At 60.6% G+C, this 57,279-nt stretch carries 51 protein-coding genes and 1 tRNA gene (2 of these 52 running past the window's edge); 19 read left to right on the top strand and 33 right to left on the bottom strand.

Annotated features, from left to right (window positions below; all coding sequences use genetic code 11):
* Together AWB64_RS19195 and AWB64_RS19190 are read right to left on the bottom strand one after the other, a co-directional pair.
* Window positions 1-1,949: the 5' portion of an efflux RND transporter permease subunit gene (locus tag AWB64_RS19195; protein ID WP_060857005.1), read on the bottom strand. 1,210 nt of this gene lie to the left of the window's left edge; only the first 1,949 of its 3,159 coding nucleotides appear in the window; it begins with the start codon at window positions 1,947-1,949; its stop codon lies beyond the left edge, outside the window.
* Window positions 1,950-1,986: 37 nt separating this feature from the next.
* Window positions 1,987-3,249, bottom strand: a complete 1,263-nt coding sequence (locus AWB64_RS19190; protein ID WP_060857072.1) for an efflux RND transporter periplasmic adaptor subunit — start codon at window positions 3,247-3,249, stop codon at window positions 1,987-1,989.
* Between the two features lie 452 nt (window positions 3,250-3,701).
* Here AWB64_RS19190 and AWB64_RS19185 point away from each other — a divergent pair, with 452 nt between their 5' ends.
* The gene (locus AWB64_RS19185) at window positions 3,702-4,343 is read left to right on the top strand and encodes a TetR family transcriptional regulator (protein WP_060857004.1); all 642 of its coding nucleotides are present in this window, start codon (window positions 3,702-3,704) and stop codon (window positions 4,341-4,343) included.
* A gap of 8 nt (window positions 4,344-4,351) precedes the next feature.
* On the opposite strand, the gene AWB64_RS19180 is transcribed toward AWB64_RS19185, so the two are convergent.
* From AWB64_RS19180 to AWB64_RS19155, 6 genes are all read right to left on the bottom strand, one after another.
* Window positions 4,352-5,110: an SRPBCC family protein gene (locus AWB64_RS19180; RefSeq protein WP_060857003.1), complete on the bottom strand. Its 759-nt coding sequence runs from the start codon at window positions 5,108-5,110 to the stop codon at window positions 4,352-4,354.
* Between the two features lie 71 nt (window positions 5,111-5,181).
* Entirely contained in the window at window positions 5,182-5,544 is a 363-nt protein-coding gene (locus AWB64_RS19175; protein WP_060857002.1) for a DUF427 domain-containing protein, read from the bottom strand.
* Between the two features lie 255 nt (window positions 5,545-5,799).
* Window positions 5,800-6,231, bottom strand: a complete 432-nt coding sequence (locus AWB64_RS19170) for a hypothetical protein (protein ID WP_060857071.1) — start codon at window positions 6,229-6,231, stop codon at window positions 5,800-5,802.
* Between the two features lie 288 nt (window positions 6,232-6,519).
* On the bottom strand, window positions 6,520-8,064 hold the full coding sequence (locus tag AWB64_RS19165; protein WP_060857001.1) for a DegQ family serine endoprotease: 1,545 nt from the start codon (window positions 8,062-8,064) through the stop codon (window positions 6,520-6,522).
* A 79-nt stretch (window positions 8,065-8,143) separates the two neighbouring features.
* A complete protein-coding gene (locus AWB64_RS19160; RefSeq protein ID WP_060857000.1) occupies window positions 8,144-9,454 on the bottom strand; it encodes an ATP-binding protein in 1,311 nt (436 codons plus the stop codon).
* Complete coding sequence (locus tag AWB64_RS19155) at window positions 9,454-10,116, bottom strand: response regulator (protein ID WP_060856999.1); 663 nt, start codon at window positions 10,114-10,116, stop codon at window positions 9,454-9,456. The genes AWB64_RS19160 and AWB64_RS19155 overlap by 1 nt, the downstream gene beginning before the upstream one ends.
* Before the next feature lie 250 nt (window positions 10,117-10,366).
* On the opposite strand from AWB64_RS19155, the gene dacB reads away from it, so the two are divergent.
* Together dacB and AWB64_RS19145 are read left to right on the top strand one after the other, a co-directional pair.
* Window positions 10,367-11,998 (top strand): D-alanyl-D-alanine carboxypeptidase/D-alanyl-D-alanine endopeptidase, encoded by a 1,632-nt coding sequence (gene dacB / locus AWB64_RS19150; RefSeq protein ID WP_082850556.1) that lies wholly within the window; start codon window positions 10,367-10,369, stop codon window positions 11,996-11,998.
* Window positions 11,999-12,165: 167 nt separating this feature from the next.
* Window positions 12,166-13,365 carry an SGNH/GDSL hydrolase family protein gene (locus AWB64_RS19145; RefSeq protein WP_099050570.1) on the top strand — a complete coding sequence of 400 codons (1,200 nt, stop codon included), beginning with the start codon at window positions 12,166-12,168 and terminating at the stop codon, window positions 13,363-13,365.
* 80 nt (window positions 13,366-13,445) lie between these two features.
* On the opposite strand, the gene AWB64_RS19140 is transcribed toward AWB64_RS19145, so the two are convergent.
* From AWB64_RS19140 to fba, 5 genes are all read right to left on the bottom strand, one after another.
* Window positions 13,446-14,468 carry an L-threonylcarbamoyladenylate synthase gene (locus tag AWB64_RS19140; RefSeq protein WP_060856998.1) on the bottom strand — a complete coding sequence of 341 codons (1,023 nt, stop codon included), beginning with the start codon at window positions 14,466-14,468 and terminating at the stop codon, window positions 13,446-13,448.
* Window positions 14,469-14,472: 4 nt separating this feature from the next.
* Complete coding sequence (locus tag AWB64_RS19135; RefSeq protein WP_060856997.1) at window positions 14,473-15,660, bottom strand: 5-(carboxyamino)imidazole ribonucleotide synthase; 1,188 nt, start codon at window positions 15,658-15,660, stop codon at window positions 14,473-14,475.
* 73 nt (window positions 15,661-15,733) lie between these two features.
* Entirely contained in the window at window positions 15,734-16,249 is a 516-nt protein-coding gene (purE, locus tag AWB64_RS19130) for a 5-(carboxyamino)imidazole ribonucleotide mutase (RefSeq protein ID WP_060856996.1), read from the bottom strand.
* A 57-nt stretch (window positions 16,250-16,306) separates the two neighbouring features.
* Window positions 16,307-17,209, bottom strand: coding sequence for a phosphoribosylaminoimidazolesuccinocarboxamide synthase (locus AWB64_RS19125; protein ID WP_060857068.1), 903 nt, complete (start codon window positions 17,207-17,209; stop codon window positions 16,307-16,309).
* Window positions 17,210-17,489: 280 nt separating this feature from the next.
* Complete coding sequence (fba, locus tag AWB64_RS19120; protein ID WP_060856995.1) at window positions 17,490-18,554, bottom strand: class II fructose-bisphosphate aldolase; 1,065 nt, start codon at window positions 18,552-18,554, stop codon at window positions 17,490-17,492.
* Between the two features lie 207 nt (window positions 18,555-18,761).
* Between fba and AWB64_RS31630 the strand changes: the two genes are divergently transcribed.
* Window positions 18,762-19,037, top strand: a complete 276-nt coding sequence (locus AWB64_RS31630) for a hypothetical protein (protein WP_157766660.1) — start codon at window positions 18,762-18,764, stop codon at window positions 19,035-19,037.
* Between the two features lie 549 nt (window positions 19,038-19,586).
* On the opposite strand, the gene pyk is transcribed toward AWB64_RS31630, so the two are convergent.
* From pyk to AWB64_RS19095, 4 genes are all read right to left on the bottom strand, one after another.
* Entirely contained in the window at window positions 19,587-21,023 is a 1,437-nt protein-coding gene (gene pyk, locus AWB64_RS19115; protein ID WP_060857067.1) for a pyruvate kinase, read from the bottom strand.
* A gap of 427 nt (window positions 21,024-21,450) precedes the next feature.
* Window positions 21,451-22,641, bottom strand: a complete 1,191-nt coding sequence (locus tag AWB64_RS19110) for a phosphoglycerate kinase (RefSeq protein ID WP_060856994.1) — start codon at window positions 22,639-22,641, stop codon at window positions 21,451-21,453.
* A 439-nt stretch (window positions 22,642-23,080) separates the two neighbouring features.
* Complete coding sequence (locus AWB64_RS19100; RefSeq protein WP_060856992.1) at window positions 23,081-23,404, bottom strand: branched-chain amino acid transport AzlD family protein; 324 nt, start codon at window positions 23,402-23,404, stop codon at window positions 23,081-23,083.
* Window positions 23,401-24,222 (bottom strand): AzlC family ABC transporter permease, encoded by an 822-nt coding sequence (locus tag AWB64_RS19095; protein WP_082850555.1) that lies wholly within the window; start codon window positions 24,220-24,222, stop codon window positions 23,401-23,403. Before AWB64_RS19095 ends, AWB64_RS19100 begins: the two co-directional genes overlap by 4 nt.
* 351 nt (window positions 24,223-24,573) lie before the next feature.
* On the opposite strand from AWB64_RS19095, the gene AWB64_RS19090 reads away from it, so the two are divergent.
* From AWB64_RS19090 to AWB64_RS19065, 6 genes are all read left to right on the top strand, one after another.
* Complete coding sequence (locus AWB64_RS19090; RefSeq protein ID WP_060856991.1) at window positions 24,574-25,497, top strand: branched-chain amino acid transaminase; 924 nt, start codon at window positions 24,574-24,576, stop codon at window positions 25,495-25,497.
* A 95-nt stretch (window positions 25,498-25,592) separates the two neighbouring features.
* Entirely contained in the window at window positions 25,593-25,799 is a 207-nt protein-coding gene (locus tag AWB64_RS19085; RefSeq protein ID WP_060856990.1) for a zinc-finger domain-containing protein, read from the top strand.
* Between the two features lie 251 nt (window positions 25,800-26,050).
* Window positions 26,051-27,100: a lipopolysaccharide heptosyltransferase II gene (gene waaF / locus AWB64_RS19080; protein WP_060856989.1), complete on the top strand. Its 1,050-nt coding sequence runs from the start codon at window positions 26,051-26,053 to the stop codon at window positions 27,098-27,100.
* Window positions 27,101-27,359: 259 nt separating this feature from the next.
* Window positions 27,360-27,806, top strand: a complete 447-nt coding sequence (locus AWB64_RS19075) for a nuclear transport factor 2 family protein (RefSeq protein WP_060856988.1) — start codon at window positions 27,360-27,362, stop codon at window positions 27,804-27,806.
* 149 nt (window positions 27,807-27,955) lie between these two features.
* Window positions 27,956-29,101 (top strand): hydrolase, encoded by a 1,146-nt coding sequence (locus tag AWB64_RS19070; protein WP_082850546.1) that lies wholly within the window; start codon window positions 27,956-27,958, stop codon window positions 29,099-29,101.
* A complete protein-coding gene (locus AWB64_RS19065) occupies window positions 29,094-29,654 on the top strand; it encodes a DUF2946 family protein (RefSeq protein WP_060856987.1) in 561 nt (186 codons plus the stop codon). The genes AWB64_RS19070 and AWB64_RS19065 overlap by 8 nt, the downstream gene beginning before the upstream one ends.
* Here AWB64_RS19065 and AWB64_RS19060 read toward each other — a convergent pair.
* Window positions 29,651-31,519 carry a M48 family metalloprotease gene (locus AWB64_RS19060; RefSeq protein ID WP_060857065.1) on the bottom strand — a complete coding sequence of 623 codons (1,869 nt, stop codon included), beginning with the start codon at window positions 31,517-31,519 and terminating at the stop codon, window positions 29,651-29,653. The two genes, AWB64_RS19065 and AWB64_RS19060, sit on opposite strands and share 4 nt — an antisense overlap.
* A 120-nt stretch (window positions 31,520-31,639) precedes the next feature.
* Here AWB64_RS19060 and moaC point away from each other — a divergent pair, with 120 nt between their 5' ends.
* The gene (gene moaC, locus AWB64_RS19055) at window positions 31,640-32,134 is read left to right on the top strand and encodes a cyclic pyranopterin monophosphate synthase MoaC (protein WP_060856986.1); all 495 of its coding nucleotides are present in this window, start codon (window positions 31,640-31,642) and stop codon (window positions 32,132-32,134) included.
* 89 nt (window positions 32,135-32,223) lie between these two features.
* On the opposite strand, the gene AWB64_RS19050 is transcribed toward moaC, so the two are convergent.
* The 8 genes from AWB64_RS19050 to recA all read right to left on the bottom strand — a co-directional run bounded on the left by AWB64_RS19050 (window position 32,224) and on the right by recA (window position 41,600).
* Window positions 32,224-34,044 carry a PglL family O-oligosaccharyltransferase gene (locus AWB64_RS19050; protein ID WP_060856985.1) on the bottom strand — a complete coding sequence of 607 codons (1,821 nt, stop codon included), beginning with the start codon at window positions 34,042-34,044 and terminating at the stop codon, window positions 32,224-32,226.
* A 225-nt stretch (window positions 34,045-34,269) separates the two neighbouring features.
* Entirely contained in the window at window positions 34,270-34,872 is a 603-nt protein-coding gene (locus AWB64_RS19045) for a pilin (protein ID WP_060856984.1), read from the bottom strand.
* 118 nt (window positions 34,873-34,990) lie between these two features.
* Window positions 34,991-35,701 carry a TerC family protein gene (locus AWB64_RS19040; protein ID WP_060857064.1) on the bottom strand — a complete coding sequence of 237 codons (711 nt, stop codon included), beginning with the start codon at window positions 35,699-35,701 and terminating at the stop codon, window positions 34,991-34,993.
* 146 nt (window positions 35,702-35,847) lie between these two features.
* A complete protein-coding gene (sucD, locus tag AWB64_RS19035) occupies window positions 35,848-36,729 on the bottom strand; it encodes a succinate--CoA ligase subunit alpha (protein WP_031359567.1) in 882 nt (293 codons plus the stop codon).
* Between the two features lie 127 nt (window positions 36,730-36,856).
* Window positions 36,857-38,038, bottom strand: coding sequence for an ADP-forming succinate--CoA ligase subunit beta (sucC, locus tag AWB64_RS19030; RefSeq protein WP_341845230.1), 1,182 nt, complete (start codon window positions 38,036-38,038; stop codon window positions 36,857-36,859).
* 172 nt (window positions 38,039-38,210) lie between these two features.
* Entirely contained in the window at window positions 38,211-38,846 is a 636-nt protein-coding gene (locus tag AWB64_RS19025; RefSeq protein ID WP_060856982.1) for a DUF2889 domain-containing protein, read from the bottom strand.
* A 116-nt stretch (window positions 38,847-38,962) separates the two neighbouring features.
* Window positions 38,963-40,510 (bottom strand): recombination regulator RecX, encoded by a 1,548-nt coding sequence (recX, locus tag AWB64_RS19020; protein WP_244164114.1) that lies wholly within the window; start codon window positions 40,508-40,510, stop codon window positions 38,963-38,965.
* A gap of 16 nt (window positions 40,511-40,526) precedes the next feature.
* Window positions 40,527-41,600, bottom strand: a complete 1,074-nt coding sequence (gene recA / locus AWB64_RS19015; protein ID WP_060856981.1) for a recombinase RecA — start codon at window positions 41,598-41,600, stop codon at window positions 40,527-40,529.
* 227 nt (window positions 41,601-41,827) lie between these two features.
* Between recA and AWB64_RS19010 the strand changes: the two genes are divergently transcribed.
* The 4 genes from AWB64_RS19010 (at window position 41,828) to AWB64_RS18995 (ending at window position 46,195) form a co-directional block, all read left to right on the top strand.
* Window positions 41,828-42,571: a response regulator gene (locus AWB64_RS19010; RefSeq protein WP_060857062.1), complete on the top strand. Its 744-nt coding sequence runs from the start codon at window positions 41,828-41,830 to the stop codon at window positions 42,569-42,571.
* A gap of 7 nt (window positions 42,572-42,578) precedes the next feature.
* Window positions 42,579-44,156, top strand: a complete 1,578-nt coding sequence (locus tag AWB64_RS19005) for a sensor histidine kinase (RefSeq protein WP_082850545.1) — start codon at window positions 42,579-42,581, stop codon at window positions 44,154-44,156.
* 226 nt (window positions 44,157-44,382) lie between these two features.
* The gene (locus AWB64_RS19000) at window positions 44,383-46,041 is read left to right on the top strand and encodes an MFS transporter (protein ID WP_060856980.1); all 1,659 of its coding nucleotides are present in this window, start codon (window positions 44,383-44,385) and stop codon (window positions 46,039-46,041) included.
* A gap of 77 nt (window positions 46,042-46,118) precedes the next feature.
* Window positions 46,119-46,195, top strand: a tRNA-Met gene (locus tag AWB64_RS18995).
* A gap of 122 nt (window positions 46,196-46,317) precedes the next feature.
* On the opposite strand, the gene AWB64_RS18990 is transcribed toward AWB64_RS18995, so the two are convergent.
* From AWB64_RS18990 to AWB64_RS18970, 6 genes are all read right to left on the bottom strand, one after another.
* On the bottom strand, window positions 46,318-47,148 hold the full coding sequence (locus AWB64_RS18990) for a hypothetical protein (RefSeq protein WP_060856979.1): 831 nt from the start codon (window positions 47,146-47,148) through the stop codon (window positions 46,318-46,320).
* Window positions 47,129-48,451 (bottom strand): DNA cytosine methyltransferase, encoded by a 1,323-nt coding sequence (locus AWB64_RS30975; protein WP_075643311.1) that lies wholly within the window; start codon window positions 48,449-48,451, stop codon window positions 47,129-47,131. Before AWB64_RS30975 ends, AWB64_RS18990 begins: the two co-directional genes overlap by 20 nt.
* Window positions 48,429-48,839 (bottom strand): very short patch repair endonuclease, encoded by a 411-nt coding sequence (locus tag AWB64_RS30970; protein WP_075643312.1) that lies wholly within the window; start codon window positions 48,837-48,839, stop codon window positions 48,429-48,431. The genes AWB64_RS30975 and AWB64_RS30970 overlap by 23 nt, the downstream gene beginning before the upstream one ends.
* Before the next feature lie 297 nt (window positions 48,840-49,136).
* Window positions 49,137-49,979: an alpha/beta fold hydrolase gene (locus AWB64_RS18980; protein ID WP_060857060.1), complete on the bottom strand. Its 843-nt coding sequence runs from the start codon at window positions 49,977-49,979 to the stop codon at window positions 49,137-49,139.
* A 90-nt stretch (window positions 49,980-50,069) separates the two neighbouring features.
* Window positions 50,070-51,098, bottom strand: a complete 1,029-nt coding sequence (locus tag AWB64_RS18975) for a DedA family protein/thiosulfate sulfurtransferase GlpE (protein ID WP_060856977.1) — start codon at window positions 51,096-51,098, stop codon at window positions 50,070-50,072.
* 146 nt (window positions 51,099-51,244) lie between these two features.
* A complete protein-coding gene (locus tag AWB64_RS18970) occupies window positions 51,245-51,946 on the bottom strand; it encodes a FadR/GntR family transcriptional regulator (RefSeq protein ID WP_060856976.1) in 702 nt (233 codons plus the stop codon).
* Between the two features lie 145 nt (window positions 51,947-52,091).
* On the opposite strand from AWB64_RS18970, the gene dgoD reads away from it, so the two are divergent.
* Window positions 52,092-53,240: a galactonate dehydratase gene (gene dgoD, locus AWB64_RS18965; RefSeq protein ID WP_060856975.1), complete on the top strand. Its 1,149-nt coding sequence runs from the start codon at window positions 52,092-52,094 to the stop codon at window positions 53,238-53,240.
* Between the two features lie 294 nt (window positions 53,241-53,534).
* On the top strand, window positions 53,535-53,834 hold the full coding sequence (locus AWB64_RS18960; protein WP_060856974.1) for a hypothetical protein: 300 nt from the start codon (window positions 53,535-53,537) through the stop codon (window positions 53,832-53,834).
* A gap of 4 nt (window positions 53,835-53,838) precedes the next feature.
* Here the strand turns inward: AWB64_RS18960 and AWB64_RS18955 are convergent, their stop codons facing one another.
* The gene (locus tag AWB64_RS18955; protein WP_060856973.1) at window positions 53,839-54,774 is read right to left on the bottom strand and encodes a CopD family protein; all 936 of its coding nucleotides are present in this window, start codon (window positions 54,772-54,774) and stop codon (window positions 53,839-53,841) included.
* Window positions 54,775-55,211: 437 nt separating this feature from the next.
* On the opposite strand from AWB64_RS18955, the gene AWB64_RS18950 reads away from it, so the two are divergent.
* Together AWB64_RS18950 and AWB64_RS18945 are read left to right on the top strand one after the other, a co-directional pair.
* Window positions 55,212-55,970 (top strand): c-type cytochrome, encoded by a 759-nt coding sequence (locus tag AWB64_RS18950; protein WP_060856972.1) that lies wholly within the window; start codon window positions 55,212-55,214, stop codon window positions 55,968-55,970.
* A 21-nt stretch (window positions 55,971-55,991) separates the two neighbouring features.
* Window positions 55,992-57,279 carry the 5' portion of a c-type cytochrome gene (locus tag AWB64_RS18945; RefSeq protein WP_060856971.1) on the top strand. It continues 11 nt past the right edge of the window, so 1,288 of the gene's 1,299 nt are visible here — the first part of the coding sequence; its start codon is at window positions 55,992-55,994; the stop codon falls past the right edge of the window.

Below are 57,279 nucleotides of genomic sequence, written 5' to 3'. Positions count from 1 at the left end.
ATGCGTCCAACGAGCGCGCCCACCTTCTGGTCCGCGTGCTGCCGCTCCCCGTAATCCTTCATCCGCACGAACACGAGACCGGAGTTCTGGCCGCGGCCTGCAAAGCTGAAGCCGTTCACGGTGAACACGGCATCGACGATGTCTTTCTGGTCTTTCAGCAGCCAGTCGGAGATATCGGCGAGAACCTTGGCCGTGCGTTCCTGCGTCGAGCCCGCCGGCGCCTGGACGATCACGAACATGGTGCCCTGGTCTTCGTCAGGCAGGAACGACTTCGGCAGACGCACGAACAGGAAACCCACCGCGACGATCACGACGAGATAGATCACAAGCCAGCGGCCCGAGCGCTTGATCACGTGCTCCACGCCGCTGTGGTACTTGTCCTGGCTCTTTGTGAACGTCCGGTTGAACCAGCCGAAGAAACCCTTCTTCTCGACGTGATGGTCTTTGTCGATAGGCTTCAGGATCGTCGCGCACAAGGCCGGCGTCAGGATCAACGCGGTGAGCACGGACAAGATCATGGCCGCAACAATGGTCAGCGAGAACTGGCGATAAATCGCGCCCACCGATCCGCCCGAGAACGCCACCGGCACGAACACGGCCGAGAGCACGAGCGCCACGCCGACCAGCGCGCCGGTAATCTGGTCCATGGCCTTGCGGGTCGCCTCCTTCGGAGACAGTCCCTCCTCGGCCATCACCCGCTCGACGTTTTCCACCACCACGATTGCATCGTCCACCAGCAAGCCGATGGCGAGCACCAGCCCGAACATGGACAGCGTGTTGATGGAGAATCCGACCAGGCCCATCACCGCGAACGTACCCAGCAGCACCACCGGCACGGCGATCGTCGGGATCAGCGTGGCCCGCAGGTTCTGCAGGAACAGGTACATGACCAGGAACACCAGCACGATACCTTCGATCAGCGTCTTGACCACTTCTTCAATGGACAGCCTCACGAACGGCGTGGTGTCGTACGGATACTTCACGACCAGGCCCGGCGGGAAATACTTCGACAGGTCGTCGATCTTCGCGCGCACCAGCTTCGCCGTGTTGAGCGCGTTGGCGCCCGTGGCGAGCTGAATACCGAAGCCGGCGGTCGGCTGACCGTTGTACTTCGTGTCGAAGTTGTAGTTTTCACCGCCCAGCTCGATTCGCGCCACGTCCTTGATGCGCACTTGCGAACCGTCTGCATTGACCTTCAGCAAAATATTGCCGAACTGCTCGGGCGTTTGCAGCAGCGTGGCTTCCGTGATGGTCGCCTGCAGCATCTGGCCCGGCACGGCAGGCGTGCCGCCCAGTCCGCCGCCCGCGACCTGCACGTTCTGGTTCGCTACGGCGTTCTTGACATCGATTGGCGTTAGCTGGAAGTTGTTCAGCTTGGTCGCGTCCAGCCAAATCCGCATGGCGAATTGCGAGCCAAACAGCGTGACCGTACCCACCCCGTCAATACGGCTGACCGGATCCTGAATCTTCGATGCCACGTAGTTCGCGAGGTCATAACGGCCCATGCTGCCGTCTGTGGACACGAACGCCATCACCACCAAAAAGCTGCTGCTCGACTTCGTCACCTTGGTGCCGAGCTGCTGCACGGCTTGAGGCAGGAGCGGCGTTGCGAGCTGCAGCTTGTTTTGCACCTGGACCTGAGCAATGTCAGGGTTGGTGCCGGCGGCGAACGTCAGCGTGATGGTGGCCGTGCCGGAGTCGTCGCTGGTCGAAGACAGGTACAGCAAGTGATCGAGGCCGCTCATCTGCTGCTCGATCACCTGCGTCACCGTGTTTTCGACGGTCGTAGCCGACGCACCCGGGTAGGTGGCACTGATCTGAATGGCTGGCGGCGCGATCGTCGGGTACTGCGCGATCGGCAAGGTGAAGATCGAAGCGATCCCCGCCAGCATCAGAATAATCGCGATCACCCATGCAAAAATCGGGCGATCGATAAAGAACTTTGCCATGAAACAGGCTCCCTGTTATTCCGTCGATTGCGCCTGATTACGCGCCTGAAGCTGCGGAAGCTGCCGCCGGAGCCGGACTGCTCGAAGCCGCCGCGCTGCTCGCGCCGGCAGCCGCCGGAGCCGAACCCGCGTCAGCGCCGGAAGCGCCCTGGGCGCCTGGCGGCGGCAGTTGCGCGTCGACCGGCTTGACAGTCGAACCCGGCCGCGCCTTGTCCGTGCCCTGCACGATCACGCGGTCGCCCGGATTCAGGCCGCTGTCGACCACCCAGCCCGAGCCGAACGTTCCGGAAGTCACCAACTGGCGCAGCGCCACCTTGTTGTCGGGTCCGACCACGAGCGCCGTGGGCTGACCCTTCTGGTCATGCGTCACGCCGACTTGCGGCACGACGAGCGCCTTGTTGTTCACGCCTTCGTCAATCCGCGCACGCACGAACATGCCCGGCAACAGCACGCGGTCCTTGTTCGGGAAAATCGCGCGCACGGTCACGGAACCCGTGCCCTGATCGACGCTTACATCGGAGAATTGCAACTTGCCCTGTTCCGAATACGTGCGGCCGTCTTCCAGGATCAGCGAGACCTTGGCGGCGTTCGGGCCACCGGTCTGCAGGCGCCCTTCCTGAATGTCGCGGCGCAGCTTGAGGCCGTCCACGCTCGATTGCGTCAGGTCAACGTAGACCGGGTCCAGTTGCTGGACTGTCGTAAGCAGCGTGGCCGCGCTCGCCTGTACATACGCGCCCGGCGTGACCTGCGACAAGCCGATGCGGCCCGTAATGGGCGACACCACATCCGTATAGCCCAGGTTGATCTGGGCGGTATCGACGGCAGCTTTGCCCGACGCCACGTCCGCCGCAGCCTGGCCTTGTGTTGCCACGGCGTTGTCGTAGTCCTGCTTGCTGACCGCATTGGCCGCGACGAGGATCTTGAAGCGCGCCGCCTGGGCGTTTTGCGTCACGACGTTGGCTTGCGCCTTCGCGAGCGTCGCCTTGGCCGTGTTCAGCGACGCAATGAACGGCGCAGGATCGATCTTGTAAAGACGCTGCCCCGCCTTCACATCCGAACCTTCAGTGAATTCGCGGCGCAGCACGATGCCGTCGACCCGCGCGCGCACCTGGGCGACGAGAAACGCGCTCGTGCGGCCCGGCAATTCGCTCACGACAGGAACGGTGGTCGGCTGGACGGTAACAACGCCGACTTCGGGCGTCTGGGGCGGCGGTGCTGATTGTTTTTGTCCGCAGGCTGCAAGGATTAGGGCAGCCGTCGCGGCACTGATTAAGCGGAATGGAACCCGTTCGACGCGCATGGAGCGACCTCTGTCAAAGACTGAGATTGAAATAAGTGCGCGGCCACCTTCCTGCAGGCGATCCGCAACAAGCGTCTTGAGACGCAAACCAGTAGCCATTGGGCGTAAAAACCAGTGCCCCGATCAACATTCGTGTTCCGCGCCGGGCGTCGTCTATGTCGTGCGACTGCCGCTTGTCTGGCCTGGGATTGGCCTTGCGGACGGGCGGCGGCTGAAAGCTGTGTCGGATATTAACCGGTCAATGCGGCTTGGGCTATCGTTGGACGGATGGTATTGTATATACATTCACGAATGAACGTAAAAGAGACGATCGTACGTGAACACGAGCAGCGCGAGAGGAATCGTCTCGAAGCGTCGAAGCGGGATAAACAAATATGTGACGTCGCTGCGGGATAATGTAAGAAAGCGTCGAACCTTGGCGCACGGGCAGGCAAGCTGGAACTAACGAAATAATGGTCCGACGAACGAAGGAAGAAGCGGCGGAAACGCGCAACGGCATTCTGGATGCAGCCGAGCGCGTGTTCTTCGAGAAAGGCGTGTCCCGCACAACGCTGGCCGACATCGCGCTCGAAGCCGGCGTGACGCGCGGCGCCATTTACTGGCATTTTGCCAACAAGGGCGATCTTTTCACCGCCATGTTCGACCGCAGCCTGTTACCGCTCGATGAACTGGTGGAAGCAACGCTCGACACGAAAGAGCCCGATCCGCTCGGCCGGATGCGCGACATCTTCATCTGGTGCATGCGCAACATTGCGCTCGACGAACAGCGGCGGCGCGTCTTCGACATCCTGTTTTTGAAGTGCGAATTCGTGGAAGACATGGGTCCGGTGCGCGAGCGCCATCAGACCAACATACGCGAGGGAAAGGAGAGGATCGAGCGCGGGCTGTTGAACGCGATCGATAAAGGCCAGTTGCCGGCGAGGCTCGACACGCATCACGCCACGGTCATCCTGCACGCGCTGTTCACGGGCATTCTCTACGATTCGCTGATGTGGCCGGAGAGCATCGACCTCAGGAACGAATCGGAAAGGCTGATCGACTCCTGTTTCGACGTCATGCGTTACAGCCCGTCCATGCTGCGCCGGGGCGAATAGATCCGGCGCTATTGCAGACCGTAGTGCTGCGCGAGAAACAGGAAGAGCGCGACGCAACCGAGCATGGCGGCCCACGCCCAAGCAGGCAAGCTATGCGGATGATGCCGCGGCGCGTGACCGTGCAGCCTCTGCCGCAAGACCCCGCCGATAGCATCCGCGGCGGCTGCGCGTGACTTCTGCGCCGCAGCGGAGGCCGGACGCGCGAACGCCGCCGACATGGCGATGGGTCTCAGGAATACGTGCCGCCGCGAAATGGCCGCGTCCGGCATCTGCAACGCGGGATGGCCATGCTTCGCACGCACCACTTCGCAAAACTCGGCGAAAAAATCATCGGCTACTTCGCGCAGCGCGTTCTCGATCTGACGCGGCGGCAAACTCGCGAGCGGCCCGGAAAGCGTCGCCCATACCGTGTATTCAATCCATGTCGATTCGCCGTTCGCGTCCGGAATCAACGCGACCGCAATTTGTCCGCGCAACGACCCCACGCCTTCGCCGCGCGCCTTGAAGCTCAGGGTCTGCGCGTCGACTTCGCCCTCGGACCCGTCGTGTCGCGGCAGGCGGCGCGCCTCGGCCACGTGCGCGCGGATCACGTAGCGCGAGCGCAGCGCACCGAGCGGCACGGTCAGCGCGAGAATGTACTCGCCGCCGGCCAGACGCAAAAGCGATTCGCAGTTATCGATGCTCGCACGCACCAGCGCCAGGTCGCCCAACGCCTCGCGCACCAGGCCAGGGGCGAGCGGAATGCGTAAAGCGTCGGCGACTTCCATTACGACCTCCCCTGAATCTCACGCATTGCGTTCGTATTGGCCCGGCGGTTTTTCAATCGGATATCAGGTAATCAAGTGCCCGACGTTTCATCGATACGATCGACGCGGGTGGGATAAAACGCCAGATAACACTTGATCTGCGCCACGCTTTCCAAAGGCTCCTCGTAGCTCCAGACCGCGTTTTCGATCGGACCTTCTTCTGTGAGCAAGTGGTAGTACGTGGCTTCGCCCTTGTACGGGCAGTGCGAGGTATGCGTGGATTTGGCAAGGCGCGCCATGTTGACGTCGCCGCGCGGGAAATAATGCACCGGATCATGCCCGGTTTCGGCAAGGGTCAAAGCCGCCCGGGTGTCCGCGAACGTCACGCCCTGATGAATCACGCGATGCCGCCGCGTGTTCAGCGAAATGTCAATGTGATGGGTTTCGGTGTTCATTGTGCGCTCCCGGCTTCATGCATGTCTTCATGCCATTCCATGCGGTTTCCACACTATTTCCATATGGGACATTGAACTGCGCCGTCGTGCAGCAACGCGCTACGCCCGCGCAAAAAAACCACGGGCTTTCCGGGACCCGTGGCTTTCATTATGAGACAACTCCGGGGGAGTTGTGCAAGCGTTGTGCGCGGGTTTATGTCCCGCACCACACAGCATGCGGTAGCGTCCGGCAGTTTGTTCCGGTTATTGAGACAATTACTGAGTCGACCAGTGGAATGCCGCCTTGGCCTTGCCGTTTCCAGCCACCGTCACCGCTTGTTTCTTCTCGGAGTCCTTGTACTTGGCGTAGACCGTGTAACGTCCCGGCGGCAGCTTCACGAGCATGTAAGGGCCCATTGCGTCGGTTTTGAGCACGTCGGCGTTTTTCTCGTCGGTAATGCGAACGTGGACGTCGGAGAGATAATCTGCTGTCGGTCCCGTGAAACGCAATGACAGCGGCCAGTGCGCCTGTTCGCGAATCAGCGCATGCGATTCGTCGAGCCCCACGCCGCCCGACGTGTACGATACGTTCCCCTGCGTCTGGACTTGCGGCAAACCGCCGCCGTTCGTGTTGCCGGCGCTGCTCATGTCGCTGGTGTCGGCGCTGGATGCCTGCGCAAATGCGCCGCCCGCCACACCAAACGTCATGGCGGCTGCGAGCACCGCAATCGATACTTTTTTCAAGCCGGAATGGCTGTGCTTCGATACTGTGTAAGTCGTCGCTGCTTTCGTCGTCTTGGTCATCTGTTCAGCTCCTGGTGGACTTCAGACGCCTTCATCGGCGTTGCGGGTTCTGATTGCGGCCCCGCACCGGTCTGTCGATTACTTTCAGACATTCCGGGCGCGAGCAGCATCTCAACAGACGAATCAGCACAGTTCGTGCCCGTATCCCTCCCTATTTTCCGGGCCGCTGCGCCGCAGCCCGGAGATTACGCTTCAGCCCAGATCCACCGGCACGAAGATCTGCGCATCGTCGCGCTGGATCAACAACGCGATGCTGTCGCCGGCATTCTTGACCATCGTCTTCAATTGCTGCACGGTCGTGACCGGCTGGCCATTGACCGCGAGGATCACGTCGCCGGCCTGAATGCCCGCGCTTTCCGCCGCGCCGCCCGACTGCTGAACCAGCAAGCCACGCGAGAGGGACGCGCTCTGCTTTTCTTCAGGCGTCAGCGGACGCACCGCCACGCCCAGACGCGTGTCTTGCGAGGCCGACTCGTTTTTGTCCGCGCCGCCCGCACTCGCGGTCTTCGCGTCGTTAAGCGCGCCTACGGTCACCGTCAGGTCCTTCGTGCTCTTGTCGCGCCAGACCTGAATCCTGGCCGTGCTTCCTGGCGGCAAACCCGCGACTTGCGACGGCAGCGCGTTCGAGTCCGCGACAGCAAGGCCATTCAGCGACAGGATCACGTCGCCAGGTTCAACACCGGCCTTCGCCGCGGGACCGCCCGGTTCAACCGAGCTCACCAACGCGCCGTTCGAGTTCTGCATGCCGAACGACTTTGCGAGCGTCTGGTTCATGCCCTGCACCGTTACGCCGAGACGGCCGCGATCCACGTGTCCCGTTTTGATCAACGCATCCTTGACCTTGATCGCTTCATTGATCGGGATAGCAAACGAAAGCCCCTGGAAGCCGCCGGTCTGCGAATAGATCATGGAGTTGATGCCGATCACTTCGCCTTGCAGGTTGAAAAGCGGCCCGCCTGAATTCCCTGGATTCACCGGCACGTCGGTCTGGATGAACGGCGTGTAGTTCTCGTTGGGCAGCGAACGCGATTTCGCGCTAATGATGCCTGAGGTCACGGTGTTATCGAAACCGTAAGGCGAGCCGATCGCGACCACCCACTGGCCGACCTTGCTGCCGTTCGGGTCGCCGATCTTTACCACGGGAAGACTCTTGGCATCGATCTTCAGCACAGCGACGTCCGACTGCTTGTCCGCGCCGACGACCTTCGCGCGGTATTCGCGTTTGTCGGTGGTTTTCACTGTGACGACATTCGCGCCGTCGACCACATGCGCGTTGGTCAGGATATAGCCATCGCTGCTCACAATGAAACCCGAGCCAAGGCTTTCGCTGGGGGTATCGGAGGCGTTCGGGCCATTGCCGTCGCCACCCATGCCGGGCACGCCGTTACCGTAAAAGTGCTTGAAAAACTGATAAAACGGGTCGCTAGGATCGATCGGCAATTGCGGATTGCCGCCGTTCGCTCCGCCATTCATTCCGCCGTTCATGCCACGCCGCGCCGCAGTCTTCACAACATGCTTCGCGCTGATATTGACGACCGCCGGACCATAGGTTTCCACCAGGCCGGAGAAATCGGGAATGCCGGTCTTGGCGGCGGCTTCGGCGGGCATCATCGCGGCTTGCGCCGGCGTGATGACCTGGGGCGCAGCAACGTTATGGTTACCTGCCACATAACCCGCCGACAAAGCGACGGCAACGGCTACCGCAACGGCGCTGCGGGTCAGTATCTTCGATTTCATCGTGTGCTCCTCGGGGATGCGCTTCATGATGAAACGAAGCGTACGGGACGCCGCTTAAAGGTTACTTAAAGCCAAGAATTCAGACTGAATTGAAGCGGATCGATACCAGCAGGCCGCCGCTTTTCGATTCCGCCAGCGCCACCTTCGCGCCATGCTGCTCGGCGATCCTGCGCACGATGGCCAGGCCCAGCCCGCTGCCCGCCACGTCCGTGCGTGCGCGGTCGGCGCTCGCGCCCACGCGATAAAACCGGTCGAACACGCGCTCGCGCTCCTCGGCGGGAATACCGGGGCCGTTATCGGAGATTTCGACCACCGGATCACCCTCGGCGACGCGCAGGCAGACGTCGACACGGCCGCCATCGGGCGTGTATTTCGTGGCGTTATCGATGAGATTGTTGAACATCACGCGCAATGCGTTCTGGTCGCCCATGACAGTCGCTGCCTCGCTTGCCTCGATGCCCAGGTCCACGCCGCGCTGCTGCGCCACCAGCACCGACGCGCCAACGCATTCATCCAGCAGCGCGTGCAGATCGACGAGCGTGGTCGCGTTCTTGCCATCGGGCTCCGAGCGTGCAAGCGCAAGCAGTTGTTCAGCCAGGCGCGTGGCGCGCGTAATGCCGGCCTGCAAGTCGTCGAGCGCTTCCTTGCGCGACGCGTCGTCCTTCGCGCGCGCGACGAGTTGCGATTGGATCTGCACGGCGGCAAGCGGCGTGCGAAGTTCGTGTGCGGCATCGGCGACGAAGGCCTTTTGTGTATCGAGCGCGGTCGCGAGGCGGTCGAGCAGTGCGTTCAACGCGCGCACGACCGGCACGACTTCCTGAGGCAGGCGGTTATCCGGAAGATGTTCGAGCGCTTCCGGATGACGCGTGTCGAGCGCGCGCGTCACGCGCTGCAACGGCATCAAACCACGCCCGACGATAATCCATATCGCCATGCCAAGCAGCGGCAGCAGCAGCACGAGCGGCCACAAGGTACGCCACGCAACGCCCGCCGCAAGCCGGTTGCGGATGGACAGCGGCTGTGCGAGCTGCACGACGTTATCGCCGACAATCGCGCTATACACACGCCATTCGCCGCGCGCGGTGGCTTCGGTGGAAAAGCCGAGTTCCGCATGCGGCGCGAGCGGCACGCGCGGATGCGAGTAGTACATCAGTACGCCGTTGCGGTTCCAGATCTGGATCACGACGCCTTCGTCGCTGTCGCTGCGGGATTGCAGCACCGACGAAAACGGTTCCGATGGCAACGCCGCCGCGATCTGTTCAAGCTGATAGTCGAAGAGTTCGTTGGCTTCGGCGAGCGCCTGCCGGTAGATCAGCCAGCCCGCAAACCCCACGCCCACGATAACCAGCGCCAGCAGCCACACCAGCAGTTGGCGGCGAATTGAATGCATCAGGCTTCCTTCGACACCATATAGCCGAGGCCGCGGACGTTGCGGATGAGATCGGGTCCGAGCTTTTTGCGCAGCGAATGAATGTAGACCTCGACCGTATTGCTGCCGATTTCCTCGCCCCAGCCGTAGATTTTTTCTTCGAGCTGGCTTTTGGACAGGACTGCGCCCGGGCGCGCCATGAGCGCTTCGAGCAGCGCGAACTCGCGGGCGGAAAGCGCGACGGCATTGCCCTCAAGCGTGACCTGATGACCCACGGGGTCGAGCGTCAGCGCGCCATGGCGAATAAGCGAGTCGCCACGGCCCGCGTGGCGGCGGATCAGCGCGCGCATGCGGGCGCCGAGTTCATCGAGATCGAAGGGTTTGACGAGGTAGTCGTCCGCGCCGGCGTCCAGGCCCTTGACCCGGTCGGCAATGGAATCGCGGGCTGTCACGATCAGGACTGGAAGCGCGTTGCCTTTGGCGCGCAGGCTTTTGAGGACGTCGAGACCATCGCGCTTTGGAAGGCCCAGGTCGAGCAGCATCAGGTCGTAAGGTTCCCCGCCAACAGCCGTGAGCGCCGCTTCGCCGTCCTGCACCCAGTCCACTGCGAAACCGTCGCTCCGTAGCGCCTTGCGCACGCCCTCGGCAATCATTCTGTCGTCTTCAACTAGCAGGATTCGCATGATTCGCTCTGCGGCTCTAAGCTTGGCGACCTCGCGGCCCGGACGTTCATTCTAGCCGGGACAGGCTGGGCGGGGCTTAAACGGGGCTTAAGCAAAATGAATGCAGCCGGACGGGCGTTTTTCGATGCGCCTTGGCTCAGCGGCTCACGTTGGCGATAACGCCGAAAGCCGCGGAATTAACAATCGTAATCACGAGCGCCTCTACAATACCGGCACTCCGCAAAACCGCAGCAGAACACGATCCGAACACATGCACAGAGCACCATCGCAGAACTCAAACATTTCTTTCGGCAGACGTTGGCGTTTTTTTACGGCGCTTGCCGTGGCCTTATCGGCGCTGGGTGTTTCAATATCCGCTCCCGCCGAAGCCCGTAGCGGCAATGGATCGACCGCCGAGTCTCAAAAACAGACGTCAAGACAAGCGGGGAAACCGTCCGTAAAACGAGCGGCCGCGAAGGCCGCAGCCAGGAACAACTTCCAGCGCGTCGCGGTCCCGGCGGGTCCGCTTCCGCCCACGGTCATGGCGGCGCTCGCGCGTGCGCACGTGCCGCTTTCGTCCGTGAGCGTGGTGGTCGAGCGCATTGGCAGCGCCGGCGTGCCGCTCGTGGCGCTTAATGCGAACCAGCCGATGATGCCCGCGTCCACCATGAAGCTGGTGACGACCTACACTGGCTTGTCGCTGCTCGGACCGGACTATCGCTGGAAAACGACCGCCTACGCCGACGGCGAAGTCGATACCAACGGCATCCTCCACGGCAATCTCTACATCCAGGGCACCGGCGACCCCAAACTCGTGCCGGAAGAGCTGATCGACCTGGTGAACCAGATCCGCCGCAATGGCATTGCCGGGATCGACGGCGCGCTGGTGCTGGACAAACGTTATTTTGATCCATCCACGCGCGATCTCCCCGCCTTCGACGCCGATGAAACCGCGCCCTACAACGTCGGCCCGGACCCGCTCCTGTACGCGTTCAAGTCTCTGTCGTTCACATTGACGCCGAATCCGGAAGGCGGCGTTTCCATCGACGTGTTGCCGCAACTGGCACAGCTTCAGATCGATAACGAACTGCGCGTAACGCGCGGCGCGTGCGCGGGAACATTGCCGGCGGCGTCGCCGAGCGTGGCGCAAACGTCGGGCGGGTTCGTGCAAGCGTCGTTCGTTGGCGACTATCCGCTGCGCTGCGGCTCGCGCACGATCAACGTCGCCGCGCTCGATCACTCCACGTTCTTCGCGGGCGGTTTCCTTGCGTTATGGAAACAGGCGGGCGGCACCTTTGCCGGCGTGACGCGCGAAGGTCCCACGCCTGCCAGCGCACGCCTGGTCGGCACGCATCGCAGCCCGGTGCTGTCGGACATCGTTCGGGACATCAACAAGTTCAGCAATAACGTGATGGCGCGCAATCTGTTCCTGACCATTGGCGCCGCAACCGGAAAACCGCCCGCGACCACGCAAAAGTCGGCGGCGGCAATTACCGCGTTCCTGCATAGGAGCGCATTGCCCATGTCCGGTCTTTATCTCGATAACGGTTCGGGCCTGTCGCGCGAAGAACACATCACGGCGCAGTCGCTCGCCGATCTGCTGACCGCCGCCAACTCGAGCCCGGTCGCGCAGGTCTTCACGGAATCCCTGCCCATTGCCGGCGTGGACGGCACCATGCGCAACCGCCTGACGAACGCGGGCGCGCTCGGCAACGCGCACATCAAGACGGGTACGTTGCGCGACGTTCGGGCAATTGCAGGGTACGTGGGCGCGGCGAACGGCGAGAGCTACGTGGTGGTGAGCTTCATCAACGACCCGCGTTCGGAAGCGGCGCGCGCCGCCCACGATGCGTTGCTCGAATGGGTGTACGAAGGCGCGCGCCGCACGGGATCGATGGAATAAAACCGGCCGGGAACCCACTCTGGCACCGTCCGCAAGCACAGGGAAACCCTCGTAGGAAACATCTCAAAATCTTGCAAAAGATTCGGTAAGCTATTGCCACGCAAGCCGACAGGTACCTCGAAGAGCGGCATGCAGACCACATGACCAGATAAACGAGGAACGAGGAGATGACGCCGATGAAACCCGCCCAAACTATTCCCGCCGCACGCCCCGCTTACTGGCTGCGCGCTGTCCAGACCACAGTGGCGTGCGCGGCGATCGCGGCATTGGCCGCGTGCGGCGGCGGCAGCGACGACAACAATAACAACACGCCGGCGGGCGGCGTGAAGCTGCAGGTCGTGTCATTCGGCGACAGCCTGTCCGATGTCGGCACGTATGCGCCCGTTGCAACCGCGAACTTTGGCGGCGGCCGTTTCACGACGAATCCCGGTCAGGTCTGGACCCAAAGCGTCGCACAGTATTACGGCGATACGCTCACCGCCGCGAACACTGGCGGCTTTGGCGTGCCGCTGCAGGCCGCAAGCGGCCTGGGTTACGCGCAAGGCGGCGCGCGCGTGAAATTGCAGCCGGGCGTGGGCCACGCCACGCCGGGCACGGCGAACGCGGACTTCTCGCAAGCCACGACGATTCCCGTCAACGATCAGGTCTCCCAGTACATCGCGGCGCATGGAACGTTCAGCGCCAACCAGCTCGTGCTGGTGAACGGCGGCGCCAACGACATCTTCTACAACCTGACCGTTGCACAGGCCACGGCCGCCGGGATCCAGGCGCAGGTTGCGGCCGGGACGCTTGCCCCGGCTGCCGCGCTCGCGGCGGGCAACGCCGCGCAGAAGGCCGCGACTGACGCGATCAGCCAGGCGGCTATTGATCTGGCGACAGTTATTGGCCGCGTGGTTCAGGCGGGCGCCACGAACGTGCTGGTATCGAATGTGCCGGACATTGGCGGATCGCCGCAGGGGCTCGCCAGCGCCGATAAAGGCGTGACCCTGTCGCAAGTCACGCAGTTGTTCAACGGCACGCTGCAAGGCGCGCTGCAACAGTCCGGGTTGTTGTCGAAGGTGATTTACGTCGATGCTTACACGTGGATCGACGGCGTTCAGGCCAACTATCAGGCGAACGGTTTTACGGTGTCGAATACGGGCACGGCCTGTAATCTCGCCGCGATGATCGCCGCCGCGACAAAGGCTGGTCAGCCCAATCCGACGGCGTTCGGCACTTCGCTGTTCTGCTCGCCGCAGACCTACACGGTGGCCGGCGCGGATCAGACGTACATGTACGCGGATACCGTGCACCCGACCACGCATCTGTATTCGCTGTTTTCCACTTACGTGCAGCAGCAGATCGCAAAGGCGGGTCTGGGGAAATAAGCTGGTTTTGACGCGGTAAAAAGCAAAACGCCCGGTTCTTTCGAGATCGGGCGTTTTTCATGGCGTGGCGCGGAGTGCGTTTACTTCTCCTCCTCGAACGCCGCCGCCGCGCGACCCAGCCTGTCGTTCACAGCGCTCCATTGCGCCGATACCGGCAGCGTCTCGATCAAGATACGCTCCACGTCCGCCCGATCCAGCTTGCGCAGCAAACCGTACAACTCGCGCGCGTAACTCTGCGGATCGTCGGGCGCGGCGACGAAATGCACATTCGGCGCATCCGCCCATTTCCCCGCGCTCGATGTCCGCGCGACCAGCGCCAGCTTTTTATCGGCGTTGAGCGGATGGGCGGCGAGCAGCGGTTCGAGCGCATCGAATGGCAGCAAGCGCAGCGGCGTGCGCGGCGCGTAATGCGCCTTCAGCGTTCCCGATGCACGCGGCGCACTGGCGTCGGCGCCATCGGGCAGACGCGGCATGGTGCCGATCACGTCCGCGATGTCAGCCGGACTCACGTGCCCCGGCCGCAGCAAGGCCGGAAAACCGCGCGACAAATCCAGGATCGTCGACTCGATACCCACCTTCGCCGGGCCGCCATCGAGTACATGAATGCTCGCGCCGAATTCATCGCGGACGTGCTGCGCCGTGGTCGGGCTGACGTGCCCGAAGCGGTTCGCCGATGGCCCCGCCACGCCGCCGTGACCGTTACGCAAACTGCTGAACGCGGTCAGCAACGCCTGCGCGACCGGATGCGACGGGCAGCGGATCCCGACCGAATCCTGCCCGCCGCTGACCGCCGCGGGCACATGCGGCGCGCGCTTCAGGATCAGCGTGAGCGGGCCGGGCCAGAAGGCATCGATGAGTTTTTGTGCATCGGCGGAAAGCGTCTGGACCCAAAACGCAGGATCGCTGCCGGGCGCCAGATGCACGATCACCGGATGATTCGACGGCCGCCCTTTCGCCGCATAAATCCGCGCGATGGCCTCGGGATTCCCGGCATCGCCGCCCAGCCCGTAGACCGTTTCGGTCGGAAACGCGACCAGTTGGCCGGCGTCGAGCAACGCGGCCGCCTCCGTGATCTGCTCGACGCTGGGCGCTTCGAACGTCATGTGCTCAATCCAGTTGAATGTGCAGCATGCGGGCGCAGTCGCGCGCCGCCGTGCGCACTTCTTCCAGCGTTGCCGCCGTGAAATTCACGTGGCCCATCTTGCGGCCGGGCCGCGCTTCTTCCTTGCCATATAGATGCAGGCGCGCGGCCGGCATCGCGATGACTTCGTGCCACGGCGGCATGTGAGCCTTGGCGCCATCGAACCAGACATCGCCGAGAATATTGAGCATGGCCGCGGGCGAATGCTGACGCGTATCGCCAAGCGGCATGCCGGTCATTGCGCGCACTTGCTGCTCGAACTGGCTGGTGGCGCAGGCATCGACCGTGTAATGACCGGAATTGTGCGGGCGCGGCGCCATTTCGTTGGCGATCAGCGAGCCGTCTTCGAGGATGAAAAATTCCACGCACAACACGCCCACGTAATCCAGTTTCGCCGCAATCGTCAGCGCCGCGTCCTGCGCCTGCGCAACGAGCGCCGCCGATGCGTCAGGCGCGGGCACGACCGTCTTCGCCAGAATCCCGCCGAAGTGCTGATTCTGCGCGAGCGGGAAAACGGCCGATTTGCCGTCGCCAGACCGCGCAATCAGCACGGATACTTCGAATTTCAGCGGCATGCGTTTTTCGAGCACGCACGGCACGCCGGAAAGCGAACCATACGCGGTGCGGACTTCGTCGGCGTTGCGCACGCTCGTCTGGCCCTTGCCGTCGTAACCGAGCCGCGCTGTTTTCAGGATCCCGGGCAACACGGCGTCGATTTCGTCATCGCTCAAGGCGGCCAGCGCCTGCGGCGATTCGATCACCACGTGCGGCGCGACCGGCACGCCCGCGCTCGCGATAAAGCGCTTTTCCGCCACGCGATCCTGCGCGATCGCGACGCACCGGCCGGCCGGGCTGACGAACGTCGTCTTCGCGAGGAAATCGAGGCTGGCGGACGGCACGTTCTCGAATTCCGTCGATACCGCCGCGCACAGGCGCGCGAGTTCGGTGAGCGCGGTTTCGTCGTCGTAGGCGGCGCGGATGTGTTTATCGGCGACGGAACCGGCAGGACTGGTTTCGTCCGGATCGAGCACCGCCACGCGATAGCCCATGGATTGCGCGGCGAAACAGAACATGCGGCCAAGCTGGCCGCCGCCGACCATGCCGAGCCACGCGCCCGGCTGGATGGGAGAACTGGGTTGAGTGTGTGCGTTCATCGTGTGAGGTCGGTCAGCCGGTCGCGGCCGGGAGTGTTTCGTTGGCGCTGGCGCTCGTCGCTTTCCAAAGCGTCTAAAGCGGCGGGAGGACCATTGCATGCGCGGCGTCGTTCTGACGGGCGCGGAAAGCGGCGAGCTTGTCGGCGTAGGCGCTTTGGGTCACGGCGAGCAGGGATACCGCGAACAGCGCCGCATTCGCCGCGCCCGCCTCGCCGATGGCAAACGTCGCGACCGGCACGCCCTTGGGCATCTGCACGATCGAATGCAATGAATCGACGCCCTTCAGGTATTTGCTCGATACCGGCACGCCCAGCACCGGCACCGTGGTCTTGGCGGCGAGCATGCCCGGCAGATGCGCCGCGCCGCCCGCCCCCGCGATGATCGCGGCCAGTCCGCGCGAGCGCGCGCTTTCGGCGTAAGCGAACATTTCGTCGGGCATGCGGTGCGCGGAGACCACCCTCGCCTCGTACGGCACGCCGAAGTCCTGCAGGATCGCGACGGCGTTTTTCATCACGTCCCAGTCGGAACTGGAACCCATCAACACGCCGATCAACGGTGCGTCATGCGTGTGGGCCTGGACTTCGCTCATCGTGCTGCATTCCTGTGGGGTGGTTTGGTTCTGGTCTTCGCTTCATTGCGCGCCGCGTTACGCGAGCGACTGCCCGGTCAGGCGCTGCAACGCCTCTTCGTACTTCTCGGCCGTCTTGGCGATCACGTCGTCCGGCAGCTTCGGCGCCGGCGGCGTCTTGCCCCACGATTGCGTTTCGAGCCAGTCGCGCACGAATTGTTTATCGAATGATGGCGGGTTCGTGCCCACCTTGTAGCCGTCCGCCGGCCAGAATCGCGACGAATCCGCGGTCAGCACTTCGTCCATCAGGAACAGTTCGCCGCGGTTGTCGAGCCCGAATTCGAACTTCGTATCCGCGATGATGATCCCGCGCGTCGCCGCGTACTCGGCCGCTTCCTTGTACAGCTTGATGGAAATATCGCGGATGGTCGCCGACAATTCAGTGCCGATACGGCGTTCCATTTCATCGTAGGTGATGTTTTCGTCGTGATGACCCATTTCGGCTTTTGCGGCCGGCGTGAAAATCGGCTCGGGCAGCTTTTCGGCGTTTTGCAGGCCGGGCGGCAATGCCACGCCGCACACCGAACCCGTCGCCTGATAGTCTTTCCAGCCGCTGCCAGCCAGATAGCCGCGCACCACGGCTTCCACCAGAATCGGCTCAAGGCGCTTCACTACCACGGCGCGGCCTGCGACCTGATCGGCTTCCTCGGCGGACACGACGGTTGCCGGATCGATGCCCGTATTGTGATTCGGCACGATGTGCGAAAGCTTCCCGAACCAGAAATCGGCCATTTGATTCAGCACGCGGCCCTTGTTCGGGATCGGCTCGCCCATGATCACGTCGAACGCGGACAGCCGGTCGGTCGTCACGATCAGGAGCTTGTCGTTGCCGACGGCGTAGTTGTCGCGGACTTTGCCGCGCCCGAGCAGGGGCACCGATTTCAGCGTGGATTCGTACAGCGGGGAATGTTGGGTGGACATCGTCATCTACCGGAAAAGTGCTGCAACGTCTGGCTAAAAAGAGAAACGCAGAGAAAGAGCAAAAAATAAACGAAAAAACCAACGCGCCGTTCCCCGAGGCTTGCGGGAACGGCGGGTTGTGTCGGCTGGTTCCGGCTTGCGGCGGATCAGCCTTGGTACTCATCGATTTTACGTTCGACGCCGGTTGGAAAAGCCGGCGCTCGACCGCGATCCAGCGCCATTGTAAACGCGTCCGGCGGTTGTCTCGAATTTACTCGGGGCGAACCGCCGTGAAATGCGCTTACTTGACGATCTGGGCCAGTTCGCCGGACTTGTACTTTTCGGCGATCTTGTCGAGCGGAACGGGCTTGATCTTGCTTGCCTGGCCTTCGCAGCCGAACTGGACGTAGCGTTCGAGACAGATTTTCTTCGCGGCTTCGCGTGCGGGTTTCAGGTAGTCGCGCGGATCGAATTTCGACGGATTTTCGCCGAAATAGCGGCGGATCGCGCCCGTGATCGCAAGACGCAGGTCGGTATCGATATTCACCTTGCGCACGCCGTGACGAATGCCTTCCTGGATTTCCTCGACCGGCACGCCATAGGTTTCTTTCATGTCGCCGCCAAATTCGCGGATCTCGGCCAGCAGATCCTGCGGCACCGACGACGAACCGTGCATGACCAGGTGCGTGTTCGGAATGCGCTGGTGAATTTCCTTGATGCGTTCGATGGCGAGGATATCGCCTGTCGGTTTCTTGGTGAATTTGTACGCGCCGTGCGACGTGCCGATGGCGATTGCCAGCGCATCGCACTGGGTTTTTTTCACGAAGTCGGCGGCTTGTTCGACGTCGGTGAGCAGTTGCTCGCGGGTCATGGTGCCTTCGGCGCCGTGGCCGTCTTCCTTGTCGCCCTTCATGGTTTCGAGCGAGCCGAGCACGCCGAGTTCGGCTTCCACCGTCACGCCAATGGAGTGCGCCGCCTCGACCACTTTGCGGGACACGTCGACGTTGTACTCGTACGATGCGACGCTTTTGCCGTCGGCTTCGAGCGAGCCGTCCATCATCACGCTGGTGAAACCGCTGCGGATTGCGGCCATGCAAACCGCGGGCGACTGGCCGTGGTCCTGGTGCATGACGACCGGGATGTGCGGATACGACTCGACTGCCGCTTCGATCAGATGGCGCAGGAATGCCTCACCGGCATATTTCCGCGCACCCGCCGAGGCTTGCATGATGACCGGCGCATTGACTTCGTCGGCGGCGGCCATGATGGCCTGGACCTGCTCAAGGTTGTTCACGTTGAACGCCGGGAGCGCGTAGCCGTTTTCAGCCGCGTGATCCAGCAGTTGTCGCATTGATACGAGAGGCATTGTCTAACTCCTTAAGATGAAACGAATTTTTCTGTCTTGGTTTATCTTTTTCTTGCCTGCGGCGGCTTGGGGGTTTTGCTGCCTGCCAGCCCTGGTTTTGTATTATTTTAGCCCGGTGCCACGGCGCGATTTACGCGGTTGCGTACGGTTTGGCGCATTTTGATTAGGTTTTTACGGGAATCTCATCGGGGCGAGGTGCCATTTGGCATGGCGGCCTACGTTTTTGTTGGGGATTGGATTTTTGTGGGTTTAGTCAATGCCGGGTTGCTGCTTTTTATGCCTTCGCACGTTCCCTGTTCGCTGATTTCTTTAGCACTATTAGCCACTGTCCGTGGCGGGACTTCATTTCTTTTTCCAACGGCGAAAAAGAAACGAAGCAAAGAAAACGCCTTCCAACCGCTAATTCTTAAAGAGACCAAGCGTGCAGTTTCATCTGCTTGGGACTTCAAAAGAACCCTCGACGCCATAACCACCAACACCTGAAACCCTTCCCCTCCGTATCCCTACATCCACACGCTTCGCCACCAGTGTTCGTGGCATCAATCCGGAAATCCACACCAGCGAATACTTTTCGCCACCAGGCAGCCAGGCGTAGCCATCACTCGCATCATAAGCAATAACAAAAGCCCAAAAAATCAAAAAACTCGAAGCACCAACAGTTCAACCAGCCTCTCAATCAACGGCGCAAAACGGGCGACGGCGGCGGCCCGCCGCCGATTGGGCCGTGGATCTTGCCCGAGAGCGCTGGTGGCGAAGCGTGTGGATGTAGGGATACGGAGGGGGAGGGTTTCAGGTGTTGGTGGTTATGGCGTCGAGGGTTCTTTTGAAGTCCCAAGCAGATGAAACTGCACGCTTGGTCTCTTTAAGAATTAGCGGTTGGAAGGCGTTTTCTTTGCTTCGTTTCTTTTTCGCCGTTGGAAAAAGAAATGAAGTCCCGCCACGGACAGTGGCCAACAGTGCTAAAGAGGAACAACGCACAGGGACCGCGCGAAAGCAAAAACAGCAGGCTCCCAACCCCAAGCGCCAGCGCCCCTAGAACGGGTCTCCCACCCTGACAATTTTCATCGCGTTGGTACCGCCGGCTTGCCCCATCGGCTCCCCGACGGTCAAGACCACCATATCGCCGCGCGCCGCGTACCCTTTGGAAACAACCACTTCCAGCGCTTGCTGAAGCGCAACATCGCGATCGGTGTTCGTATCCAGGTGCAACGAAGTAACATTCCGATAAAGCGCCATAGTGCGCTCACTGCCAATCCGCGGCGTTAAAGCAAAAATCGGCACATGCGACCAATGCCGCGACATCCAGAGCGCCGTCGCGCCTGACTCAGTCAGCGCCACAATCGCCTTCGCACCCAGGTGATAAGCGGTGAACAACGCGCCCATCGCAATCGATTGATCGATCCGCGTGAACGTCCGGTCCAGGAAATCCTTGTCCAGCTCACTCTGCTCCGACTTCTCCGCCTCAAGACAAATCGCCGCCATCGTCTCAATGGTCGTCACCGGATATTTCCCCGCGGCCGTCTCCGCCGACAACATCACAGCATCCGTCCCGTCCAGCACGGCATTCGCCACATCCGATACCTCCGCGCGCGTGGGCACCGGCGCGTGAATCATCGACTCCATCATCTGCGTGGCAGTAATCACGAACTTGTTGGACTCGCGCGCCATCCGGATCATGCGCTTTTGCAACGCCGGAACCGCCGCATTCCCCACTTCCACAGCCAGATCGCCACGGGCAACCATGATGCCGTCGGATGCGTCGAGAATCCCCTGCAACGCCGGAATAGCCTCCGCGCGCTCGATCTTCGCAATCATCTTCGGCTTGATGCCGTAAGGCGCGCCCGCAATATTCGCCAGTTGCCGCGCCATTTCCATGTCCGTGGCGTTCTTCGGAAACGATACCGCCACAAAATCCGCGCCCAGCGACATCGCGGTCTTGATGTCCTCCATGTCCTTCTCGGTCAACGCCGGCGCTGTCAAACCGCCGCCCTGCCGGTTGATACCCTTGTTGTTCGAAAGGTCGCCGCCCACTTTCACAGTCGTGTGAATCTCTTCGCCAATCACGCGCACCACGTCGAGCACGATCAGGCCGTCGTTGAGCAACAGCACGTCGCCGCCACGCAGATCGCGCGGCAGATCCGGATAGTCGAGGCCTACGCGTTCGTCGTTACCAAGCTCGCAGCGTGCGTCGAGAATGAACGGGTTGCCCGCAATCAACGTGACCTTGCCATTCTCGAACTTGCCCACGCGGATCTTCGGGCCTTGCAGGTCCGCCATCAGCGCAACTTCGCGGCCACATTGCTTCGCTGCGTCGCGAACGTATTGCGCACGCTGGCGATGGTCGTCGGCAGTACCGTGCGAAAAGTTGAAACGGACCACGTCGAGCCCGGCCTGGATCATCTGCAACAGGATCTCGGGGGAACTGGAAGCCGGGCCAATGGTGGCGACAATCTTTGTAGCGCGATGCATGGAATTCCTCGTCTGGGTGGTATCGCCTGAAACAGCGCTGCGAGTACGGTGTGCCGACGGGGATACAAATGTCTCCGCCTGCGAACGCGCGCCGGATCGTGCCAGCGTCGCTTTTTGATGGCTATTCGATAACTGCCCGGGGCCCGGAATCAGCGACGCAGCACTCGCGCCGCCAATCATGACCGCCGTTTCCTTCTTCAACTTGCCGCCACGCCGGGCCGGCGCGCGGGCCGTACGCTTCGGCCTGGGCGCAGCCGCGCCGGACTCGTCCTCCGCGGACGGGGAAGACAGCGCTTCAGCCGCGCGGGCATGGCGGGCCGCCTCGCCCACACTGCCCTCCACGTCTTCCACCATCTTCTCCGCCAGTTCTTCCACGGCCAATACAGAACGCTCGCTATCCGACTCCGACGTGGCTTTTGTCATTGGATCAAGCCCGCGATTCGAGGACTTCCACCGCCGGTAACGTTTTGCCTTCCAGGAATTCCAGGAACGCGCCGCCGCCCGTCGAGATGTATGAAATCTTGTCGTGGATGCCGTATTTCTGGATGGCGGCGAGCGTATCGCCGCCGCCCGCAATCGAGAACGCCGACGAGTTGGCGATGGCATCCGCCAACGTCTTTGTGCCGTTGCCGAACTGATCGAATTCGAATACGCCGACCGGACCGTTCCACACAATCGTGCCGGCTTTTTCCAGTTGCGCGGCGAGCGCCTTGGCGGTGTCCGGGCCAATATCGAGGATCAGGTCATCGTCCTGAACCTGATCGACGGCCTTCGTTTCCGCCTTCGCGGTCGCGGCAAATTCCTTCGCGGTCACAACGTCGCTCGGAATTGGCACCGATGCCCCGCGTGCCCGCGCTTCGCTGATGATGGTCTTGGCTTCATCGACGAGATCCTTTTCCGCCAGCGACTTGCCGATCTTCAAGCCGGAAGCCAGCATGAAGGTGTTTGCAATCCCGCCGCCCACGATCAACTGGTCCACTTTTTCGGCCAGCGACTTGAGGATGGTGAGTTTCGTGGAGACCTTCGATCCCGCCACGATTGCGACCAGCGGACGCTTCGGCTCGCCGAGCGCCTTGCCCAGCGCATCGAGTTCAGCCGCGAGCAGCGGACCGGCGCACGCCACGGGCGCATATTTCGCTATGCCGTGCGTGGTCGCCTCCGCCCGATGCGCCGTACCAAACGCGTCGTTCACGTAGATATCGCAGAGTTTGGCGAGCTTCTGTGACAACGCGTCGTCGTTCTTCTTCTCACCCTTGTTGCAGCGGCAGTTCTCGAGCAGCACGACCTGGCCTGGCTGGACCTGCACGCCGTCGACCCAATCGGCGACCAGCGGCACTTCGCGGCCGAGCAGTTCGCCAAGACGCGCGGCTACCGGCGCGAGCGAGTCCTCGGGCTTGAACTGGCCTTCCGTTGGCCGGCCGAGATGCGAGGTGACCATCACGGCCGCTCCCGCTGCGAGCGCCTTCTGTATGGCCGGGACCGATGCGCGCACGCGCGTGTCTTCGGTGATGTTGCCCTGGTCGTCTTGCGGCACGTTGAGATCGGCACGGATGAAAACACGTTTGCCGGACACTTTGCCTTCGGCGATCAAATCGGTGAAACGCAGTACTTTCGTCATGGGAGTCAGCGCGTAAGCGGGTGAAGGGAAAGCGGTTCGGGCGATTGACTTTGCAAGCCAGCATCAAGGACTTGCTGCTCGCGAGGAATGCTACGGGGAAATTGAAGCTGACGCGGCGTGCTGGCGTTCGAACGGCTCAAGCAAGCCGGGTGCGGGACATGAAGCGAATCGCGCGGCCGCTTGCGCCGGCGACGGATGCGTCGAAACGGCGAAGCGTGGCAACGGAGAACGAAGCGGGTGAAGCTCTTGTGCGGTGACTGCCGAATACACGTTCGACCTCATTGGATACGACAGCAAGAAGGCCATTTTAACCGATACCCACCGGCCGCCAACGCCGCCAACGCAAATCCCCGGGATTCGGGATAGCCGACAATGCCCCGAGAAAATCATGCTGCGACGCACCATCGCAATGAGTCGATTCTCGATGTACTGCTTATGGTCAGGCGAACAAGCGCAACGCGGTAAACACGACCATGCCCACGACGATTGTCCCGAGCATGCTCCGCCGCCACAAAAACCACGCGAGGCCGCACAGCGACGCGTACAGCGCATGGTTCGAAAACGCGATGGAAAGTCCGTTCGGTGTGGAAAGCAAGTCAGGCACGACGACCGAGACGAGCGCCGCAGCAGGCGCGTAGCGCAATGCACGCTGCACGCGTTCGGGCAGGATCATGCGTTCCCCGCCGATCAGGAAAAGCGCGCGCGTGAAGCCGGTGATCAGCGCCATGCCCGCGATGGCGAGCCATACCTGAGCGGTGGTCATCGGATGCTCCGGGATTTTTTGGAGCCATCGAGTGCGGCGCGCGGCGGCACCCTGGTGATCGGGTTTTCAGGCGGCAAGCTTCCTGTTACTGCTTTTGTCGTGGCGCGTGCGCCCATCTTCTCCGCCATCAGGTCCGCGAACGTTCCGGCCAGCAAGGCCGAGACGACCGCCAAAGGCAACGACAGCCGATAAGGCAAATCCAGCGTAATCAGCGCAATCACGCTTGCCACGCCCACGGCGGCAAGCGTAGAGCGCGTGGCGATTGCCGAAACAATGAGCGGAATCAGCGCGAGCGTGCCGGCGAGTTCGAGGCCCCAGTTATCGGGGAAAAGGCTGGCAAGCAGGATTCCCGCGATTGACGACACTTGCCACGACGACCAGCTCGTCGCCGCCATGCCCCAGAAAAACGCCTCCTTGCCGGGCTGATAGCCGACCGGGAAATTGCGCTTCGAGAACATCAAATAGATGATGTCGCCATTGAAATAGCCGAGCACGAGGCGGCGTCGCAGCGGCAGATAGCCGAAATGCGGCGCGAGGCCCGCGCTGAAAATCACGAAACGCAAGTTGACCATGGCGGCGGTCAGGAGGATGGTCCAGAGCGGCAGCTTTGCGGCGAAGAGCGGCAACACAGCAAGTTGCGACGAACCGGCGTAAGCCGCGAGCGACATGCCGAGCGCCTGCGGCACGGTGAGCACCGACTTCGCCATTGCGATACCGGTGACGAGACCCCACGAGAACGTTGCCGGGACGGCGGGAGAAAGCGTTTTGACGCCGTCTATGAAGGCGCGTCGATTGAGGTCTGACAGCCGGTCGAACATGAAGTGAGTGCGGGTTGAGTGCGCGACGGCTGACGGATCGGACCGCGATAAGCCTGAATTCCGCCGGAAATCAAGCCGGTTCGCTTCCATTACGGCGTTTTCCGCGCTCTGAGCGGCGGCCGGAAGCGCAGCCGGAGCGCATCGCGTGATGGCGAAAGGCGAATTATAGCGTCGTGAAAGGCGCCAAATGGCCGACAGCGCCCATTTTTTAATCGAAAAGACGCTAAAATAACGGTCTTTGGTCGTCTGGCCGCGTGCCGGTTTTGCATCGAAATCCGGCTTCCCGTGCACTCGTGGAACCGCGCTGGCGACCCATTCAAACACGTGCACAACACTCGCCAGGAGAAACGTATGTCAATGGCCGACCGCGACGGCAAGATCTGGATGGATGGCAAGCTGATCGACTGGCGCGACGCCAACATCCATGTGCTCACCCACACGCTGCACTACGGCATGGGCGTTTTCGAGGGCGTGCGTGCCTACAAGACCGGCAACGGCACGTCGATCTTTCGCCTCAAGGATCACACCAAGCGGCTGCTCAATTCCGCCAAGATCTTCCAGATGGAAGTCCCGTTCGACCACGCCACGCTTGAAGCCGCGCAGCTCGAAGTGGTCGGCGTGAACAAACTCGAATCCTGCTATATCCGCCCGATCATCTGGGTGGGATCGGAGAAGCTCGGGGTATCGGCGAAGGGCAACACCATTCACGTCGCGATCGCCGCGTGGCCGTGGGGCGCCTATCTTGGCGACGACGGCATTGCGAAGGGCATCCGCGTGAAAACGTCATCGTTCACGCGTCATCATGTGAACGTGTCCATGGTTCGCGCGAAGGCGTCCGGCTGGTACGTGAACTCCATCCTCGCGAATCAGGAAGCCATCACGGACGGCTACGACGAAGCGCTGCTGCTCGACGTGGATGGCTACGTCTCCGAAGGCTCCGGCGAAAACTTCTTCCTGGTGAACAACGGCAAACTCTATACGCCGGATCTGGCGTCGTGCCTTGACGGCATCACGCGCGACACGGTCATCACGCTCGCACGCGACTTCGGCATTCCGGTGATCGAGAAGCGCATCACCCGCGACGAGGTTTATACCTGCGACGAAGCCTTCTTCACCGGCACGGCCGCCGAAGTCACGCCAATCCGGGAACTGGACAATCGCACTATCGGCGAAGGCAAGCGCGGGCCGGTCACGGAGAAACTGCAAAGCGCTTTCTTCGATATCGTGAGCGGCAAGAACGAGAAGTACGCGGACTGGCTGTCGGCGGTCAAGTAAATATCACGCATGATGTGCGGCGGCGAACCGGCGGTAGAAACGGTTCGCCGCGTCCCCAGAATAGAACTTAGAAACGAACCCGAACGAGATTCCTGATGAGTGAACTGAAGAGCGAACTGAAGGAAATGCCGCTGGTGCAGTTGTCGGCGAAAGACGTGCCGGCGTTCTGCCCGAATCCCAACATGCCGCGCTGGAGCACGCACCCGCGCGTGTTTCTCGATATCTCGCACGGCGAAGCACGTTGCCCATATTGCGGCACGCGCTACAAGCTGAAAGACGGCGAAACGATCAAGGGTCACTGACCACGTTGCTTGCCGCAGGCCGAATATTTAGCGACGGCCTGGGGCAAATGATCCGCGGCGGCGCAAGCGGCTACACGCTTTATCGTTTATCACGCACATACGCGCTGTCATGTCCGGCGGCTTTCCCGGACATGACAGCCTACCTCGACGTCCGGCGCGCATCGCACCAGGCGCCAACCACCCCATTTGTACCGGCCAGCAAACGCTTAACGGCTTAGGCTGCGTCATTTTCGAGATTGGAATCTAAATAGATGCGTCGCGCGTTGGTTATCGCCCCGAACTGGATTGGTGACGCATTGATGGCGCAGCCGCTGTTTTCGCTGCTCAAGAAACTGCATCCGCGCATTGTCATCGACGCTGTCGCGCCCGCCTGGGTCGCGCCGGTGCTGGAGCGCATGCCCGAGATCCACGATGTCTACGCCACCGATCTCGCTCACGGCAAGCTGCAAATGCTGCGCCGGTGGCAACTCGCGAGCGACCTGCGCGACGTTGGCTACGACGCCGCGTATGTGCTGCCGAATTCGTTCAAATCGGCGCTGATTCCGTGGATGGCCGGCATCAACCTGCGCGTGGGCTACAAGGGCGAAAGCCGATACGGCCTGCTCAACGTGCGGCATGCGAATCCGCAAAAAGACCAGCGCCCACCGATGGTCAACCAGTACGCCGCTCTCGCCTACGCACCGGGCGCGAAGCTGCCGTGGCTGCAGGAAAACGCGACCGTTTCCATGCCCGTGCCGCGTCTCGATCTCGACCTGAACGAAGCCGCGCGTGTTTCCACGCGCTTCAATCTCGATACCCGCGCGCCGCTCGTTGTATTTTGTCCCGGCGCGGAGTTTGGTCCGGCCAAACGCTGGCCGCCGGAGCATTTTGCATCGCTTGCGCAATTCATCGCGCAGTCGTTTCCGTATGCCCGCATTGTGGCGCTCGGCTCGCCGAAAGATGCGCCAATCGCGCAGGCAATCGCAGACCGCGCGCCGAACGTGCGCAACCTGTGCGGCCAGACATCGCTGGGCGAAGCGTGCGCGCTGATTTCGCGTGCAAGCGCCGTGGTCACCAACGATTCCGGCCTGATGCACGTCGCCGCCGCGTTGCGCCGCCCGCTGGTCGCGGTGTTCGGCTCGACCGACCCGCGCCACACGCCGCCCCTCTCCGACCTCGCAAAGGTACAATGGTTGCACCTCGAATGCAGTCCGTGCTTTGCCCGCGAGTGTCCGCTGGGTCATCTGAACTGCCTGCGCGAACTCGGCGCGGACCAGGTTTTCGGCGATCTGCGCGGCATGTTGATGACGCAGCGTGGCTGATGCAGCGTGCTTGGTGCCGCATGAAGCCCGCTTTAAAGCCCGCTTCACATAACTTCGTCAAAGTCGCCTGATCGAGCCACAGCGCCGGGACGCATGACGGCCTGCATTGATCGGCCGCGCACGTTGCCGTCCTCATGCGAGCGCCGACACGCCAATGCCACCCGAGCGGGGGCATGCTTTTGAAACTTGACCGAACCGTGGCGTCTTTTGTCCGCAAAACACTGGGCGCCGTGCATCGAACGTTAGAGACCCACTAGCCATGCCACGTTTTGCCCGCCTCTTCGAAGCTGCCGCCGATACCCTCAACGCCTACTACCAGGCCGTTTCGGAGGGCAATATCGACAGCGTGATGGCGCTCTGGATCGACGAGGAATTCGCCACGTTCATCTGTTCGGACGGCTCGCACCTGAGCGGCCTCGACAGCATTCGCGCAGGTCTTGCCGCGCAACTCGAACTCCAGCCGGTGACCGTGGAGCCGCTCGATATCCGCGTCTACGACAGCCTTGGCACCGTGGTCTACGCGATCGCGGAAGCACATCAGTCCGCCGAACCGGGCAGCACGCCGGTGATGGTTTTCAGCACCTATGTAATGGTTCATGAACGTGGGGAATGGCGCATAGCGCATATCCACGCGAGTGCGATGCCAGACGAAGCCGCCGGTCAGGTTGCCGCCAAAATGCGTCATGGGCAGGGTCCGCTGCATTGAAACGGCCTTCGCGGTGCGTTGCGCTGGAACGCTGGAACGCGGAGAAGTCCATGAATGGTTTGAGGAACGCTCGCCGGAAGGTGTTCATGGACTTGCCTACACCTATTGCCAAGCTGGTATTCAAGTTCGATCTCGTTCTATAGCGCGCCATGAAACGCGGTTCATCTCACCTCATTGCTCCCGGCCCGGCGCGCGCGACGGCATCGGACGGTGATGCGCCCTCAACGCCCTCGGCTGTGGATGCGATTGTCGATCCGTTGGTCGACCTGCTGTACCAGGCGCCGCGATGGCTGCCGACCGCTCACGCGCAGACCATCGTGCCCGCGTTGTTCGCGCGCCGGCCAATGGTGGAATACAGAAGGGAACGATGGACCACGCCGGATGGCGATTTCATCGATCTTGACTGGCTCGACAAGGCCGGTAGCAATGCTGCCGATACCGCGCAATCACAGCCCCAGGCGCCGCTTTTTGTCCTCTTCCATGGCCTCGAAGGCAGTTCGGATTCCCACTACGCGCGCGTATTGATGGCCGAAGCCCAGGCGCGCGGCTGGCTTGGCGTCGTGCCGCATTTTCGAAGCTGCAGCGGTTCAATGAATCTCCTGCCGCGCTTCTACCATCTCGCCGACAGCGCCGAAGTCGACTGGATCCTGCGCCGGCTGAAGGCGCAGCACAAAGGGCCGGTGGTCGCGGCGGGTGTTTCGCTGGGCGGCAACGTGTTGTTACGATGGCTTTGCGAGCAGGAACAGGACGCGAGCGCCATTCTCGATGCCGCCGCCGCGATCTCCGCGCCGCTCGACGTGCACGCCGGCGGCCACGCGATATCGCAGGGATTCGGCATGGTGTACACCCGCAGTTTCCTCAAGACGCTCAAGAGCAAGGCGCTCGCAAAACTCGATCAGTACCCTGGCCTCTTCGACCGCGACGCCATGCTGGCCGCCCGCACCATGCATGCATTCGACAACGCCGTCACCGCGCCAGTCCACGGTTTCCGCGATACCGACGACTATTGGACCCGCGCCACCACGGGGCCGTTTTTGCCGCGCATCGCGGCGCCCACGCTCGTGCTGAACGCGCGCAACGATCCGTTCTTGCCCGGACGCGTGCTGCCATCGGTGACGGAAGTATCCGCCGCGGTCACGCTCGACCAGCCCGCGCACGGCGGCCACGTCGGATTCATGACCGGGCCGTTTCCGGGACGTATCGACTGGTTATCGCAGCGGGTTTTCGGCTACTTGCAGACGCATGTGCGGCAAGTCGCGGCGGCTTCGGCCAACACGGATTCCACGCATGGATGAGATCGTCAAGCAGGCGCTGGCCAAATGGCCGAATGTCCCGCATTGCACCGGCTGGCTGCTGCTCGACCGTCGCGGCCAGTGGCGCATGCGCGACGACGCCACGCAAGCGGCGGGTTTGCCCGGCGATATCATCCGCCACGACGCGCTTCTGGGCTTTATCAACCGTAATTACGCCGCCGATGAAACCGGTCAGTGGTTCTTCCAGAACGGTCCGCAGCGCGTGTATGTGGAACTGGGTTATACCCCATGGATCGTGCGGCTGGCCGCAACAGACGGCGCGCTCAAGCTGACCGATCACGCGGGTGGCGCGTTCGAGCCGTCCGAAGCGTGGCTGGACGATCAGGGAAATGTGCTTTTTTCGGCTGGGTCACGAATCGCAGCGCTGCACGATCACGACCTTGATATGTTTGCATCGCACGCGGAATTCAGTGAAGACGGTGGCGTTTTCCACTTCGCGCCGGGCCTGGATTTGCCTTTGCAGCCCATCTCGCGCAAAGACGTGGCAGGACGCTTCGGCTTCGTCACCAGTCCGGCGGCGAAAGCGGCGGCCTAGCTGTCGTCCTTTTCCATCTCGCGCTCTTCCTTGTAGCGCGTCTCGAAGTCGCGCAGCCGCGCGGATATCGTCGATAAATCGTAGAAACCCGCGTTCTTCAGATCGCGCGCGGCCTGCAACTGCCGGATCGCCGAAGGCCACGCGCCATCCAGCGCGAGCTTTTCCGCCATCGCGCGATGCTGCTGCATCGGGTCGTTCGCGCCCGCGCTCGCTTGCGCCAGGTATCGCCACCAGTCGGGCTGATTGGGGTCATCGCGCGTCTCGCGGCGAGCCAGCGCCTGCGCTTCGGCAAAACGGCGCGCCGATAACAACGCCTGCAAATGCGCTTCGATAGCCGCGTGCGATGCCGGCCAACGCGCCTGGGCGATATCGGCGAGATGGATCGCTTCGTTGTCGTGACCGGCGAGGCGCGCGATATCGGCGGCGAGGACATCGAGGCTTGGCGAACTGCGAACTTGCGGACGCTTCGCCGCGACCGTGCCCAGGTTCACGACGTTGGCAGGAGATTTCGACACGGCATTCAGCGACGCCAGCGCCGCGCTCGCGGGCGAAGCGACATCGATTGATAGCGGCGGCGGGATGGAGTTGTTAGTGTTGCTGACGGTAGCCGTTTTCGGTTCCCCCGAAGCGAGACGATCCTCTTGTGCCGATTCCGCGTCGAACACTTTCCGAGCTTCGGCCAGCGATGTGTTCGCGGCATCGTAGTCGCACTGAAGCGTCTGCGCGAGCGCGATCCCGTACCAGTTCGCGGCCACGTTCAGCGCCGTCTGATCCTCGATTTCAGCGCGCAACCGGCTCGCGACATCGCGATATTCGCTCGTTGAATTGACCTGCAGCACGCGTGCGCGCGCTCGCACGAAACCGTATTCCGGATCCTGCTGCGGCTGCCGGTAGGCCACCCGGCGCGCGCGATCCTCCATGTCGGCCATGCGCTCGCCCGTCAGCGGATGCGTGCGCAGATACGGCGGCACGCCGTTGTCGCCCATCGCGGTGCGGTCGAGCCGGGCGAAAAACGAGACCATTGCGTACGGATCGTAGCCCGCCGCGCTCAGCATCTGGAAGCCGACGCGATCCGCTTCGTGTTCAGCCGAACGTGAAAAGCGCAGCTGGTTATCGAGCGCGAAGGCCTGGCCGCCCATCGCGATTCCCATTCCCAGGTCGCCGCTGTGCGCCACCACGCCCGCGAGCACGCCGAACAACATCGCCGCGATCGCCGCGTAGCCGCTGCGTTCGCTGGAACCGATCATCCGCGCGATGTGCCGCTGCAGCACGTGTCCCATCTCGTGCCCGACCACCGACGCCAGTTCCGACTCTGTCTGGGTCGTCGCGATCAGCCCCGTGTTCACGCCGATAAAACCGCCGGGCATGGAGAACGCGTTGATCTGCGCGTCGCGCACGGGAAAGAGATCGAAGTCCGGCAGATAGCCGCCGATGTATTGCGTCGCCGCAGCCGCCGACAAACGCGCGGCGATCGAATTCAGGTAATCGCGAATGAGCCAGTCATCGAGATAATCCGGATCGCGCCGTAGATCGCGCATCAGGCGTTCACCGAGACGGCGTTCGGCTTGTGGCGTGAGCGCGCCGCCGGAGCCATCGCCGAGATCGGGGAGTTGGAGCGCGTTCATCGACGCCTGGAGACCCGCTTTCTCACCCGGCCGATTGGCGAAGCGCGCGGCAGCGCCGCCATAGAGGCCGAAGACGTTGGCGTCGATAGTCGCGCTCGGTGTAGTCAGCGAATCGCTGGAAGCCGCTGCGGGTTGTGCCTGTGTTTGCGCCGGTATTTGTGCCGATGTTTGTGCGAAAGCGCCGTGAGGCAGGCCCACGGTCAGGCACAACACGACTGTGATCAGGCGGTTTGGACGCATGGCAAGCTTTGCTATACGGATGGCCGGATGCATGGGCCGGAAAGGCTTATCGTAGCAGCGTGAGCGCGCGTGGACCACCCGCACGCCGCTGGTATCATGAGCGCGATGCAAGGAGAATTCATGTCCGGACTTACACATTTCGACGCTTCTGGCGAAGCGCACATGGTCGATGTCGGCGACAAAAGCGAAACGCGGCGGATTGCAATTGCGCGCGGCTCCATCGCGATGCTGCCTGCCACGCTCGCGCTGATCCGCGACGGCAAAGCCAAGAAAGGCGACGTGCTCGGCGTTGCACGGATTGCCGCGATCCAGGGCGCGAAGCGCACGTCGGACCTGATCCCGCTATGCCATCCGCTGGCGCTCACGCGCGTGGCGGTGGATTTTTCCATCGATGAGACATTGCCCGGCGTGCATTGCGAAGTGCGCGTTGAAACGGTCGGGCGGACCGGCGTGGAGATGGAAGCACTGACGGCCGTGCAGGTCGGGCTGTTGACGGTTTATGACATGTGCAAGGCGGTGGATCGGGGGATGACGATCACCGATGTGAAGGTCTTGGAAAAGCATGGAGGGAAATCGGGGGATTGGGTAGCGAAGGAACAGCACCTTCCTCGTTGATTTCGGTTCGGAAAGACCAAGGCCGTTCCAGCTTGCGCTGGAACGGCCTTGGTCTATTTCCACACGGTGATTTCAGGAATCAGATCTCGTCACTCATCGTCATCGTCATCGCTTTCATCCGTCTCCGATGCCGCCGGCACGCCATACAGCTTCACCAGTTCCGCCTTGAACGCCGCGACCGGCTTGCCCTGCTCATCGAGCGACTTGAACACCGACTCCAGTTGTGTCGGCCAGTCGTGCAGCTCGGTCGCGAAAATCTTCAGCCGCGCCACGGTATCGAGCGCGTCCTGATTCTGACCGGCCAGCGCCTGCAGCACGGCGTATCGACGCAAGACGGTTTCTCCCGGCAACAGCGCGATCGCCTGACGATGCCTGTCGAGCTTGCTGGCAAGATCCTGGCCGTTCATGGGCAGCAACGTAGCCGCACCATATTCGCCCCACGCTCGAAACAGGAACGATGGATCCGCCGCGTACTGCTCTGCGGGCCGCGCACCGTAATACAGCACTTCCGCGCGGTTGTAATCGCGAAGCACCGGATAAAGCGAAAGCAGGCCGAGGACAACCAGCACAGCATAAAGCCCGAACGAAAACGAGCGCGAAACCAGTCGCAAAGGCCGCGTTTCGAGCAAGCCAAAAATCAGCATGGCGGGCATCAGATAAAACATGTACTGCTGCGGGTATTCGACAAGCGCGTGCATTGTCAGAACACCGAGCAACGCGAGCGCAAAAATCCGCGCAGGCGTATGCGGCGCGCGCAGCACACGCACGAGCCAGCCAATCACGCCGAACAACACGATCGCCAAGCCAAGCAAACCGGTTTTGGCGAGCAGATCGATGAAGATATCGTGCGAATTATTCGCGATCTCCACACCGCCGAGTTCACGCACAAACTCGAACTGATGCAGCGGAAATTCGCCCCAGCCCACACCCAGCAACGGATGCGTCAAGAACATGGTCCAGCCGTATTTCCACAGCGCGAGGCGCGGCGCGATCTGGTTCGCGTCCTGCATGCGCTCCGCCGCCGACTGTCCCAGTTCAAGCTGATAGCGCACGTTCGCCCATCGGATCGCGGCGTTCACCGCGAAGAACAGCACCAGCAGCACGACGGGAACCAGCCATGCGCGCGCCTTATGTTTGGCAGCATCGCTCGCGGGCGCGTCGGGATCGTCGGCGGCGCTCGGGCGGCCCTGGATCAAGGCCATCCATAAACCGGCAACCACGATCACGCCCATCTGCAACCACGGACCACGCGATACCGTCAGCGCAAGCCCCGCAGAAAATATCGCGGAGAGCGCGAACCATACGACCACAGGCAAGCGCCGCGTCTGTACCAGATAAAGCGCCCCTGCGGTCGCGAACGCGATGTACGTAGCAAGGTGATTCGCCTGCGCCATGTTGCCGAACGGCCGGCGCTCAATGCTCACGTTGTAGGCGACCACGAACGGCGAAAACTTCGCTTCCATATGAAAGAGTTGCACGACCTGGCAGAACACGGCGAACAGGCCGCCCACGATCAACGCCGACGCGCCCCAGCGCAACGCTTTCTCGGCCATTCCGGCGCGCACGAAGCCATATCCGGTATGCACGGCAATAAACGACGCCAGCAGATAACCGCCGCCGAGCCAGTTCATGGAGGGCTGCGCGACCGGAAGTACAACTGTCTGCGCCACAAGCAAAAGCCCGAGCACGAGCGGCATCAACGCGATGAGTGGCGTCGCGAACGCCACACGCGGCTCGGACAAGCGCACGACCAGCGCCATTCCGGCGCCGAGCGCGAGGAACAACCCGAACGCGCTGTACTCGGCGTAGAAGGTCGGAATGGGATACGTATGGTTGACGACTGCAAATGGAATCGTCAGCGCCAGACAGAGGACGGAAAGAGTAAGGTAGCGCGCGATATTTGAAGGCATGAGGGGTCGGGAACGTCGGCAACCGGCGCACTATACAAAAAATTACTCATGCTGTGCGGCGCCCGGCATGAAATGCGCTGAAATCGCGGTCGATCGTTAGAAATCCGTGGCGCTTTCGGCAAAACAGAGAAGCTGAACGCAATCCGCGTGCTCGCTTTCAAATCGAATCAGCGATTACGGTTTCATGCGGTCAGCCTTTTCAGCACGATCTAACCGGCGTGGAACTTAAGCGCGGCATTCTGGCGGTGCAAGATTCGGCGCCAACGTCGCTGCTTCGGATGGCAACGGGCCTGCACCCGGCGCTGGCAACGACGACGATGATTTCGTCGCGGCGAAGCATTCCCAAGTTATAGATCCCGCCTGGACCGAACCCTTCGTCAAAGCCGTTCGCGCGGTCGGCGCTTCGGCGTTATCGGGCGTGGACGGCACCAGAACGATTGTGTTCGATCCGGCGGGCGCTACACGCGTGGAATATGCAATGGTGATCTGGCCGTTGTCTTCATCCACGTGAATGGATTCCACGTTACGCGTGCCTGGCGGCGTGGAATATCCGCCGCCCAGATCAGATCCGCTCGCGGCATTTTCGGCCACGGCCAACCGCGCTGAAGACGCGAGCGACAACCCCTCTCCCACCCGGCTGCGCGCCAGATAATCCTGATACGCCGGAATCGCATACGCCGCGACCACCCCCACAATTGCCAACACGATCATCAACTCGATCAGCGTAAAACCCAGCCCCAAGCGCTTCTTTTTATCCCGCGCCAATAGCCGCCGAAACCACGACTGGCCTTCCGTGATGCTCTTGAACCCGCACACCGCTACTGTCATTGCTGAACTCCCAAAAGGACGAAGCGTCTGGCTGCGTGATGCAATCCAGACGCTTCGATCTTATTGAGCCCGGCAAGGCCCTGACAGTCAGCCAAACGGCCAACGCTTCACGGCAAAATCAGTGTGCGGCGTTGGATTGCGCGGCCCGCCCGCGCTTGCGGAAGAACCAGCCAACCGCCAGCACCAGCACAGCCCCCGCAATGTGCGCGGCGTACTCCGCGCTCGGCACGTTCAGCGCGGGCCAGCGGTCAATAAACGGATCGCCAATGATCAACCCGCCCGCGATCCATCCGAGCAACCCGGCGCCGAGCGCGATCACGATCGGGAATTTATCGATCAGCTTCAACACAAGCGTGCTGCCCCACACGATCAGCGGAATGCTCACGAGCAAGCCGAAGATCACGAGTGCGAGCCGATGCTGCGGATCGGCGGCCTCGGCGGCGCCCGCGACCGCGATCACGTTGTCGAGGCTCATGACAGCGTCGGCAACGATGATGGTCTTGATCGCGGTCCAAAGCTGATCGGCCGGTTTCACGTTCGGATCGCCGTGATCCGGCATCATGAGTTTCACGCCGATCCACAACAGCAAAAGGCCACCGACAAACTTGAGGAACGGAATATCGAGCAGCACGACGGCGAACGCGATCAGCACCACACGAAGGATGATTGCGCCGAGCGTGCCGAGCAGCACGCCGCGAGTGCGTTGTTGATCGGGCAGATTGCGCACGGCGAGCGCGATGACGACCGCGTTATCGCCGCCGAGCAGGATATCGATGATGATGATTTGTAAAACAGCGCCCCAATGGAGCGTGGCGAAGAATTCGAGCATGAAAAAACCGGTGAGCGACAGCAACAAAAAGCACGCCCAACAAAAAAGCGGGGAAGCATCAGCTCCCCCGCTCTTAGTACCGACGTGTTACGCAAGGCTTACATAAGCATATCAAAAGCCTGCGTTTTCTGTCGATCAGCCGTTCCTTAAAGCATCGCCTTCAACAAACGCGCCATTTCCGACGGGTTCTTCGTGACGGTGATACCGCATGCTTCCATGATTTCCAGCTTGGCATCGGCCGTATCCGCACCGCCCGAAATCAGCGCGCCCGCGTGGCCCATGCGCTTTCCGGCCGGAGCCGTGACACCCGCAATGAAGCCAACCACCGGCTTCTTCATGTTGTCCTTGATCCAGTAAGCCGCGTTCGCTTCGTCCGGGCCACCGATCTCGCCGATCATGATCACGGCGTCCGTGTCGGGATCGTCGTTGAACATCTTCATGACGTCGATGTGCTTCAGGCCGTTGATCGGATCGCCGCCAATGCCGACGGCCGACGACTGGCCAAGACCAATCGCCGTCAACTGGCCAACCGCTTCGTACGTGAGCGTGCCCGAACGCGACACCACGCCAATGCGGCCCTTGCGGTGAATGTGACCCGGCATGATGCCGATCTTCAGTTCGTCCGGCGTGATCGTGCCCGGGCAGTTCGGTCCGAGCAGCAGCGTCTTGCGATTTTCGCGACGCATACGGTCCTTGATCTCGAGCATGTCGCGCACGGGAATGCCTTCCGTGATGCAGATCGCGAGATCCAGGTCGGCTTCGACCGCTTCCCAGATTGCAGCAGCGGCGCCTGCCGGCGGCACGTAGATCACTGAAACGGTTGCGCCCGTTTCAGCCTTCGCTTCCGCGACGCTCGCGTAGATTGGAATGCCTTCGAAGTCTTCGCCCGCGCGCTTCGGGTTCACGCCCGCAACGTATGCCTCACGGCCGTTCGCGTACTCGCGGCAAGCGCGGGTGTGGAACTGGCCGGTCTTACCGGTAATGCCCTGGGTAATAACCTTCGTGTCTTTGTTGATCAGAATCGACATGGTGTGCCTCTGTTCGTCGACGCCGCTTTTCACCTGCGCACCTTGGGTTCAAGGCGCGGCCGGGCGGAAAAGCGCCGCCTTTCGTGTCTGGTGGAACGCTCGTAATTGCCGGAAATGATCCTGGCGCTTACTTGCCCTCGGCTGCCGCGACGACCTTCTGCGCAGCTTCTTCCATGCTGTCGGCCGCGATGATGGGCAAGCCCGAATCCGCCAGCATCTTCTTGCCGAGATCTTCGTTCGTGCCCTTCATGCGCACGACCAGAGGAACCTTCAGCGACACAGCCTTCGAGGCTTCGATCACGCCTTCCGCGATCACGTCGCAGCGCATGATGCCGCCGAAAATGTTCACGAGGATCGCCTTCAGGCCCGGGTTCTTCAACATGATCTTGAAGGCTTCCGTGACCTTTTCGGTCGTGGCGCCGCCGCCCACGTCGAGGAAGTTGGCCGGCTCGCCGCCGAACAGCTTGATGGTGTCCATGGTCGCCATTGCCAGACCCGCGCCGTTCACCAGGCAGCCGATGTTGCCATCGAGCGAGATGTAGGCCAGATCGAACTTCGATGCTTCCACTTCAGCCGGATCTTCTTCGTCCAGATCGCGATACGCCACGATGTCCGGATGACGGAACAGCGCGTTGGCATCGAAATTGAACTTGGCGTCGAGTGCGATCACCTTGCCGTCGCCCGTGACGATCAGCGGGTTGATTTCGGCCAGCGATGCATCCGTTTCCCAGAATGCCTTGTACAGGCCTTGCAGGATCGCGCGAGCTTGCGGGATCGAACCTTCGGGAATGCCGATCTTGCGCGAGAGATCGTCGGCGTCCTTGTCTTCAAGGCCCGTCGATGGCTCGACGGCGAACTTGTGCAGCAGTTCCGGCGTCTTTTCCGCGACTTCTTCAATGTCCATGCCGCCTTCGCTCGATGCCATCACCACGACTTTTTGCGTGATGCGGTCGAGCACGAGGCCCACGTACAGTTCCTTCTTGATGTCCGCGCCTTCTTCGATCAGGAGGCGGTTCACCTTTTGGCCTTCAGGGCCGGTCTGGTGCGTGACGAGCTGCATGCCGAGGATCTGGTTCGAATATTCGCGAACCTGGTCCAGCGTCTTCGCAACCTTCACGCCGCCGCCTTTACCACGGCCACCAGCGTGAATCTGAGCCTTGACGACCCATACCGGGCCGCCCAGCTCTTCAGCGGCCTTGACCGCATCGTCCACCGAGAACACGGGCTTGCCGCGCGGGACCGCGACGCCGAACTTCCGCAGGATTTCCTTTCCCTGGTACTCGTGAATCTTCATGCGTGATTCCTTCAGTCTGAGAGTTGGATTGAACTTCGAATGGTTGATTACGAAGATTTACGCCGAGCAATGTATCCGGTGGCGATGACAAGCGTCGCCGGACGCATGCTGATTCTGCTGATCTTGCTGGTATTTCGTGGTCGGCCAGTTCTGGTGAACCTGCTCAAGCGGGTTTCGCTGAGCTGGCTCAAGTGCGCTCCCGGCCTTGTCCGCTGTCCTTTTCCACGATGCGTGCAGTTCCGTCCGACGCGCTCCTGGGCGCGTGACCGAACCAGCGTGGATAGTGTTGCCGGACAGCCTCGCCATCGAAACGCAATGCGTTGCAACGGCCGAGCTGGAAAGGCGATTTGTCTGTATCGGTTGATTTCCCGGGCGCGCCGCCCTTTTCGGTATTCCAGACTTCGCCAGCGAAAGCCTGGATGGCAGCGGTGGGCAATACGGCGCAAAGTTCCGTGAGATGGGTGCAACCGGTCGTGCCGGCCAGCAAACGGCTCGATTCACGACGGAAATTTTGTATGAGATTGAGGCCGATGAGCGCCCCGTAAGCCGGGTTTGATGCTGAACACAACTGACCATACGGCGCCCAATCGGAAGCCGCTTCGGCGTCGACGATAGCGAACGTGCGGTCGATAGTGATGCGCAGCCAGAGTTCATGGATCGGCAGGCCTTGGGGCCGGACGCCCGACGCGAGTTTGACGTCGCGCGGCTTTTCATCAGTTAGGCAGGCCTCGATGTCCCACAAGCCGTCATCACGCTCAAACGCTTCCATTCGAATCGCGCGGCGATGGCGCAACTGACGGGAAACGGGCGGAGAAAGCGGCATGTGCAGAGAAAGGCCGGAATGGGAAAACGCCGAGATTTTACCATACTGGGCATTTTGAGCCGGACGGAGTTGCCGGAAGGCCGATTAAGGCTGAATCAGGGCGATTTTTGCCGCTTTCAGGCTTTTTCCATGCTGAAATCGTCGTCACTGGCCTTCAAGACTTTCATGATGACGCCGCTGGTGAACCCCCGGGTTGCCAGAAAGCGGGCCTGTTTGGCGCGATCGGCCGGTGTGACGGGCAGTTCGCCGTATTTTTTGCTCCAGACTTCCCGCGCGCGCGCGAGTTCGGTGTCTTTCAGCGCTGCGTTAGCGTCCTGAATAAGCGTTTCGTCTATGCCATTGCGTTTGAGCTCATTCACAATGCGGCTTGTGCCCAGGCGCGCGCCGCGCCGGTGAACCACACTCTCGACAAAACGCTCATTCGATAACCAGCCTTCCCGCTCAAGTGCGTCGAGCAAGGTTTCCAGCGAATCGGTTTCTGTGAGGTGCGGCGTGAGTTTACGCGTAAGTTCCGCGCGGCTGTGTTCGCGGCGGGATAGATAACCGAGTGCTCGACCACGTAGAGATAGCTGCGGGCGCTTTCTTTTGGTTTCGCTAGTTGCCGGCGGTTTGCTTCGGCCGGTCGTTCCGCGGGAATAGACCGATTCGGAGTCTGCGTTCGAGAGCCGTGCATCCGGAGCGCTACTTTCTGCAGGCACGCATTGTTCGAACGGTTCGAAGGGATCGGCCGTGTCCTCGAAGCCGCCTGCAATGGCCCGATCTGTCGCCGTTGAGCGTTCAGGCGTGGATGTGACCGCCGCTTTCGAGGATGCACTACGCGGTTTTTGAACAAGCGTTTGTTCAACCAGGGCCTGCGCTTGCTTCAGTCGATCGCCTGAGTTTGTGACGTTCGCCACAGCCCGTTGCTGAACTGGATCTACAACCCCGGTAGATGATTTATCTTCAGTCAGCTTTTTTGAGAAAGCACTTCGGCGGCTTGCGGCGCGGTCGGTCGATCGCTCGAAAACATCTTCGCCGTCAACTGGCTTCCTGGCTGCCTTCGTGCCGGATGAAGATTTGTTGCCGCCGCCAGAACTGCTTCGTCCAAATTTTTTATCGCTGGAGCGCTCGTAGACGTCATCTGATTCATTGGCCGATGACCTTCCGGAAGTCGAACGCCCCAACCCTCCGCCCCCAAACGAACTACGTTTCTTTGGAAACGCACGATCGCTTGACCGCTCATACACGGACTCGGCTTCTTCAGGCGTAGCATTTTCATCAGGAATGGCGCTCGCTGCGATAGCCTCAGCTTTCGATGTTCCGGCGGAAAGGCTCGAAGCATTGCCAGTTTTGCCGAAGCTGCTTTTTCTGCCGAAGCTGCTGCCGCTGTCTTTGTTGCTCGAAAAGCTGCTGCCTTTAAACCCACCACCACCGCTTTTACTGAAGGTGTTGCCAAATGAACGACGCGCCAATGCAGATCCCTCCGCATCAGCGCGTTCGTTTGACGCCGCGCGATATCGGTCGCTGCTTCTTTCATAGCGATCAATCTCTTCCTCAGCGCAGCAGATGTTTTCACCGTCATCGCTTGAGGATTTCGAGCCGTCCGTACCGTCCTTCGCGTCTTGCTCCGAGTCACGACTTGAATCGCGACCGGTTTTCGATCCGAACCGGCTCTTGCGCATCATCTTTACCGCCTAAAACTCATTCTTCTTCATCAGCCACTTCGGCAACGCCCGGCAGTGCATCGGCCATTGCATTGACGCCCAGCGACTCGCGGATCTTGTTCTCGATTTCGCGCGCCATTTCCGGATTCTCACGCAGGAATTCACGCGCGTTGTCTTTGCCCTGACCAATCCGCTCGCCGTTGTAGCTGTACCAGGCACCGGCTTTGTCCACCAACTTGGCTTGCACGCCCAAGTCGATGATTTCGCCCTGACGCGAGATACCTTCGCCATAAAGAATGTCGAAGATGGCTTCGCGGAATGGCGGCGCGACCTTGTTCTTCACCACCTTCACGCGCGTTTCATTGCCGATCACTTCGTCGTTCTTCTTGATCGAGCCAATACGGCGAATATCCAGACGAACGGACGCGTAGAACTTCAGCGCATTACCACCCGTTGTGGTTTCCGGATTGCCGAACATGACGCCAATCTTCATGCGAATCTGGTTGATGAAAATCACCAGACAGTTCGTACGTTTGATTGTGCCGGTCAGCTTGCGCAGCGCCTGCGACATCAAACGTGCTTGCAAGCCAGGTAGCGAATCGCCCATTTCGCCTTCGATTTCAGCCTTCGGAACCAGCGCCGCAACCGAGTCGATCACGATCATGTCGATGGAACCCGAGCGCACTAAAGCGTCCGCGATTTCCAGCGCCTGCTCGCCCGTATCCGGCTGCGAGATCAGCAGGTCCGACGGATTTACGCCGAGCTTTTGCGCATAGGCAATGTCGAGTGCGTGTTCCGCGTCAATAAACGCCGCCGTGCCGCCGAGTTTCTGCATTTCCGCGATCACTTGCAACGTCAGCGTGGTCTTGCCCGACGATTCCGGACCGTAGACCTCGACCACACGTCCGCGCGGCAAGCCGCCGACGCCCAATGCAATATCCAGTCCGAGCGAACCAGTCGACACCACCTGGATGTCTTCAATGACTTCGCCAGCGCCGAGTCGCATGATCGACCCCTTGCCGAATTGCTTTTCGATCTGCGACAGCGCAGCGGCCAGCGCCTTGCTCTTCTCCGCAGACATCCCGCCCGGGCCTTTCTTGCTATCTTCCATGAATCGTCCTTTGCTATGATGAACGGCATCTGGCGCATGCCCGCGGGGCTTTTGTCCCACTGGGTGCACTGCTTCAGACACTGTATAAAAAAACAGGTGTTTTTGCAAGTGGGATCAGCGCGCGTAGTTTCAACACCACGCTGTGACCTTGCAAGCGCACCACAACACCTGGAGACCGCCGCGCCGGGCGAATTGCGGTGCCGGCAATGCTTTCTGCGCACACTACGATGCGAATACTCATTGCCGAAGACGACAGCATACTCGCGGACGGTCTGGTTCGATCACTCCGCCAATCGGGGTATGCGGTGGACCACGTCAAGCACGGCGTGGAAGCCGATACCGCCCTTGCGCTGCAAACTTTCGACCTCCTGATCCTCGATCTGGGGCTACCCATGATGTCCGGCCTCGAAGTCCTGCGGCGCCTGCGCGCCCGCAATTCGCAGATGCCCGTGCTCATCCTGACGGCCGCCGACAGCGTCGACGAGCGCGTCAAGGGCCTTGACCTCGGCGCCGACGACTACATGGCCAAACCGTTCGCGCTGAACGAACTCGAAGCCCGCGTGCGCGCCCTCACGCGGCGCGGCGCGGGCGGCGGTCCTACCGTTGTCAGGCACGGCGCGCTTTCATTCGATCAGGTCGGGCGCATTGCGTCCATCAACGACCAGGTCATCGAGTTGTCCGCGCGCGAACTCGGCGTGCTCGAAGTCCTTCTGCAAAGGGTTGGCCGGCTGGTATCGAAGGAACAGCTTGTCAACCACCTTTGCGAGTGGGGCGAGGAAGTCAGCAATAACGCGATCGAAGTCTATGTCCATCGGCTAAGAAAAAAAATCGAGCCCGGTGGAGCGCGCATCATGACCGTTCGCGGGCTAGGCTATAGCCTTGAAAAAGCCGTTGCGCCAGCCGCCGCTCCGGTCCCGCCGGGACCTGCGGACGCTGGCCCGACAACGTCGTCCAGCCCTCACTATAAGTAACCACGTTATGGGCTCGCCCGCTACTTCCAAGCGTGCCGCCCAGGCGTTGCGCGAGTTGCCACACCCGTCGCCGGATCTGCTCAATGCGGACCCCGACGTGTCTCGTGACGCGCGTTACGCCAACCCCTTCGCGCCCCCGGATCAACTTGAGCCCGACGGCGAGCCGGCGCCGCGTTCGTTGTTCGGTGAGATTCTCGACTGGATGCTCGCGCCGCTGCTTTTGTTGTGGCCCATGAGCATCGCGGTCACGTATCTGGTCGCGAAGTCGATTGCCAATGGGCCATTCGACCGCGCGCTCGAAACCGACGCCTACGTGCTTGCCCGGCAGATCCAGCCGGTCAACGGCGTGGCCGAACTGCGGCTGCCGAATGCCACGCGTGATTTCCTGAGGGCGGATAACGTCGATAGCGTTTTTTTCCAGGTGCTTGGCACGAGAGGCGAACTGGTAGGCGGCGACGCCGACATGCCCCTGCCCCACAACGACGACCGCCCGCAACCCGGCATTGTGGAATTTCGCGACGACGTATTGCGCGGCAACGACATCCGCGTGGCGTACACGACGGTTGAATCGCCGTCGCTGTCGCAGCCGGTGCTTATCCAGGTGGCGGAAACGCTCGATAAACGCAGCCAGTTGGCCAACGACATCATCAAGGGCGTGATCCTGCCGCAATTCGTGATCTTGCCGCTGGCCATCGTACTGGTGTGGTTCGGGCTCTCGCGCGGGCTCGCGCCGCTGCACGCCTTGCAGTCAAACATCCGGGCGCGCCGGCCGGACGACCTTTCCCCGCTCGAAGCGAGTCGCGCGCCGCCGGAAATCGCGCCGCTGGTGGCATCGTTCAATGATTTGCTCAACCGGCTCGAGCAGAACATGGAGTTGCAAAAGCGCTTCATAGCCGACGCCGCCCATCAAATGAAAACGCCACTCGCCGGTTTGCGGACGCAGGCCGAACTGGCGTTGCGACAGGACGTGCCCGCTGAAGTGCAGCGTTCGCTCGAACAGATCGCGACGAGTTCCGAGCACGCAGCGCGGCTCGTCACTCAACTGCTTGCGCTTGCACGCGCCGAGAACCGGATGACCGGGCAGATTTTCTCGCGCGTCGAACTCACCGATCTCGCGCGGCTCGCCGTGCGCGACTGGGTGCAGGCGGCGTTGGCGAAGCGAATGGACATTGGGTATGAAGAGCCGCCGCATCCCGTTGAAGTGGAAGGCAACATGGTGATGTTGCGCGAGATGCTGTCAAATCTTATCGATAACGCCATTCGCTACACCCCGCCCGGCGGCCGAATAACCGTCCGCGTGCGTACCGAGGATTCGGATACGCGCCGCGTTTTTCTCGAGGTCGAGGACACGGGATTGGGCATTCCGGCCGCGGAACGAACGCGCGTGGTGGAGCGGTTTTATCGGATCCTGGGGCGTGAAGGTGACGGCAGTGGACTGGGCTTGGCAATCGTACGGGAGATTGTGACCATGCATGGCGGCACGCTCGATATCGGAGACCATGTGTACAACGAGACGCCTCGGCAAGCTGGAACGCTCGTCAGAGTTGGCTTAAGGCGGGTTTATCCTGCCCGGGACAAACCCTGACCAAGCATCGAGGAGAACTTTCTTAGGTCGTGAATTTACCTATAGTTAGCAGAAGAAGAGGGCTTCATATAAGTTTTTGAGCGACGTTATTCCAAACATCTCAATGCATCACAAAAAACCACATACCATCATCACGTCAGAACGCCGTAAGTTTTCACTCCAATAATCGGTGCACGGTGCCGCCATTCGCGGGGCGCCATTCAAAATCAAGATCAGGAGATGATTCATGGCGACGGTCGAGGGGCGCATTTCCCACGCGCCGATGACAAGCGAAGAACGGCGCGTGATTTTCGCGTCATCGCTAGGCACGGTATTCGAGTGGTATGACTTCTATCTGGCGGGCTCGCTCGCCATCTATATCAGCAAGACCTTCTTCTCCGGCGTCAATCCGACGGCCGCCTTCATCTTCACCTTGCTTGGCTTCGCGGCGGGTTTCGCCGTGCGTCCGTTCGGGGCGATTGTGTTCGGGCGTTTAGGCGACATGGTCGGCCGCAAATACACGTTCCTTGTGACCATCGTGATCATGGGTTTGTCGACCTTTGTGGTCGGCTTGCTTCCCGGATACGCGACCATTGGCATAGCGGCGCCCGTGTTGTTCATTGCCATGCGGCTGCTGCAGGGGCTCGCGCTCGGCGGCGAATACGGCGGCGCGGCGACATATGTTGCAGAACATGCGCCTTCCAACAAGCGCGGCGCGTGGACGGCGTGGATTCAGACCACGGCCACGCTCGGCCTGTTCATCTCGCTGATCGTCATTCTTGTGGTGCGTACCGCCGTGGGCGAAGACACCTTCGGGGCATGGGCCTGGCGCGTGCCGTTCCTGGTGTCGATCGTGCTGCTTGGCGTGTCCGTCTGGATCCGGCTGAAACTGCATGAATCCCCGGTTTTCGAGCGCATCAAGGCCGAGGGCAAGACGTCGAAGGCGCCGCTGACCGAAGCATTCGGTCAATGGAAGAACCTGAAGATCGTGCTGCTCGCGCTCCTCGGGCTGACGATGGGACAGGCGGTTGTCTGGTACACGGGCCAGTTCTACACGCTGTTTTTCCTGACGCAGACGCTGAAGGTCGATGGCACGAGCGCCAACATCATGGTCGCCGTCGCGCTGCTGATTGGCACGCCGTTCTTCCTGTTCTTTGGGTCGCTGTCCGACAAGATCGGGCGCAAGCCGATCATCATGGCGGGCTGCCTGATTGCCGCGCTGACGTATTTTCCGCTCTTCCATGCACTCGCTCACTACACGAACCCGACGCTCGAAGCCGCAACCGTGAAGTCGCCGATCACCGTCATTGCCAATCCCGACGAGTGCTCGTTCCAGTTCAACCCGGTGGGTACATCGAAGTTCACGACCTCCTGCGATATTGCCAAGAGCGCGTTGTCGAAGTCCGGCTTGAACTACGAAAACGTGGCCGCGCCGGCTGGAACGCTCGCGCAGATCAAGGTGGGCGATACGGTGGTGAACACGTACGACGGCAAGGCTGCCGATGCAAAAGTCCAGGGCGCCGCGTTCGACAAGACGCTGGCCGGCACGCTGAAGTCGGCGGGTTATCCGGCGAAGGCTGATCCGGCGCTGATCAACTGGCCGATGGCTATTGTGATCCTGACCATCATGATGATCTACGTGACGATGGTTTATGGGCCGATTGCCGCGATGCTGGTCGAGATGTTCCCAGCGCGGATCCGGTATACGTCGATGTCGCTGCCGTATCACATCGGCAATGGCTGGTTCGGCGGGTTCTTGCCGGCTACGGCGTTTGCTATCGTGGCCGCGAAGGGGAATATTTTTTCGGGGTTGTGGTATCCGATTGTCATTGCCGTTGCCGCATTCGTGATCGGGATGCTGTTTGTGAAGGAGACCCGCGGGACGGCGGTTTATGACTCGGATTGATCGTCAAAGCTGTCGATAGGAATCGGTTTGGAAGGGGTTGACAGGTTTTGCAACCCTCTTCATAATCTCGATCTCTTGGCGAATTAGCTCAGCCGGTTAGAGCGACGGAATCATAATCCGCAGGTCCGGGGTTCGAATCCCTGATTCGCCACCAAGTTGTTGAAAAAGCCGCTGCTTCGAGAGAAGTGGCGGCTTTTTGTTTATACTTGATTGGAGTTCTGGCGCCAGGCATGGCATTTTGTCCACGGGCTGCAAAGCAGCAGCGACCTCCAACCCCTACCCTCCCCAAACTCCGTAGTTTTCTAGATCTTCTCTGGAAATGTTTTTCGCGGGTACCAGTTGGTAATGTTTCTCACCAACAACACGCATCTCATTGTCTTGAACAGTGAGCTCAAACATTGCGATACGGCCGTTGCTCATGAATTGAGCCGACACTGGTCGGCAAATTAAGGCCCCAAACTTCTCTTGACAGCAAGCGATGTCCTGCTCGGTTTGTACTACCCCATGCTTATCATTTCCGCCTTTTGCCTGAACTGGCACAACATATTGCCTTCCGTTGCTATCAAGTCCAACATACACTTCGTCAATTTCAATCTGTCCAACACCTTTGACCGTCGTACGAAGATGATTCTGAAGCGAGTAAGCCGTGATCCCGAGAAACACGTCGACGAGCCTGTTGTAACGGACTTTTGCTAACAGAGCCTGCTCATCAGATAACGCGTAAGCTGCTATGATTTCAGGCGTAGAATCTGGTAACTTAATAGTTACCAAATCATCCCGAGGAACAATTCGATTGAGCCGTACCTGTTTAAATTGGTATTTGGCTCCTCCTACTCCCCTAATAATCCACTCAAGTCCGTCATCCGCTGCGTCGATAATGAACTTAGGAAGCGCTTGTCGATATCTAAAACTATAGATCAGATCGCCAATATTTCGAGGAGTCTTTATTTCAAGTTTTTTGGCCTTTGCCAAAAGCTCGTCACGTTCAAACTCAAATTCATAAATTCCGGCAGCATAATGATCTTTGAAAACCTCTTCGATTATCACACTATAGCGATTTACCGTAGAAGTTGTGACTTCGCTAGTTTCAGCTTTGCTCTTCGGCATATTCTTTAGGTTCCGTCAACAGTTGGAGCTGCCCCTCTTCCGCAGCCGCTAAAATTGAATTATTTTTCCGTAATCGCTGCGCGATTACCGTATGTTTAACGCCAAACCGACGCGCTGCTGCGCTCATGTCTAGCCCTAAAATCTTTGAATCTCTTAAAACGAAGGATTGACTTGGTTTGGTTGCTACAATTCCCATCGCTTGGAGAATCTCCCTCCCAACAGCACGAGCCAGCAGAGGGGGGACGCTGTTGCCAATTTGCCTAAATCCGTGCCATTTAGTGATGTGAAATCGAAACCAGTCAGGATAAGAATGAAGGCGCGCGGCCTCTCGAACTGTAATAACGCGCGGGAAAACAGGATGAATAGGACGCGGAGAAGTAAATGCTCCTCTCGCACTATCGGTACCGGCACGCAACGTATTGCAAATTCCCTCTGGATCAAGCTTTCGGAAACGACTTATCGGTTCAGTATCACCGCATTTTGTTTCGGTAAATCGATTTTTTGAGAGCTCTGTGTGTACAGTACGCATGCTGGCTGTAAGAATATCGCTATCGAACTCGCGCGGATAACTGAAGTCGTCCGCGTCCGCCTCCAATCCCCGCAAGCGACGAGCATAAGAGGCATGGGTTACCCAATCTACTGCAACACTGTCTTGAACTTTCAGTTCGTCGAACAAATCAGCATTAGGAAGATCAGCGATAGCTTCACGAACAGTGACACGGCCTGTTGGTTCAGGATAATGTGGCGGGACCTCACCTCTCCGTGTGCCGACTAAAAATAGCCGCCGTCTATCCTGCGGTACGCCAAACTCGGCGGCATTTAAAACCTTATATGGCATTAATACGTCGTACCCCGCGTCGTGCAAAGCAGCAATAAGCTCGTCCAAAAATTTGCGATGCGCGCCAAGCGTTAATCCTTTCACGTTCTCAAAAACGCAATATTTCGGATTAAGTTCTCGAACAATTCGCACATAGTGAAACACAAGCTTGTTTCGCGGGTCGTCTAAAGCCCGCTTGCCCATCAAAGAAAAGCCCTGACATGGTGCGCCACCGAAGACCACCTCAATATCGCGATTACCAAGTTCCGCGAGCGCTCTTATCTCTTCGCCGGTGACATCAACAACACTAGCGCATATTGTTTTCGACCCAGGAAAATTGTATTCGTGGGTTGCACAGTGAATAGGGTCGATCTCTACGGCCGCGACGATGTCGAATCCGGCTTGCTCAAATCCCAGTGATAACCCGCCAGCACCAGCAAATAGGTCGATGCCCACAGGGCGGTTATTCGAATGTGAGAAATTCATATAGTCTGTCGGCTAGTCCGTCGAGGTCCTTCAATTCACACTGCCAAACGGTCAGTGCTTGCCAACTGGCTTCATCAAGCTTCTGCAGATTCACCAGGTCTCGCTCTCGGTTGCGCTCGATTTTGCCGCCCCAGAAGTCAACCCTTGTTTTTGGCAGCCGACCGTAACGGCATCCTCTATGTCCATGCCAAAAACATCCGTGAACAAAGATTACTTTTCGCTTTCGTCCAAACACGATGTCGGGGCGCCCAGGTAACCGCGGGTCGTGTAGGCGATACCTAAAACCCATAGCAAATAGCAAGCTACGAACAACAAGCTCTGGCGTTGTGTCCTTCGATTTGACACGGCTCATGAGCCATGACCGATGCTCTTTCGAAAGCCTATCCATAAAACAGAATTCTACCGGCATGCGGCCTGTTAGTGGCTTCATAATGCACGCGCTTGCGAAGAAATGATCGCAGATTTAGCGCGTGAAGCGAAGAACACTAGGCCCACGCGTCGATTAGCTGCGATCATTGCTCTGTTCGAAGTCGTACAGCCGTCAGGGTCAGCAGTTGGACTGCTAAAGCGCGAGCCGAAGCACACGCCCTTGGATTCGGGTCAGCAGAGAAAACTGCCTCGACGGCAAACCCAAACTGTGAAACTAAGTCGGCGATGTGTGACCACCTTCGTCCGAGCGTTCTCATCAGAACTGGCTTGTAGCAAGCATCCGATTAAACACCCCCGCATGCGTCACATTCATCCCATGCGACGCGCCTTCAATAGTCTCTCTTCGCGAACCTTCAATCCACCCCTCCAACGCCCCCACCGCATCCCGAAACATCCTCGGACTTTTCTCGCCATCGATAAGCAGCGTAGGACATCGCACCTTACCCGCGGCCCGCGCATCATAAGCCGGCAACGGATCGCGGAATTGGCGCGCTAATGTATTCGCGTTATCAATCGCCATGGCCCGAAACGCTCTCGGACTCCGCGCCCAAAATCCCGGCCGGCTTACCGAATCGACAAACAATTCCAGCCCCGCGTCAACCTCGCCCACGGCAATCAACTCCGCAGCCTTCGCCCGCAGCGCATTAACCGGCGCGGGCAACACCGTCCGCGACATCGCATCCGAACCGGCCTTGGCCACCGGCCCACCCGGATCGGCCAGCACCAGCGACTTCACCAACTCCGGATACCGGCCAGCCAGATGAAACGCGATACACCCGCCTCTCGAGTGCCCGACAACATTCACCGCGCCCACACCCAGCCGCTCAATAAACTGCCCCATCTCATCGACATGCGCATCCCAGCAAAACGGCCGCGCATCCCCGGCAACGCCAAGCGCCCCCGCCCTTCCCGAAGGCCAATAATGCGAGAGACTAGGCGCAACACAGCGGTACTGCCTGGCAAGCGGCCCCAACTGCGGCTTCCAGTATCGAAAGTCACACAGTGAGCCGTGAATGAACAGCATGACCTCCCGATGCTCATGCCCGGTCTGTACAAAGGGCACCTGTACACCGTGATCCAACGTAGCCACATCGGGCATGGGCAAGCCAAAAAGTTGCGAGGGATCCACCCCATCCAACAGCGTCATCCGATGCAACTCCGATTAACCAGCAATCAACAGCCAAGAAACTCACTCCGGCGCCGTAGCCCTGACAGTAACCATATCGTCCATGTCATGATCATCGACTGAAGCGCCGGCATCAGCATCATGGCGCGAAACGTCCAAAGGAATCGTCTCCACCGGAAACCCCTTCTTCTCCCACGCATCCAGCCCGCCCTTCAGCGGCCGCACATTCGTAAAACCTTTGGCCTTCAATTGCCGCGCGATCTGCTTGGCCGTCGCCTCATTCGGACACACGCAATAAATCACCACCTCGCGCTCGCGAAACATCTCATCGATCTTCCCCGACGCCTCCAGATCCAGCGGCAACGCGCCCTTGATCCTGTGCGCCTCCTTGCGGCGGATCTCGGCCGGCCGGGCATCGAAAATAACGGGTGGTGAGTCCGAGCGCATCATTTCGTCGAGTTGTTCGGGCGTTATCCGATACTTCGCGAGCCATCGGCGAAACTGCACGCGCCGAACCCATCGGTATGCCAGGAATACGCCAGCCGCCATCCCGAGCACATCGAGCGCGGTCAGCCCATAAGTGCGCACGAAGATGAGCAGATTTGCGACCTCTGCCTTCAAAATCGCGCCGCCCAGCATCCACGCCGACGCCCACAAACTCGCGCCCACGAGATCCCAGAATACGAACACGCGCACATCGATCTGCGTGGTCCCAAGCAGCGGCGATGAAACCAGCCCAAGCCCCGGCACGAATTTGGATAACGCGAGCAGAGGCACGCCGAAGCGCTCGAACCAGTTGCGGGCGGTACGCAAAGTGGTATCGAGGGAAAGCGAGAAGCGCACGAGCGAGTTCAGGAACCGCCGGCCATACAACCTTCCGGCGGCGAACCAAAGAGAATCGGCGATAACCACCGCGAGCACCGCAGCGGCCAACATATGCCAGAACGAAGCTAACCCGGCGGCGACCAGCGTTCCGGCAAGCACGAGCATGGGAGCGGCGGGAACAGGCACGCCGAGTTGCGTGGCAAGCACGCTGACGAACACGGCCCACGCGCCCCAGGACGACACAAGGGAGATCGGAACGTGCGGCAAGTCGTGCGCCTCCTCGCAATGGGTGCAGGGCGCAGCGTTTTGATCAATTATTGCTTGACCACTGTCAACAAAACCGCGCCCGGACCTGCAACTTTATCGCGAAATGGAAACGATCGCCGGTTTGTGGAGGCGTGAATTTGAACCGGTCAACCCTCGATCCGCGCCCGCGTCACGCCGAGCAATCCGGCCATTGCTTCACGCGCGGCGCTTGGTTGCCTCTTGGCGATGGCATCGAAAACGGCGGTATGTTCGGCCATCGATGCATTGAAAACCTCCGCCCGCCGCGCGTTCAACTGCAACTGGGCTTCGAGCGTGCGCTCGATCAGCGTCCCGAGCGGCACGAGCAACTCATTGCTGCATGCGTTCAGCACGCTCAAGTGAAAGCGCAGATCGGCACGCACCCATTCATCCACGGTGCGAGCGTCGAGCATCGCCTGATGGGCCTCGTCCAGACGTACCAACGTATTCTGATCGTGATTGACCGCCGCCAAAGCCGCGGCATAAGGCTCGATCATCTCGCGCATTTCCTGCAGCTTGAGCGCGAATTGCATGGGAATGGCAACGCGCGAATACCACTCGAGCACGTCGGCATCGAGCAAATTCCACGCGTCTCGTGGACGCACGCGCGTGCCGATTTTCGGCCGCGATTCAATCAATCCCTTCGATGTCAGCGTGCGAAGCGCCTCGCGCAGCACGGTCCGGCTCACGCCAAAGCGCTCCATCAGTTCCGCTTCGCGCGGCAACGTGGACGCGGGCGCGAAATCGCCACGCAAAATCTCGGTGCCAAGGTCGTACGCCACGCGTCCGTGCAAATCGTGCTGAATGACTTTCCCCTTTTTTGCGCACATGCCGCCGTAAAAATCATCGGATTATACGGAGCCTTTCCCATCAAGCCTTTCCATCCAATAGTACTATTAATATACACGACTAACAAAACTTTGATAGCATTGAAATCCTTGTTCCTCACTAACCGGAAAACCTGGAGACGCCAGCATGAAAATCACGAAGCTCGAAACTTTTATCGTTCCGCCGCGCTGGTGTTTTCTGAAGATCACGACGGACGAAGGCATCGTCGGCTGGGGTGAGCCGGTGGTCGAAGGACGCGCGCACACGGTCGCGGCAGCAGTCGATGAACTTTCGGATTACCTGATCGGCCGCGACCCGCTGTTGATCGAGGATCACTGGCAGGTGATGTATCGCGCGGGGTTTTATCGCGGCGGCCCGATCGGCATGAGCGCGATCGCGGGCGTCGATCAGGCGCTGTGGGACATCAAGGGCAAGCATCATGGCGTGCCCATTCACGCTCTGCTCGGCGGCCAGGTGCGCGACCGCATCAAGGTGTATTCGTGGATTGGCGGCGATCGTCCAAGCGACGTGGCGAACAACGCGCGCGCGGTCGTGGATCGCGGTTTCAAAGCGGTGAAGATGAACGGCTCGGAAGAACTTCAGATCATCGATACCTTCGACAAGGTTCAGTCCGTCATCAACAATGTAGCGGCCGTGCGTGAAGCGGTGGGACCGAATATCGGGATTGGCGTGGACTTCCACGGGCGGGTACACAAGCCGATGGCGAAAGTCCTCGCGAAGGAACTCGATCCGTACAAGCTGCTGTTTATCGAGGAGCCGGTGCTGTCGGAGAACGTCGAGGCGTTACGCGACATTGTCAACCAGACGAGCACACCGATCGCGCTGGGCGAGCGTCTCTATTCGCGCTGGGACTTCAAGCACATTCTGGCGGGCGGTTATGTGGACATCATCCAGCCGGACGCATCGCATGCGGGCGGCATTACGGAGTGCCGCAAGATTGCATCGATGGCCGAAGCCTACGACGTCGCGCTGGCGCTGCATTGTCCGTTGGGCCCGATTGCGCTGGCTACATGCTTGCAGATCGACGCGGTCAGCTACAACGCGTTCATCCAGGAGCAAAGCCTCGGGATTCACTACAACAAGGGCAACGACCTGCTCGACTACATCAAGAATCCGGAAGTCTTCAAGTACGAAGACGGCATGGTGATGATTCCACAAGGGCCGGGCTTGGGCATTGAAGTGAACGAGGAGAAAGTGCGCGAGATGGCGAAGGTTGGTCATCGCTGGCGCAATCCGGTCTGGCGTCACGCGGATGGCAGCGTCGCCGAGTGGTGATTTTCGAAACGTGGAATTGCGGCGCACCGTACGATACAGGACGCCCGACTCAACGTAGAATGCGCTTTATCGAGACAGGAATGTGTCTTGGTTGCGTTACGTAACGCGCGTAGAAAGCAGGCGTTTTCAGCGCGTTACGTCGCTTTAGAAAGACTTTTTGAGAATCTAAAACTCTTTCGCATCAAGGCCTTACATGCATTACTGACGTCTGGCCCGCGTCTTGCAATATCTCGTGTACAAAATTCCGACCCATGCGCCCGGGAAGAGCGCGACGATAAAGCGAACGAGTTCAGCATGTATACACTTCCAGACGAATACACCCGCACCCAGATGGCCGTTGGCGCGCTTGTTCTGTTCGGCGTGCTGCGCGTGGTTTGCGCCGCCATGGGCGCTCAATACAACTGGCGCCTGTCCGTGGTCACGCGATGCTTCATTGGCGCGGCGGTGCTCTTTTGCCTGCCGCAACTCGCCGATGTCCTGTTTTCGTCGCCCATGTCGCACAAGGCGTTTGTCGAATTGCAGGGCAAGGCGGTCGGTTGCGCGCTGGCGCTGTTCTGCGCGCCTATCGTGAGCCACAAGCTCGGCTACGAATAACCCGTTATCCCGCCGATGCAAATCCCGGCACGCTGTGCGACAACACGGCAGCCGCAAAAAACACCGCAACGATCAGCACCGCTTCCACACGCATTACGCCATTGAACGTGCGTGCATCGACGGTTGATGCCGTGCGCCGCAATCGCGGCAACACGGACCAGCGGTTCATTGCGCCTAGCAGCAACGCGGTTGCGACCAGCACGCCCTTTACGACCAGCGCCTGGCCCCACGCGCTTGCTTCGAGCGCTTGCGCCGAGCCGCCGAGCCCGCGCCACGCGTTGTAGATCCCGGTCAACACCACGAGCGATACGGCGATAACCGACAGCGTCGAAATCTTCCCGGCAATACGGATCAAGAACGCCCGCGCCAACGATGTCCCAAGCGACGCCAAGACGCGCCACGCGCCCGCGAACACCACGCCGCCCCACAACGCGGTCGCGAGAAGATGGACGGTCTGCACGCCTTCGGCCAGGGAAAACGCGCCGGCGTCCGCGGCATGACCAATCGATGCCTTCCCGGCCGCGGCCACGAGCGCGCCTATCGCGAACAATCCGGGCCGCGGGCTGCCTTTTGCGTTCGCGGACACCGTGGCAAGCACGAGCAATACGCTGCCAGCAAACGCGATTGCCCAGCCAATGCCTGCGTGCGTGCCGGTGACCACGGCAATAACAGCTGAAAACGCGTCGAACAAAGGCGCGCCGCTCATCGATGCCGCCTGCAGCCACACCAGTACAAGATCCGCAACCGCCAGCGTGACCGCGCCGCCGAGGCTCAATCGCCGCGCCTTTCGCCACGCATCGTGCGCAGGCGACTTGCCTTCGGCCGCCTTCTCCTTCGATAACCATATGCTCAGCAAGCCCGCGCCGAGCGTACAGGCAAAAGCAATATCGGCGAGCGCCGCGATGAGGACCTGCGCCAACCAGAGCGGATCGCCATTCATGCGCACACCCGTGGGTTTTGAGTCGGGCAGGAAGCAGGCAAGGATTGCATTCGAAATTCGGTGAAGGATCGTAGATGAGGTACGCCATGCATTGCACGAGCAAATCGGCGGCACAGGAACGCGAGTCTAGCGGAACGGACCCACGGGATGCACAACGTCGCGAAATGCTACAAACAGTTAAAACCAAGTCGATGCTTTGTCGAATATGACCGGCCATCAATAGTTAAAGATGTTCAAAACCCCATGTCGATCAGTCGCGCGGCATATTGTCGCGTAAAGGTTGAAAGCCAGACGCAGCAAGCCGAGGCACAAATAGTCATCATCAGGCAACGATGATAGAATGCCGCGTCGCATCAGAGGCTCGCTGAGCCAATGTGGCAATGGTTCACCACATATTCGCACCGGGCCGAACGAAGCTCGGCAGGTCCTCGAAATTCATGGAGTGTCGCGTGTCTTCAAGACGCATCTTTCGTCCGTTGCTCGCCCCGCTAATGGCGCTGGCGCTTTTGGGCAGTGCACTGGGCGGCGCAAGCACAGCCGGCGCAGCCGAAGCTCAGGCCGCCCAGCCCGTCGCGCCGGATACCATGGCTGCACGCGTGCAAGGTTGCACGGCATGTCACGGCGTCCACGGCGAAGGCACGGACAACGACTATTTCCCGCGTCTTGCCGGCAAACCCGCCGACTACCTGTACAACCAGTTGCAGAACTTCCGTGAAGGCCGCCGGAAGTATCCGCCCATGAACTACCTCGTCACGTATCTCTCGGACGACTACCTTCATCAGATCGCCACGTATTTCTCGCAACAGCGCCCGCCTTATCCGCAGCCGGCCAAGCCGACCGTGTCGGCGTCGACTGTGACGAAGGGCCAGCAAATCGTGCTGAACGGCGATCCGTCCAGAAACATCCCGGCTTGCGCGGCATGCCACGGCGCGTCGCTCACAGGTATGGAACCGGCTATTCCGGGTCTCGTGGGATTGCACTCCGACTACATCAGCGCCCAGCTTGGCGCATGGCGTGCGGGCTCGCGTCACGCGAAAGCGCCTGACTGCATGCAACAGATTGCATCCCGCCTGACCGACGACGACGTAACCGCTGTCGCCGCCTGGCTTTCCACGCAAACCGCACCGGCCAATCCGGTACCCGCGCCCGCTGGCTCACGCAAGATGCCGCTTGTCTGCGGCAGCGAACCGCAATAAGGCGCGAGGAGCGATAAGTATATGAAACGCAAGTCCCTGTTCGCACTCTCGGCGGTTGTTGTCCTGACGGCCGCCGCCGCCGCTGCCGCGCTCTGGTCGGGTGGCGACGCATTCCATTCGAGCGGCGCTGTCGCCGCCGTGCCCGCCGACCAGACCGAATTGATCAAGCGCGGCGAATATCTGGCGCGCGCCGGCGACTGTATTGCCTGCCACACGGTTCGCGGCGGCAAGACGTTCGCGGGCGGCCTGCCCATGCTGACGCCGTTCGGCACCATGTACACGCCGAACATCACGCCGGACGATCAATACGGCATTGGCAAATGGACGTCGGACGATTTTTATCGGTCGATTCATAACGGCCGCTCAAAAGACGGCAGCCTGCTTTATCCGGCCATGCCGTTCACCGCCTACACCAAGGTGACGCGCGCCGACTCCGATGCCATGTATGCTTACATGCGCTCGGTCCCGCCGGTGAATGAACCCAGCCGCCCGCACGAACTGCGCTTCCCGTTCAACCAGCGCAACATGCTGATTGGCTGGCGCGTGCTGTTCTTCCGCGAAGGCGAGTTCAAGCCGGATCCTACCAAGTCGGTCGAATGGAACCGCGGTGCTTACCTGATCGAAGGGCTTGGCCATTGCAGCATGTGCCATACATCGATCAACCCGCTCGGCGGCCCGGTCAGCTCGGCAGCCTTCGGCGGCGGCCTGATTCCGCTGCAGAACTGGTATGCGCCTTCGCTGACGTCGAACAAGGAAGCAGGTCTTGGCGACTGGGACGCGAAGGACATCAACGACCTGTTGAAGACGGGTGTATCGCAGCGTGGCGCGGTGTTCGGTCCGATGGCCGAAGTGGTTCACAACAGCCTGCAATACATGACGGACGCGGACATCAGTGCAATGACCACGTACCTCAAGTCAATTCCGCAAAAGAAGGAAGCGCCGGAAACCATGCAATTCGAGACATCGGAGAAATTCGGTGGCGAACTGCTGGTCCAGGGAAAGAAGATCTATACGGAAAATTGCGCGAAGTGCCACGCCGAGAACGGTCTCGGAAAGCCGCCTGCTTATCCGCCGCTTGCCAACAACCAGTCCATTCAGATGCAGTCGGCCGTGAACCCGATCCGCATGACGCTCAACGGTGGTTATCCGCCGAGCACCGAAGGCAACCCGCATCCGTATGGCATGCCGCCGTTTGCGCAAGCCTTGTCGGATACGGAAGTTGCTGCGGTTGTGACGTACATCCGCATGTCGTGGGGCAACCACGGCACGCCGGTGTCGCCGCAACAAGTCAGCAACCTGCGTTCGGCGC

This window comes from Caballeronia sordidicola, from assembly GCF_001544455.2.
Lineage (GTDB): Bacteria > Pseudomonadota > Gammaproteobacteria > Burkholderiales > Burkholderiaceae > Caballeronia > Caballeronia sordidicola.
The sequence above is the reverse complement of the archived record's forward strand: the minus strand, read 5'-3'. Positions and strand labels throughout refer to the sequence as shown.

What these genes read in the sequence shown, in the direction of transcription:
- AWB64_RS19010 (WP_060857062.1), top strand. Translation starts at nt 41,828, where the DNA reads ATGCGAATACTCATTGCCGAAGACGACAGCATACTCGCGGACGGTCTG.
- fba (WP_060856995.1), bottom strand. Translation starts at nt 18,554, where the DNA reads ATGCCTCTCGTATCAATGCGACAACTGCTGGATCACGCGGCTGAAAAC.
- AWB64_RS18955 (WP_060856973.1), bottom strand. Translation starts at nt 54,774, where the DNA reads ATGAATGGCGATCCGCTCTGGTTGGCGCAGGTCCTCATCGCGGCGCTC.
- AWB64_RS19170 (WP_060857071.1), bottom strand. Translation starts at nt 6,231, where the DNA reads ATGACGTTTGGTGTGGCGGGCGGCGCATTTGCGCAGGCATCCAGCGCC.
- AWB64_RS19040 (WP_060857064.1), bottom strand. Translation starts at nt 35,701, where the DNA reads ATGCTCGAATTCTTCGCCACGCTCCATTGGGGCGCTGTTTTACAAATC.
- dgoD (WP_060856975.1), top strand. Translation starts at nt 52,092, where the DNA reads ATGAAAATCACGAAGCTCGAAACTTTTATCGTTCCGCCGCGCTGGTGT.
- AWB64_RS19000 (WP_060856980.1), top strand. Translation starts at nt 44,383, where the DNA reads ATGGCGACGGTCGAGGGGCGCATTTCCCACGCGCCGATGACAAGCGAA.
- AWB64_RS19135 (WP_060856997.1), bottom strand. Translation starts at nt 15,660, where the DNA reads ATGAACGCACACACTCAACCCAGTTCTCCCATCCAGCCGGGCGCGTGG.
- AWB64_RS19125 (WP_060857068.1), bottom strand. Translation starts at nt 17,209, where the DNA reads ATGTCCACCCAACATTCCCCGCTGTACGAATCCACGCTGAAATCGGTG.
- AWB64_RS18990 (WP_060856979.1), bottom strand. Translation starts at nt 47,148, where the DNA reads ATGCCGAAGAGCAAAGCTGAAACTAGCGAAGTCACAACTTCTACGGTA.
- AWB64_RS18970 (WP_060856976.1), bottom strand. Translation starts at nt 51,946, where the DNA reads ATGTGCGCAAAAAAGGGGAAAGTCATTCAGCACGATTTGCACGGACGC.
- AWB64_RS18950 (WP_060856972.1), top strand. Translation starts at nt 55,212, where the DNA reads ATGGAGTGTCGCGTGTCTTCAAGACGCATCTTTCGTCCGTTGCTCGCC.
- AWB64_RS19180 (WP_060857003.1), bottom strand. Translation starts at nt 5,110, where the DNA reads ATGGAAGTCGCCGACGCTTTACGCATTCCGCTCGCCCCTGGCCTGGTG.
- AWB64_RS19145 (WP_099050570.1), top strand. Translation starts at nt 12,166, where the DNA reads ATGACGCCGATGAAACCCGCCCAAACTATTCCCGCCGCACGCCCCGCT.
- AWB64_RS19070 (WP_082850546.1), top strand. Translation starts at nt 27,956, where the DNA reads ATGAAACGCGGTTCATCTCACCTCATTGCTCCCGGCCCGGCGCGCGCG.
- waaF (WP_060856989.1), top strand. Translation starts at nt 26,051, where the DNA reads ATGCGTCGCGCGTTGGTTATCGCCCCGAACTGGATTGGTGACGCATTG.
- AWB64_RS19155 (WP_060856999.1), bottom strand. Translation starts at nt 10,116, where the DNA reads ATGCGAATCCTGCTAGTTGAAGACGACAGAATGATTGCCGAGGGCGTG.
- purE (WP_060856996.1), bottom strand. Translation starts at nt 16,249, where the DNA reads ATGAGCGAAGTCCAGGCCCACACGCATGACGCACCGTTGATCGGCGTG.
- AWB64_RS19175 (WP_060857002.1), bottom strand. Translation starts at nt 5,544, where the DNA reads ATGAACACCGAAACCCATCACATTGACATTTCGCTGAACACGCGGCGG.
- AWB64_RS19045 (WP_060856984.1), bottom strand. Translation starts at nt 34,872, where the DNA reads ATGACAGTAGCGGTGTGCGGGTTCAAGAGCATCACGGAAGGCCAGTCG.
- AWB64_RS19025 (WP_060856982.1), bottom strand. Translation starts at nt 38,846, where the DNA reads ATGCCGCTTTCTCCGCCCGTTTCCCGTCAGTTGCGCCATCGCCGCGCG.
- AWB64_RS19185 (WP_060857004.1), top strand. Translation starts at nt 3,702, where the DNA reads ATGGTCCGACGAACGAAGGAAGAAGCGGCGGAAACGCGCAACGGCATT.
- AWB64_RS19090 (WP_060856991.1), top strand. Translation starts at nt 24,574, where the DNA reads ATGTCAATGGCCGACCGCGACGGCAAGATCTGGATGGATGGCAAGCTG.
- recA (WP_060856981.1), bottom strand. Translation starts at nt 41,600, where the DNA reads ATGGAAGATAGCAAGAAAGGCCCGGGCGGGATGTCTGCGGAGAAGAGC.
- AWB64_RS19005 (WP_082850545.1), top strand. Translation starts at nt 42,579, where the DNA reads ATGGGCTCGCCCGCTACTTCCAAGCGTGCCGCCCAGGCGTTGCGCGAG.
- dacB (WP_082850556.1), top strand. Translation starts at nt 10,367, where the DNA reads ATGCACAGAGCACCATCGCAGAACTCAAACATTTCTTTCGGCAGACGT.
- AWB64_RS18960 (WP_060856974.1), top strand. Translation starts at nt 53,535, where the DNA reads ATGTATACACTTCCAGACGAATACACCCGCACCCAGATGGCCGTTGGC.
- AWB64_RS19095 (WP_082850555.1), bottom strand. Translation starts at nt 24,222, where the DNA reads ATGTTCGACCGGCTGTCAGACCTCAATCGACGCGCCTTCATAGACGGC.
- AWB64_RS19060 (WP_060857065.1), bottom strand. Translation starts at nt 31,519, where the DNA reads ATGCGTCCAAACCGCCTGATCACAGTCGTGTTGTGCCTGACCGTGGGC.
- AWB64_RS19100 (WP_060856992.1), bottom strand. Translation starts at nt 23,404, where the DNA reads ATGACCACCGCTCAGGTATGGCTCGCCATCGCGGGCATGGCGCTGATC.
- sucD (WP_031359567.1), bottom strand. Translation starts at nt 36,729, where the DNA reads ATGTCGATTCTGATCAACAAAGACACGAAGGTTATTACCCAGGGCATT.
- moaC (WP_060856986.1), top strand. Translation starts at nt 31,640, where the DNA reads ATGTCCGGACTTACACATTTCGACGCTTCTGGCGAAGCGCACATGGTC.
- AWB64_RS19160 (WP_060857000.1), bottom strand. Translation starts at nt 9,454, where the DNA reads ATGCATTCAATTCGCCGCCAACTGCTGGTGTGGCTGCTGGCGCTGGTT.
- AWB64_RS30970 (WP_075643312.1), bottom strand. Translation starts at nt 48,839, where the DNA reads ATGGATAGGCTTTCGAAAGAGCATCGGTCATGGCTCATGAGCCGTGTC.
- AWB64_RS30975 (WP_075643311.1), bottom strand. Translation starts at nt 48,451, where the DNA reads ATGAATTTCTCACATTCGAATAACCGCCCTGTGGGCATCGACCTATTT.
- AWB64_RS19190 (WP_060857072.1), bottom strand. Translation starts at nt 3,249, where the DNA reads ATGCGCGTCGAACGGGTTCCATTCCGCTTAATCAGTGCCGCGACGGCT.
- AWB64_RS31630 (WP_157766660.1), top strand. Translation starts at nt 18,762, where the DNA reads ATGGCGGCCTACGTTTTTGTTGGGGATTGGATTTTTGTGGGTTTAGTC.
- recX (WP_244164114.1), bottom strand. Translation starts at nt 40,510, where the DNA reads ATGATGCGCAAGAGCCGGTTCGGATCGAAAACCGGTCGCGATTCAAGT.
- AWB64_RS19050 (WP_060856985.1), bottom strand. Translation starts at nt 34,044, where the DNA reads ATGCCTTCAAATATCGCGCGCTACCTTACTCTTTCCGTCCTCTGTCTG.
- AWB64_RS19075 (WP_060856988.1), top strand. Translation starts at nt 27,360, where the DNA reads ATGCCACGTTTTGCCCGCCTCTTCGAAGCTGCCGCCGATACCCTCAAC.
- AWB64_RS19110 (WP_060856994.1), bottom strand. Translation starts at nt 22,641, where the DNA reads ATGACGAAAGTACTGCGTTTCACCGATTTGATCGCCGAAGGCAAAGTG.
- AWB64_RS19085 (WP_060856990.1), top strand. Translation starts at nt 25,593, where the DNA reads ATGAGTGAACTGAAGAGCGAACTGAAGGAAATGCCGCTGGTGCAGTTG.
- AWB64_RS19165 (WP_060857001.1), bottom strand. Translation starts at nt 8,064, where the DNA reads ATGAAATCGAAGATACTGACCCGCAGCGCCGTTGCGGTAGCCGTTGCC.
- pyk (WP_060857067.1), bottom strand. Translation starts at nt 21,023, where the DNA reads ATGCATCGCGCTACAAAGATTGTCGCCACCATTGGCCCGGCTTCCAGT.
- AWB64_RS19065 (WP_060856987.1), top strand. Translation starts at nt 29,094, where the DNA reads ATGGATGAGATCGTCAAGCAGGCGCTGGCCAAATGGCCGAATGTCCCG.
- AWB64_RS18980 (WP_060857060.1), bottom strand. Translation starts at nt 49,979, where the DNA reads ATGCCCGATGTGGCTACGTTGGATCACGGTGTACAGGTGCCCTTTGTA.
- AWB64_RS19140 (WP_060856998.1), bottom strand. Translation starts at nt 14,468, where the DNA reads ATGACGTTCGAAGCGCCCAGCGTCGAGCAGATCACGGAGGCGGCCGCG.